Source organism: Pseudomonas sp. R4-34-07, from assembly GCF_003852375.1.
Lineage (GTDB): Bacteria > Pseudomonadota > Gammaproteobacteria > Pseudomonadales > Pseudomonadaceae > Aquipseudomonas.
The window spans coordinates 3,661,388-3,718,624 of record NZ_CP027760.1 but is presented as its reverse complement, the minus strand read 5'-3'; the positions used below and the strand labels follow the sequence as shown (position 1 = coordinate 3,718,624).

The 57,237-nt window shown below is 61.5% G+C and carries 48 protein-coding genes and 4 tRNA genes (2 of these 52 only partly in view); 24 read left to right on the top strand and 28 right to left on the bottom strand.

The window, feature by feature from the left end; all coding sequences use genetic code 11:
* Nucleotides 1–788, top strand: partial view of a Zn-dependent hydrolase gene (locus tag C4J85_RS17090; protein ID WP_124410290.1) — the 3' portion only. 496 nt of this gene lie to the left of the window's left edge; the window shows 788 of its 1,284 coding nt (coding positions 497–1,284); the start codon falls outside the window, past its left edge; it ends in the stop codon at nt 786–788.
* A gap of 141 nt (nt 789–929) precedes the next feature.
* On the opposite strand, the gene C4J85_RS17080 is transcribed toward C4J85_RS17090, so the two are convergent.
* The 4 genes from C4J85_RS17080 to C4J85_RS17065 all read right to left on the bottom strand — a co-directional run bounded on the left by C4J85_RS17080 (nt 930) and on the right by C4J85_RS17065 (nt 7,393).
* Nucleotides 930–1,388 carry a transposase gene (locus C4J85_RS17080; RefSeq protein ID WP_124410288.1) on the bottom strand — a complete coding sequence of 153 codons (459 nt, stop codon included), beginning with the start codon at nt 1,386–1,388 and terminating at the stop codon, nt 930–932.
* A 222-nt stretch (nt 1,389–1,610) separates the two neighbouring features.
* Nucleotides 1,611–3,029, bottom strand: a complete 1,419-nt coding sequence (locus tag C4J85_RS17075) for an efflux transporter outer membrane subunit (RefSeq protein ID WP_124410287.1) — start codon at nt 3,027–3,029, stop codon at nt 1,611–1,613.
* Nucleotides 3,013–4,182 carry an efflux RND transporter periplasmic adaptor subunit gene (locus tag C4J85_RS17070; protein WP_124410286.1) on the bottom strand — a complete coding sequence of 390 codons (1,170 nt, stop codon included), beginning with the start codon at nt 4,180–4,182 and terminating at the stop codon, nt 3,013–3,015. The genes C4J85_RS17075 and C4J85_RS17070 overlap by 17 nt, the downstream gene beginning before the upstream one ends.
* Nucleotides 4,172–7,393: an efflux RND transporter permease subunit gene (locus tag C4J85_RS17065; protein WP_124410285.1), complete on the bottom strand. Its 3,222-nt coding sequence runs from the start codon at nt 7,391–7,393 to the stop codon at nt 4,172–4,174. Before C4J85_RS17065 ends, C4J85_RS17070 begins: the two co-directional genes overlap by 11 nt.
* 205 nt (nt 7,394–7,598) lie before the next feature.
* Here C4J85_RS17065 and C4J85_RS17060 point away from each other — a divergent pair, with 205 nt between their 5' ends.
* Nucleotides 7,599–8,009: a hypothetical protein gene (locus C4J85_RS17060; RefSeq protein ID WP_124410284.1), complete on the top strand. Its 411-nt coding sequence runs from the start codon at nt 7,599–7,601 to the stop codon at nt 8,007–8,009.
* Here the strand turns inward: C4J85_RS17060 and C4J85_RS27530 are convergent.
* The gene (locus C4J85_RS27530; protein ID WP_164484550.1) at nt 8,006–8,167 is read right to left on the bottom strand and encodes a hypothetical protein; all 162 of its coding nucleotides are present in this window, start codon (nt 8,165–8,167) and stop codon (nt 8,006–8,008) included. The genes C4J85_RS17060 and C4J85_RS27530 overlap by 4 nt on opposite strands.
* Nucleotides 8,168–8,380: 213 nt before the next feature.
* On the opposite strand from C4J85_RS27530, the gene C4J85_RS17055 reads away from it, so the two are divergent.
* Nucleotides 8,381–9,043 (top strand): peptidase C39 family protein, encoded by a 663-nt coding sequence (locus C4J85_RS17055; protein ID WP_124367504.1) that lies wholly within the window; start codon nt 8,381–8,383, stop codon nt 9,041–9,043.
* Between the two features lie 126 nt (nt 9,044–9,169).
* Here the strand turns inward: C4J85_RS17055 and pbpG are convergent, their stop codons facing one another.
* The gene (gene pbpG, locus C4J85_RS17050; RefSeq protein ID WP_124367503.1) at nt 9,170–10,093 is read right to left on the bottom strand and encodes a D-alanyl-D-alanine endopeptidase; all 924 of its coding nucleotides are present in this window, start codon (nt 10,091–10,093) and stop codon (nt 9,170–9,172) included.
* 205 nt (nt 10,094–10,298) lie between these two features.
* Complete coding sequence (gene folD / locus C4J85_RS17045; protein WP_124371143.1) at nt 10,299–11,153, bottom strand: bifunctional methylenetetrahydrofolate dehydrogenase/methenyltetrahydrofolate cyclohydrolase FolD; 855 nt, start codon at nt 11,151–11,153, stop codon at nt 10,299–10,301.
* Nucleotides 11,154–11,427: 274 nt separating this feature from the next.
* Between folD and C4J85_RS17040 the strand changes: the two genes are divergently transcribed.
* The 10 genes from C4J85_RS17040 to C4J85_RS16995 all read left to right on the top strand — a co-directional run bounded on the left by C4J85_RS17040 (nt 11,428) and on the right by C4J85_RS16995 (nt 20,854).
* Nucleotides 11,428–11,504 (top strand) — tRNA-Arg (locus C4J85_RS17040).
* A gap of 32 nt (nt 11,505–11,536) precedes the next feature.
* Nucleotides 11,537–11,612 (top strand) — tRNA-His (locus tag C4J85_RS17035).
* Between the two features lie 55 nt (nt 11,613–11,667).
* A tRNA-Leu gene (locus C4J85_RS17030) sits at nt 11,668–11,752 on the top strand.
* A 77-nt stretch (nt 11,753–11,829) separates the two neighbouring features.
* Nucleotides 11,830–11,905: transfer RNA gene (locus C4J85_RS17025), tRNA-His, on the top strand.
* Between the two features lie 400 nt (nt 11,906–12,305).
* Nucleotides 12,306–13,616: a trigger factor gene (gene tig, locus C4J85_RS17020; RefSeq protein ID WP_124363387.1), complete on the top strand. Its 1,311-nt coding sequence runs from the start codon at nt 12,306–12,308 to the stop codon at nt 13,614–13,616.
* Nucleotides 13,617–13,707: 91 nt separating this feature from the next.
* A complete protein-coding gene (clpP, locus tag C4J85_RS17015) occupies nt 13,708–14,343 on the top strand; it encodes an ATP-dependent Clp endopeptidase proteolytic subunit ClpP (protein WP_003174822.1) in 636 nt (211 codons plus the stop codon).
* A gap of 112 nt (nt 14,344–14,455) precedes the next feature.
* Complete coding sequence (gene clpX / locus C4J85_RS17010) at nt 14,456–15,739, top strand: ATP-dependent Clp protease ATP-binding subunit ClpX (RefSeq protein WP_010209414.1); 1,284 nt, start codon at nt 14,456–14,458, stop codon at nt 15,737–15,739.
* A 190-nt stretch (nt 15,740–15,929) separates the two neighbouring features.
* On the top strand, nt 15,930–18,326 hold the full coding sequence (lon, locus tag C4J85_RS17005) for an endopeptidase La (RefSeq protein WP_124367501.1): 2,397 nt from the start codon (nt 15,930–15,932) through the stop codon (nt 18,324–18,326).
* 149 nt (nt 18,327–18,475) lie between these two features.
* On the top strand, nt 18,476–18,748 hold the full coding sequence (locus tag C4J85_RS17000; protein WP_003174819.1) for an HU family DNA-binding protein: 273 nt from the start codon (nt 18,476–18,478) through the stop codon (nt 18,746–18,748).
* Between the two features lie 231 nt (nt 18,749–18,979).
* Entirely contained in the window at nt 18,980–20,854 is a 1,875-nt protein-coding gene (locus C4J85_RS16995; protein WP_124410283.1) for a SurA N-terminal domain-containing protein, read from the top strand.
* Between the two features lie 82 nt (nt 20,855–20,936).
* On the opposite strand, the gene nhaA is transcribed toward C4J85_RS16995, so the two are convergent.
* Nucleotides 20,937–22,280 carry a Na+/H+ antiporter NhaA gene (nhaA, locus tag C4J85_RS16990; RefSeq protein WP_124410282.1) on the bottom strand — a complete coding sequence of 448 codons (1,344 nt, stop codon included), beginning with the start codon at nt 22,278–22,280 and terminating at the stop codon, nt 20,937–20,939.
* Between the two features lie 233 nt (nt 22,281–22,513).
* On the opposite strand from nhaA, the gene C4J85_RS16985 reads away from it, so the two are divergent.
* Nucleotides 22,514–23,338 carry a DUF2242 domain-containing protein gene (locus C4J85_RS16985; RefSeq protein ID WP_124363379.1) on the top strand — a complete coding sequence of 275 codons (825 nt, stop codon included), beginning with the start codon at nt 22,514–22,516 and terminating at the stop codon, nt 23,336–23,338.
* Between the two features lies 1 nt (nt 23,339).
* Here C4J85_RS16985 and aceE read toward each other — a convergent pair whose 3' ends face one another.
* The gene (gene aceE / locus C4J85_RS16980) at nt 23,340–26,000 is read right to left on the bottom strand and encodes a pyruvate dehydrogenase (acetyl-transferring), homodimeric type (protein ID WP_124410281.1); all 2,661 of its coding nucleotides are present in this window, start codon (nt 25,998–26,000) and stop codon (nt 23,340–23,342) included.
* Nucleotides 26,001–26,145: 145 nt separating this feature from the next.
* Here aceE and C4J85_RS16975 point away from each other — a divergent pair, with 145 nt between their 5' ends.
* Nucleotides 26,146–26,616, top strand: a complete 471-nt coding sequence (locus tag C4J85_RS16975; RefSeq protein WP_124404605.1) for a MarR family winged helix-turn-helix transcriptional regulator — start codon at nt 26,146–26,148, stop codon at nt 26,614–26,616.
* A gap of 29 nt (nt 26,617–26,645) precedes the next feature.
* Here the strand turns inward: C4J85_RS16975 and C4J85_RS16970 are convergent, their stop codons facing one another.
* From C4J85_RS16970 to C4J85_RS16960, 3 genes are all read right to left on the bottom strand, one after another.
* A complete protein-coding gene (locus C4J85_RS16970) occupies nt 26,646–27,653 on the bottom strand; it encodes a pyruvate dehydrogenase (protein ID WP_124410280.1) in 1,008 nt (335 codons plus the stop codon).
* Between the two features lie 332 nt (nt 27,654–27,985).
* Nucleotides 27,986–29,020: an AraC family transcriptional regulator gene (locus C4J85_RS16965; protein ID WP_124410279.1), complete on the bottom strand. Its 1,035-nt coding sequence runs from the start codon at nt 29,018–29,020 to the stop codon at nt 27,986–27,988.
* 4 nt (nt 29,021–29,024) lie between these two features.
* Complete coding sequence (locus C4J85_RS16960; RefSeq protein ID WP_124410278.1) at nt 29,025–30,155, bottom strand: carbon-nitrogen hydrolase family protein; 1,131 nt, start codon at nt 30,153–30,155, stop codon at nt 29,025–29,027.
* Nucleotides 30,156–30,366: 211 nt separating this feature from the next.
* Here C4J85_RS16960 and C4J85_RS16955 point away from each other — a divergent pair, with 211 nt between their 5' ends.
* Nucleotides 30,367–32,406 carry an NADPH-dependent 2,4-dienoyl-CoA reductase gene (locus tag C4J85_RS16955; protein WP_124410277.1) on the top strand — a complete coding sequence of 680 codons (2,040 nt, stop codon included), beginning with the start codon at nt 30,367–30,369 and terminating at the stop codon, nt 32,404–32,406.
* Nucleotides 32,407–32,474: 68 nt separating this feature from the next.
* The gene (locus C4J85_RS16950; protein WP_124410276.1) at nt 32,475–33,365 is read left to right on the top strand and encodes a 1-aminocyclopropane-1-carboxylate deaminase/D-cysteine desulfhydrase; all 891 of its coding nucleotides are present in this window, start codon (nt 32,475–32,477) and stop codon (nt 33,363–33,365) included.
* 1 nt (nt 33,366) lies between these two features.
* Here the strand turns inward: C4J85_RS16950 and C4J85_RS16945 are convergent, their stop codons facing one another.
* From C4J85_RS16945 to C4J85_RS16935, 3 genes are all read right to left on the bottom strand, one after another.
* Nucleotides 33,367–33,921 carry a cytochrome b gene (locus tag C4J85_RS16945; RefSeq protein ID WP_124371133.1) on the bottom strand — a complete coding sequence of 185 codons (555 nt, stop codon included), beginning with the start codon at nt 33,919–33,921 and terminating at the stop codon, nt 33,367–33,369.
* 111 nt (nt 33,922–34,032) lie between these two features.
* Nucleotides 34,033–34,860, bottom strand: a complete 828-nt coding sequence (gene phnX, locus C4J85_RS16940) for a phosphonoacetaldehyde hydrolase (RefSeq protein ID WP_124410275.1) — start codon at nt 34,858–34,860, stop codon at nt 34,033–34,035.
* Nucleotides 34,861–34,888: 28 nt separating this feature from the next.
* Nucleotides 34,889–35,998: a 2-aminoethylphosphonate--pyruvate transaminase gene (locus tag C4J85_RS16935; RefSeq protein ID WP_124410274.1), complete on the bottom strand. Its 1,110-nt coding sequence runs from the start codon at nt 35,996–35,998 to the stop codon at nt 34,889–34,891.
* A 111-nt stretch (nt 35,999–36,109) separates the two neighbouring features.
* Between C4J85_RS16935 and C4J85_RS16930 the strand changes: the two genes are divergently transcribed.
* Both C4J85_RS16930 and C4J85_RS16925 read left to right on the top strand, forming a co-directional pair.
* On the top strand, nt 36,110–36,967 hold the full coding sequence (locus tag C4J85_RS16930) for a LysR substrate-binding domain-containing protein (RefSeq protein WP_124410273.1): 858 nt from the start codon (nt 36,110–36,112) through the stop codon (nt 36,965–36,967).
* A 99-nt stretch (nt 36,968–37,066) separates the two neighbouring features.
* Complete coding sequence (locus tag C4J85_RS16925) at nt 37,067–37,774, top strand: YebC/PmpR family DNA-binding transcriptional regulator (protein WP_124367488.1); 708 nt, start codon at nt 37,067–37,069, stop codon at nt 37,772–37,774.
* A 122-nt stretch (nt 37,775–37,896) separates the two neighbouring features.
* Here the strand turns inward: C4J85_RS16925 and C4J85_RS16920 are convergent, their stop codons facing one another.
* The 4 genes from C4J85_RS16920 to C4J85_RS16905 form a co-directional block, all read right to left on the bottom strand.
* Nucleotides 37,897–39,198: a protein kinase gene (locus tag C4J85_RS16920; protein ID WP_124411203.1), complete on the bottom strand. Its 1,302-nt coding sequence runs from the start codon at nt 39,196–39,198 to the stop codon at nt 37,897–37,899.
* A 40-nt stretch (nt 39,199–39,238) separates the two neighbouring features.
* A complete protein-coding gene (gene zapE, locus C4J85_RS16915; RefSeq protein ID WP_124410272.1) occupies nt 39,239–40,333 on the bottom strand; it encodes a cell division protein ZapE in 1,095 nt (364 codons plus the stop codon).
* 98 nt (nt 40,334–40,431) lie between these two features.
* A complete protein-coding gene (locus C4J85_RS16910; RefSeq protein ID WP_124410271.1) occupies nt 40,432–41,169 on the bottom strand; it encodes an anti-sigma factor in 738 nt (245 codons plus the stop codon).
* A complete protein-coding gene (locus C4J85_RS16905) occupies nt 41,166–41,672 on the bottom strand; it encodes an RNA polymerase sigma factor (protein ID WP_124410270.1) in 507 nt (168 codons plus the stop codon). The genes C4J85_RS16910 and C4J85_RS16905 overlap by 4 nt, the downstream gene beginning before the upstream one ends.
* A 168-nt stretch (nt 41,673–41,840) precedes the next feature.
* Between C4J85_RS16905 and C4J85_RS16900 the strand changes: the two genes are divergently transcribed.
* Nucleotides 41,841–42,923: a catalase family peroxidase gene (locus C4J85_RS16900; RefSeq protein ID WP_124410269.1), complete on the top strand. Its 1,083-nt coding sequence runs from the start codon at nt 41,841–41,843 to the stop codon at nt 42,921–42,923.
* The gene (locus tag C4J85_RS16895; protein WP_124404592.1) at nt 42,920–43,459 is read left to right on the top strand and encodes a cytochrome b; all 540 of its coding nucleotides are present in this window, start codon (nt 42,920–42,922) and stop codon (nt 43,457–43,459) included. The genes C4J85_RS16900 and C4J85_RS16895 overlap by 4 nt, the downstream gene beginning before the upstream one ends.
* A gap of 7 nt (nt 43,460–43,466) precedes the next feature.
* On the opposite strand, the gene C4J85_RS16890 is transcribed toward C4J85_RS16895, so the two are convergent.
* Nucleotides 43,467–44,618: a M14-type cytosolic carboxypeptidase gene (locus C4J85_RS16890; RefSeq protein WP_124410268.1), complete on the bottom strand. Its 1,152-nt coding sequence runs from the start codon at nt 44,616–44,618 to the stop codon at nt 43,467–43,469.
* Between the two features lie 464 nt (nt 44,619–45,082).
* A complete protein-coding gene (locus tag C4J85_RS16885; protein WP_124363358.1) occupies nt 45,083–45,433 on the bottom strand; it encodes a DUF6124 family protein in 351 nt (116 codons plus the stop codon).
* 129 nt (nt 45,434–45,562) lie between these two features.
* On the opposite strand from C4J85_RS16885, the gene C4J85_RS16880 reads away from it, so the two are divergent.
* Nucleotides 45,563–46,198, top strand: a complete 636-nt coding sequence (locus C4J85_RS16880; RefSeq protein WP_124368983.1) for a LexA family transcriptional regulator — start codon at nt 45,563–45,565, stop codon at nt 46,196–46,198.
* Here the strand turns inward: C4J85_RS16880 and C4J85_RS16875 are convergent.
* The 4 genes from C4J85_RS16875 to C4J85_RS16860 form a co-directional block, all read right to left on the bottom strand.
* The gene (locus C4J85_RS16875) at nt 46,195–48,120 is read right to left on the bottom strand and encodes an acetyl/propionyl/methylcrotonyl-CoA carboxylase subunit alpha (protein WP_124410267.1); all 1,926 of its coding nucleotides are present in this window, start codon (nt 48,118–48,120) and stop codon (nt 46,195–46,197) included. The genes C4J85_RS16880 and C4J85_RS16875 overlap by 4 nt on opposite strands.
* Complete coding sequence (locus C4J85_RS16870; protein ID WP_124371123.1) at nt 48,117–48,923, bottom strand: gamma-carboxygeranoyl-CoA hydratase; 807 nt, start codon at nt 48,921–48,923, stop codon at nt 48,117–48,119. Before C4J85_RS16870 ends, C4J85_RS16875 begins: the two co-directional genes overlap by 4 nt.
* A gap of 133 nt (nt 48,924–49,056) precedes the next feature.
* Nucleotides 49,057–50,664, bottom strand: coding sequence for a carboxyl transferase domain-containing protein (locus tag C4J85_RS16865; RefSeq protein WP_124410266.1), 1,608 nt, complete (start codon nt 50,662–50,664; stop codon nt 49,057–49,059).
* 11 nt (nt 50,665–50,675) lie between these two features.
* Nucleotides 50,676–51,839 (bottom strand): isovaleryl-CoA dehydrogenase, encoded by a 1,164-nt coding sequence (locus C4J85_RS16860; RefSeq protein WP_124410265.1) that lies wholly within the window; start codon nt 51,837–51,839, stop codon nt 50,676–50,678.
* Between the two features lie 150 nt (nt 51,840–51,989).
* Here C4J85_RS16860 and C4J85_RS16855 point away from each other — a divergent pair, with 150 nt between their 5' ends.
* Nucleotides 51,990–53,627, top strand: a complete 1,638-nt coding sequence (locus C4J85_RS16855) for an AMP-binding protein (RefSeq protein ID WP_124410264.1) — start codon at nt 51,990–51,992, stop codon at nt 53,625–53,627.
* 675 nt (nt 53,628–54,302) lie between these two features.
* Here C4J85_RS16855 and C4J85_RS16850 read toward each other — a convergent pair.
* The 3 genes from C4J85_RS16850 to C4J85_RS16840 form a co-directional block, all read right to left on the bottom strand.
* A complete protein-coding gene (locus tag C4J85_RS16850; protein ID WP_124363352.1) occupies nt 54,303–55,202 on the bottom strand; it encodes a hydroxymethylglutaryl-CoA lyase in 900 nt (299 codons plus the stop codon).
* 16 nt (nt 55,203–55,218) lie between these two features.
* Complete coding sequence (locus tag C4J85_RS16845) at nt 55,219–55,611, bottom strand: MerR family DNA-binding transcriptional regulator (RefSeq protein WP_124363351.1); 393 nt, start codon at nt 55,609–55,611, stop codon at nt 55,219–55,221.
* Nucleotides 55,612–55,725: 114 nt separating this feature from the next.
* Nucleotides 55,726–56,661: a LysR family transcriptional regulator gene (locus C4J85_RS16840; protein ID WP_124410263.1), complete on the bottom strand. Its 936-nt coding sequence runs from the start codon at nt 56,659–56,661 to the stop codon at nt 55,726–55,728.
* Between the two features lie 151 nt (nt 56,662–56,812).
* Between C4J85_RS16840 and C4J85_RS16835 the strand changes: the two genes are divergently transcribed.
* Nucleotides 56,813–57,237, top strand: partial view of an acyl-CoA dehydrogenase gene (locus C4J85_RS16835; RefSeq protein ID WP_124363349.1) — the 5' portion only. 805 nt of this gene lie beyond the right edge of the window; only the first 425 of its 1,230 coding nucleotides appear in the window; its start codon is at nt 56,813–56,815; its stop codon lies off the right edge, out of view.

Below are 57,237 nucleotides of genomic sequence, written 5' to 3'. Positions count from 1 at the left end.
ATGCAGACGGCGTCAGCGTGGGCGATGCGTTGAATGCGATCGGCTATGCGGGTACGCGGCCGGTAAGCGGGCACAAGGTTGGGGCGTACTTCGAAGCGCATATCGAACAGGGGCCGATCCTGGAGGATGAGAAAAAGACCATCGGCGTGGTGCTCGGCGCACTCGGGCAGAAATGGTTCGACCTGAAACTGCGCGGCGTCGAAGCACACGCGGGGCCTACGCCGATGCACTTGCGCAAGGACGCTTTGGTCGGCGCGGCAGCGGTGGTGGCTGCGGTGAATGCGGCGGCGCTGGGGCATCAGCCGCACGCCTGTGGGACCGTGGGTTGCCTGCAGGCGTATCCCGGTTCGCGCAATGTCATTCCCGGTGAAGTGCGCATGACCCTGGATTTTCGTCACTTGGAGCCGGCGCGGCTGGATTCGATGATTGCCCAGGTGCGCACGGTGATTGATGAGACCTGCGCCAAACATGGGTTGAGTTTCGAGTTGGAACCCACCGCCGACTTCCCGCCGCTGTACTTCGACAAAGGCTGCGTAGACGCCGTGCGCGATGCGGCGAATGGCCTGGGCTTGTCGAACATGGACATCGTCAGCGGGGCCGGGCACGACGCGATTTTCCTCGCCGAACTGGGACCGGCGGGAATGATCTTCGTGCCGTGTGAGGGTGGCATCAGCCATAACGAAATCGAGAACGCCGCGCCGGATGATCTGGCAGCGGGGTGTGCGGTGCTGTTGCGCGCCATGCTGGCCGCTTCGGCGGCCATTGCCAGTGGCACGCTTGCGGCCTGAAATGCGGAAAAAAAATGTGGGAGGGGGCTTGCTCCCGATGGCGGTGGGTCAGTGAATAAGTTTGGTGACTGATACACCGCCATCGGGAGCAAGCCCCCTCCCACATTTGACCTGTGTTGTTTCTGAAAATGTTGCCAGGCGTCAGACCCAGATGGCATCCCACAATGGGTAGTCGCCAATTCGCTCGACCAATCCGGCTCGCAATGGGTTGGCCACTACATAACGGGCTATTTTTACAAGGTCATCTTCTTTGCGAAGTGCCCGGTCGTGGAAGCTTTCCTGCCAGAGCCGGCCTTTGCGGCCAGTCGCGCCGTTGACGGTTCGTGTACTTTTGGATTTCACCTGGCACATCAGGTTTGCCAGCGAGCCTTTTTTCAACTCGATAATCCAGTGGAAATGGTCGGGCATGATCACCCATGCCAGGGAGTTCGCCAGCCCTTGGTATTGGGCTAGCCGAAACTGCCAGACGACCAGACGCCCGAGATGAAAATCGCTGAATAGGCGAATACGTTCATGGGTATTGGTGGTGATCAAGTAGATGCGGTTCGGTTCGCTGAACCGGCCGATGCGCAGGCGATGTGAAGCGGGTAGATCAGGCATTCCTTGGCCTCTCTGCTAAGTGGATGCTGAGAGGCTAGAAGGGGTGGGGTGAAGGTGTCGTGCAGGCTTTTGGCAGGATGTGTCTGGAAGGGCGCTATCGGGAGCAAGCCCCCTCCCACATGGGCCCGGCAGTGTTCATACATTGTGTGTCTGGCACAAAACCAATGTGGGAGGGGGCTTGCTCCCGATGAGGCCGGAACTAACGCCGCCGAACGTGCAGCCTCAGCCGCCCGATTCCCAGCCACCCCCCAGCGCCGTCACCAACCCCACACTCGCCTGCAACTGCCGCGTCTGCACCGCCTGCAACGTCCGCTGCGCCTGCAACGCCGCCGTTTGCGCGGTGACCACATCCAGATAACTCACGGCTCCGGCCTGATAGCTGTTCATTGCCAATACTTGCGTGTGCTGCGCCGCATCCGCCGCCGCTTGTTCATCCTGCGCCTCCTGCTGCAAATCCCGCAGTTGCGCCAGGTTATCTTCGACCTCGCGCACGGCCTTCAGCACCTGGCTGCGGTACTGCGCCGACGCTTCTTCAAACTCGGCCTTGGCCTGGCGTTCGTTGGCACTCAAGCGCCCGCCATCAAAAATCGGCAGGTTCATCAACGGCCCCAGCGCCCAATACCGATTACCCGCCGCAAGCAGGTTGCCCACGCCCTGGGTCTGGCCGCCGATCAACCCGGTCAGGCTGAAGTCCGGATACCAGGCCGCCTTGGCCACGCCGATGTTGGCATTGGCCGCAAACACGCGCCGTTCGGCCGCCGCGATATCCGGGCGACGTTGCAGCAGATGGCTCGGCAGCTGTGAGGGAATGCCGGGCAAGGCAATCAACTGCGGGCTGGGCGGCAGGGAGAAATCGCTGGCCGCCACGCCGACCAGTTCACCGATGGCATGCTCGGTCAGGTTGCGCTGCCCGCGCACGTCATCCAGCTGCGCCTTGGCTTCTGCCAACTGACTCTGCGCACGGGTCAGGTCCAGTTCCGACGCAATCTGGCCCTCATAACGGCTGCGGGTGAGTTGCAGCGCCTGGCTGAAATCCTCCAGCGAGTGGGCGAGAATCCGGCTCTGCGCATCCAGCCCGTTGAGCTGCACATACAGCGTCGCCAACTGGCGTTGCAGGCTTAACCGCGCTGCCGCCAAGTCATCGCCGGACGCTTGGGCCTGGGCGTCGCCGGCCGCGACCTGGTTGCGGATTTTGCCCCACAGGTCCAGGTCGTAACTCAACGAAAACCCGGCGGTGTCGCTGTTGTACACCGACGGCTGCGTACTACCGCGCAACGGTCTGGAGTCCGATTGCCGCTGGCGCAACGGCTGCGCGCTGGCGCTGATCTGTGGGAACAGCCCGGCATGCAATTGACTGGCATACGCCTGGGAGGCATCAAAATGCGCCAGCGCCGCGGCCAGGTCCGGGTTGGCCTTGAGCAGTTGCTGTTGCAGCCCATCGAGCGTTGGGTCGTTGTACAGTTTCCACCACTGAGGCATCAATTGATCGGACGGCTGCGCGCTGTGCCACGGGCCCTCGCTGGTGTGTTCGCGATAACTCGCTGGCAGGTCAACCGACGGCACCTGGTAGCTGGGCGCCAGGGAGCAGCCTTGCAACGCCAGCAACAGGCAGGCCGCAAAAGGTTTAAGCCTTGGGCGCATGGGCACCCCCTGTGGCGTCGGCCAGTTGTACCGGGTCGCCTTCGCGCAGGGCGTCGGGCGGGTTGTCGATGATGCGGTCGGCGGGTTTCAGGCCCTGGTCGATCACCAGGCGTTCGCCCAGGTCCAGGCCGATATGAATGTCTTGCAGGTGCACATGGTTGTGCCGGTCCAGCACCGCGACCTGGGTGCCCTGGGCACGGAAGATCAAGGCACTGGCCGGGATGCTCACGCCGTGGGTGTCCGCCGGAATCGGCAGGGTGGCTTCGGCGTAATCGCCGGGCAACAGCTCACCGTTCGGGTTGTCGGCGACGAACTGCGCGAGCAGGGTGCCGGAACGCCGGTCGATGGCGGTGGAGTCGCCGATCAGGTGCGCCTTGAAGTGTTCGCCCGGATGTTCGGGCACGCTCAGCTCGGCTTCCAGGCCGGGGCGGATCACCGCCGCGTAGTTCTGTGGCACCGGCACGTACAGGCGCAGTTGGTGGGTGTCGGCGATGCTGAACAGTTCCGGATCGCTGTCGGTGTCGGCCTTGATCAACTGGCCGATATCGGTGTTGCGCGCGGTGATGGTGCCGGCGAACGGCGCACGGATCGTCTTGTAGCTTTCCAGCGCGCACAACCGCGCATAGTCGGCGGCGGCAGCCTGGGCATTGGCTTTGGCGGCGGCGGCGTTCGAGGTTTTTTCATCGGCTTCCTGGCGCGATACCGAATGACTGGCCAACAGGTTTTGCCAGCGCGTTGCGGTGGTGGCGGCAAGGCGCGCATTCGCCTGCTCCTGAACCAGGTGGGCGTGGGTTTGCGCCAGTTGCTGGTCCAGGTCCGGGCTGTCGATTTGTGCGAGGACCTGCCCGGCCTTGACCTGGCTGCCGATGTCGACCTTCCAGTCTTTCAGGTAGCCGCTGACCCGCGCATGAATCGGCGCTTTGCTCCAGGCCTCCAGGTGCGCGGGTAAGCGCAGGGTATCGCCCGCGGCATTCTGTTTGGGCTGGAACACCAGCACCTGGGGAATGGCCGCGGTTTCCGTCCAGGCGCTGACCGACTGTTCATGCAGCGCACGCGCGTGCAAGCCGTTGGCGACCAGCAGGGCGGCCAGGGTCAGGCCGCCGACACCCAGGAGCATCAGACGCTTGCGCGAGGGTTTGTGATCAGACGACATGGGGCATTTCTCCAGCAGTTGCGCGGGTAGGGTGACGGCCGTGGACCAGGCTGAAAACCACGGGAACAAACAACAAGGTGGCGATGGTGGCGAAGATCAAGCCGCCGATCACCGCGCGGCCCAACGGCGCGTTCTGCTCCTCGGAGAGCGCCAGGGGCAGCATGCCGATGATCATCGCCAGGGCGGTCATGCACACCGGGCGAAAGCGCGTGTAACCGGCTTCCATGGCGGCTTTCAAGGCATCGCCGTGTTCGGCCAGGCGTTCGCGGCAGAAGCTCACCACCAGGATCGAGTTGGCGGTGGCCACGCCCATGCACAGGATCGCGCCGGTGAGGGCCGGCACCGATAACGAGGTGCCGCTGAGAAACAGCATCCACACGATCCCCGCCAGTGCGGCGGGCAACGCGGTGATGATCACGAAGGGGTCGGCCCAGGACTGGAAATTGACCACGATCAGCAGGTAGATCAGCACCACCGCGCCGAGCAGGCCGAAGCTCAACCCGCTGAACGCCTCATGCAGCGCATCGATCTGCCCGTGCAGGCTGATCGTCGCGCCTTTGGGGCGCATGGACGCGGTGTCATCCAGCACTTTTTGCACATCACGGGCGACGCCGCCGAGGTCGCGGCCTTGCACGTTGGCATACAGGTCCAGGGTGGGCTCGATGTTGTAGTGCGTGACCACCGCCGGGCTTTGTACCCGCGAGATACTCGCCACGCCGCCGAGGATTTGTGACTGGCCGTCGGCACCGGTCACCGGCAGCGCCTCCAGCGAAGGCAGGCTGTCGAGGCGGTATTGCGGCGTTGCGGCCACGATCGAGTAGGACACGCCATTGGCCGGGTTCAGCCAGAACGTCGGCGCCACCTGGGAACTGCCGGCGAGGGAGGCGACCATGCTGTTGGTCACGTCTTTCTCGGTGATGCCCAGGCCATTGGCTCGCAGGCGGTCCACATTCACCTGCAGCGACGGATAACCGGTGGATTGCTGGATACGCAGGTCGGCGATGCCGGGCACGTGTTGCAGGCGCCGTTCGAGCTCCATGGCATAGGCGCGGTTTTCGGCATCGCTGCGCCCGGAAATTTTGACGTCCAGCGGTGCCGGCGCGCCGAAGTTGAGGATCTGGCTGCTGATGTCCGCCGGCAGGAACGCAAAATGGCTGCCGGGGAAGCTTTGCGGCAGGGCTTCACGCAGTCTTTTGACGTAGTCGGCGGTGGGTGCGTGGTCCTTTTTCAGGGTGACCTGAATATCGCCGTCCTGCGGGCCGATGGTGCCGCTGCTGCTGTAGGCCATGTCGATGCCGCTGAGGGGGATGCCGATGTTGTCGACGATGGTGTCCAGCTCTTGGGGCGGGATCACTTCGCGAATCCGCGCTTCGATGCGGTCGAACGCAGCGGCGCTTTCCTCGATGCGCGTACCCAGCGGCAGGCGCACATGCAGTGCCAGCGCACCGGCATCGGTCGCCGGGAAAAAATCCTGGCCCAGGCTCGGCAATAACACGAACGAGGCCAGCACGCAGGCGAGAAAACCGACGATAAAGCGTTTGCGCGCGCCCACCGCGAGCAGCAGCAGGCCGTGGTAAGTGTCGCGGATGTTCGAGAAATGCCGCTCGAATCCCTGCTGGAAATTCAGCACCGCTTGCAGCAGTCGATTGCGCGGTTTCTTGTGCTGATCACCTTCATGGTGATTGATGAATTCATCTTCCGGATGATGCCCTGCACCTTGCTCCCGCGTGTGCGGCTTGAGCAGGTACATCGCCAGTGTCGGCACCAGGGTGCGCGAGAGAATGAATGAACTGGCCATGGCAAAGATCACCGCCAGCGCCATCGGCCGGAACAGATACCCGGCGATGCCTTGCAGCAAGAACATCGGCACGAACACGATGCAGATGCACAGCAGCGAGACGAACGCCGGACCGACGATTTGTGCGGCGCCGTCGAGGATCGCCGTCTTCACCGCCTTGCCTTGTTCCAGGTGCCAGTTGATGTTTTCGATGGTCACCGTGGCGTCGTCCACCAGAATGCCCACCGCCAGGGCCAGGCCGCCCAGGGTCATCACATTCAGGGTTTGCCCGCTGACCGCCAACAGCGCGATGGCCGACAGCACCGCCAGGGGAATCGACGCGGCGATGATCAGCGTCGAGCGCCAGCTGCCGAGAAACAGCAGGATCATCGCACTGGTCAGCAGGGCGGCGATGATGCCTTCCTGGGCCACGCTGCCCACCGACTGCTTGACGAACACCGACGCATCGCCCAGCAGTGAGGTTTTCAGCGACGGCGGCAGGGTTTCGTTGATGCGCGGCAGCATCTGGCGGATGCCGTCGATGATCGACAGGGTGGAAATACTGCCGTTCTTCAACGCCGGCATCAGCACGGCGCGATGGCCGTCGACGCGCACGATATTGGTCTGCGGTGGCGAGCCATCCCGCACGTGAGCGACCTGGCCGATGGTGATGATTGCGCCGTCGACATTCTTGATCGGCAAGTCATTGAGCTCATCGATGGCCTTGGGGCTGTTGTTCAGCAAAATCGTGTATTCGTTGCGGCCGAGCTTGGCGGTGCCCACCGGGATGATCTGGTTCTGCAGCGCCAGGGCATTGCCGACGTCCTGGGCCGACAGGCCTTTGGCGGCCAGGGCCTGGGGGTCGAGGTCGAGGGTGATCTGGCGTTGCTTGCCGCCCATCGGCGTGGGCATCGCCAGGCCGGGCAGGGCGCTCAGCGGCAGGCGGATATTGTTCTGCACCAGGTCGCGGATTCTGGCTTCCGACAGGCTCGGGCTGGAGAACGCCATTTGCAGGATCGGTACGGTGGAGGCGCTGTAGTTGAGGATCAGCGGCGGCGTAATGCCCGGTGGCATCTGCTTGAGCACGGTCTGTGACACCGCCGTGACCTGGGCGTTGGCGGTGCGGATATCCACGCCGGGTTGGAAGAAAATTTTGACGATGCCCATGCCGGGCAGGGATTGGGACTCGATATGTTCGATGTCGTTGACGGTGGTGCTCAGGGAGCGTTCGTAGGTGTAGATCACCCGCCCGGCCATGGCGTCCGGCGACAGGCCGTTGTACTGCCAGACCACGGCAACCACCGGGATGCCGATATCGGGGAACACATCCGTGGGCGTACGCAGGGCCGCCATCGGCCCGATGATGCAGATGAAAATGGCCAACACGATGAAGGTGTACGGCTTGTGCAGTGCGGTCTTTACCAGCCCGAGCATGCGTGGATCTCCGAAAGAGCAGGATTGCAAACCCCGGCAGTCTTGCCCGACCCACCTAACACGCACCTTTCAGCCAGGTGAAGGAAGATTTAGGTAACGGCTGAAGATCCTTTCATGTGTATTCATTTGTTCTACAAACAGCAGCTCTTCAAGCTTGTCAGCCATCGGATACGCCTTTTTTACTGATGTGCTTTGGAGCCCTGCCATGTCACCGAAAACCCTGTTGTTGATTCCCGCCCTGGCTGCCGCCTTGGTGTTGTCCGCGTGTGCCGGCCCGATACCCCAGGCCGACCCGAGCCAAGCCTGGATCGGCTTGAAAGAAGAAGCACCGAATGACCTGTTGGCCGAGCGCGTCGACGGTCAGCGCGTGGATGACGGGCGCTACTTTGAAGTGAGCCCCGGGGACCATCGCCTGGACGTGACGCTGTTTGAAGAAGAGCCCGGTGACGACAACCAGCAGGACTGCCAGGGCCGGGTCGAGTACAGGCATTTCAAGGCGGGTGAGCATTACACCCTGGAAGAGTCGAGCCTCGGGACCACCGTGCGCGCAGCGCTCAAGGATGGACACGGCAAGGAGGTTGCCGCCACGCAAGACTTCACGTGCATGCCCGGCTAAGCGTGATGCGCCGTCGCCTTGCGCGGCTTGGCGGGCGCAGTGGGTTTGACGTGGGGGTGATGATGGCGGCGGGTCACGCGCATGACCCCCCACAACATGGCGGCGGCCACCGCCAGCCAACCGCAGATCAGCATGAAAATCGTCGTTGCAAGGCTCATTCAGGCCTCCCTTCGCCCCATCCGGGGTTTATACACAGTCTTCCCAATGGACAGTCTAGCTACCCGGGGGTTGCCTGCTATTGACCAATGGTCGTGTCTGTCCAACTCGTTTGCTCTATCGCGGGCATTTTACCGACACTGGAGGCTATACCCCTGCCCAAGAGCGTCCTATGATCGGGGCCCTCACCGGCAGTTGATCAAGAGAGTTAAAAATTGCGCTTACGGTCGAACCTTAAAGCATCCATCCTGCTGGCCTGCGCCCTGGGGCTGACGGCCTGTTCCAGCCATCCTTCGAAACTCCCCGGCCTGCCGGAGCGGGTTGAACTCAACGGCGTACCGACCTTTCGCAGCGAGGCTTATCAGAGCGGTCCTACGGCTTTGGCCAGCATGCTGTCGCAACAAGGCATTGTCATGACACCGGGGTTGCTGGATAAGCCGCTGCACTTGCCAGGCGCCGAAGCGGACCTTGAGCGCAACATGCAGAAGCTGGCGCGCGAGTACGGGCTGATGGTGTATCCACTGGAAGCCAGGCTGACCGCCGTGCTGGCGCAAGTGGCGGCGGGCTACCCGGTGATGGCGCGGATCAACTCAAGCTTCTGGTCCGACCCGCGCTATGTCGTGGTGGTGGGATTCAACCAGCAGAAGAGCACGGTGCTGTTGCGTTCCGGCAGGGAGCGGCGATTGATGATGGGCTTCAGCGACTTTGAGTCGGCGTGGAAGAGCGCAGGGAATTGGGCGATTCTTACCCAGCGTCCGAGCCAGTTGCCGGCGAATGTGGACGCGCAGCGTTGGCGCGAGGCGGCGAATGCGACCGCTCAGGCGGGGCAAGAGCAGTCGGCGGCCCAAGCACTCAAGGTGCTGGCGGAACACAGATAGAAATGTGGGAGGGGCGGTGCGACGATTCGACTTGCCCCCGATAGCGGTGGATCAGTCACTGACTACTGTGAATGACACACTGCTATCGGGAGCAATCCCCCTCCCACATGGGTTCTGCGGTGTTCTTTAACGGCGGACTTCTGTCACACCCGCACGGTTCTTCAGGTTCTTGTCAGCCTTGTAGCGCAACGCCACATCCGGCACCGCGCCGCCCTTGCCGGTTTCGACCCAGCTGCGAATACGACTGGCATCGGCGAAGTGGGTGAATTTGCCGAAAGCATCCAGGATCACCAGCGACACCGGGCGGTTACCCATGCTGGTCACCAGCACCAGGCAATGCCCGGCCTGGTTGGTAAAACCGGTCTTGGTCAGCTTGATATCCCAGTTGGCCCGGTTGATCAGGTGGTCGGTGTTGGAGAAACCCAGGGTGTAGTTGGGCTTGCGGAACGCCACGGTTTTTTCCTTGGTGGTACTCAGCTGGCTCAACATCGGAAACTTGCGTGCATAGGCCAGCAGCTTGCTCAGGTCGCGCGCGGTCGACACGTTATGGATCGACAGGCCCGTAGGTTCCACGTAATGGGTGCTAGTCATGCCCAGCGCCTTGGCCTTGGCGTTCATCGCGGCAATGAAAGCCGCGTAACCGCCCGGGTAATGGTGGGCCAGGCTCGCGGCGGCGCGGTTTTCCGAGGACATCAGCGCGATCAGCAGCATTTCCTTGCGCGGCATTTGGCTACCGATCTTCACCCGGGAGAACACGCCCTTCATCTCTGGTGTGTCGGTGATGTTGATGTCGATGTATTCATCCATGTCCTGCTTGGCTTCCAGCACGATCAGGCCGGTCATCAGCTTGCTGACGGAAGCGATGGGGACCACCACATCGGGGTTACTGGAATAGATGACCTTGTTGGTCTGTAGATCCACAAGCATGGCGCTGCCGGAGGCGATTTGCAGTTTGGAGGCGTCACGCGGGGCCAAGGTGGTTTCGGCGGCGTTTGCGAAGGTGCCTGTCAATGCAAAAAGTAGGCTGACAATGGAAAGACGAATTTTCACGCGGATGAACTCGCTAAAAGTAAGAAGTACCGTCTGGGAACGGGTTTGATGACAAATGGCGTTACATTTTAGGAGTATGGATCAGAAACTGTCGAATGTTCTTCCAGATCCGGACGAAAGTACTTAAAAACTATGAATAAACAGTTTTTTTTCGGGCAATAAAAAGCCCCGCGATAAGGCAGGGCTTTTTCAGTACGCCTGGTTATCAGCTGTGCAGGGTTTCTGCTGCATACAGCGTATTTTCCAGCAGGCACGCTCGGGTCATCGGGCCCACACCGCCTGGAACCGGGGTAATCCAGCCGGCGCGGGGCAGGGCGGTCTCGTAAACTACGTCGCCCACCAGCTTGCCGTCATCCTGGCGGTTGATGCCAACGTCGATGACGATCGCGCCTTCCTTGATCCACTCACCCTTGACCAGGCCCGGCTTGCCTGCGGCGACCACCACCAGATCAGCGCGGCCCACATGGCCGGCGAGATCCTTGGTGAAGCGGTGGGTAACGGTCACGGTGCAGCCGGCCAGCAATAATTCCATCGCCATCGGGCGGCCGACGATATTCGAGGCGCCAACCACAACCGCGTCGAGGCCATACAGATCAACCCCGGTGCTTTCCAGCAGGGTCATGATGCCTTTGGGCGTGCAGGGGCGCAGCAGCGGGATGCGCTGGGCCAGGCGGCCGACGTTATAAGGGTGGAAGCCATCGACGTCTTTGTCCGGGCGGATGCGTTCCAGCAGTTTGGAGGCATCCAGATGCTCGGGCAGCGGCAGCTGGAGCAGGATGCCGTCCATGTTCGGGTCATCGTTGAGGCTGTCAATCAGGTCGGTCAGGGCCTGTTGAGTGGTCTCCGAAGGCAAGTCATAGGCTTTGGAAATAAAGCCGACCTCTTCACAGTCTTTACGCTTGTGCGAGACATAAACCTGAGAGGCAGGATCGCTGCCGACCAGGATCACCGCGAGGCCAGGCGTGCGCAGGCCTTGCTGGCGACGCTCGGTGACGCGTTTGGCGATCTGCTGGCGCAGGCTGGCGGCGATTGATTTGCCGTCGATAAGTTGTGCAGTCATTACGCGTGATTAACCATCGAGAGGGGGAAGAAAAGTGCGCGCATTCTCGCACGCCAGGGCGCGAGGGCAAAGGCGCTTGGTCTGCAAATTGCCCTAACCCCTTAAATAAAATCAGTTTTTTTCAAAAAAGATTTGACGGGTTTCGGGACCCTCTATACTATTCGTCGCACTTGTCGGGCACAGCCTAGCACTGGTTAGAAGGTCGAGCAGAATTGTTGTGCTGCAAGGCTGGAAACACTTAGTTTGTAATCCTCCAAGAGTACAGATTAATCAGGCGCCCGTAGCTCAGCTGGATAGAGCATCCGCCTTCTAAGCGGATGGTCGCAGGTTCGAGTCCTGCCGGGTGCGCCATTAGGCAGCTTTGGCACAAGTAGCGTTAGATGGTGGGCGTAGCTCAGTTGGTAGAGCACGGGATTGTGACTCCCGTTGTCGAGGGTTCGATCCCCTTCGTCCACCCCATATTTGAAAGGCGCCAGATTAATCGTCTGGCGCCTTTGCTTTAAGAGCTTCAAGCGCGGATGTGGTGGAATTGGTAGACACACTGGATTTAGGTTCCAGCGCCGCGAGGCGTAAGAGTTCGAGTCTCTTCATCCGCACCAAATAAAACGTTGCTCGGCCGTCAGGCAGGGCAGGGTTCGACAAAGAAGTGGTTTGGTTTCTTTGTTAACGCAATATGGTGGGCGTAGCTCAGTTGGTAGAGCACGGGATTGTGACTCCCGTTGTCGAGGGTTCGATCCCCTTCGTCCACCCCATATTCGAAAGGCGCCAGATTTAACAGTCTGGCGCCTTTTTTGGTTTTGGCGGTTTGATTATCTCGGCGGTCGCAGGTACTGGGCCGCATCGGCAGCGCGTTTCGTCGTATTTGTGTGTCTCGATGATGCCGCGTTGCCTGTCCGCTCCGTTCGCGGGGCGGGCCGTCAGGGAGATGAATGGCGGCTTCTTCTATATATAGAGGGGCGGCGCAGAGCCCTGGCGCAATTGGCTGTATTTGTCACCGGGGCGAGGTACTTCAGTGCCTTCGTACCGATAAATTGCCGGCGGTTTCCGGGTGTATTTTCAGTAGGGTGACTTCTTGAGTTTGACCCACTAGAATGCATGCCCTTGATTGGGGTCGGAAATGGCCGGCTAATGTCTGTGCAACGAGGAATATCCATGCAAGTTTCTGTTGAAAATACTACTGCTCTCGAGCGCCGCCTGAGCATCACCGTGCCGGCAGAGCGTATCGAGACTGCGGTCAACAAGCGTCTGCAGCAGACTGCCCAAAAGGCCAAGATCGCTGGTTTCCGTCCAGGCAAAGTGCCAATGAGCGAAATCAAGCGTCGTTTTGGTGCCGATGCGCGCCAGGAAGCTGTAGGTGACGTGATCCAGGCTTCCTTCTACGAAGCCGTTGTCGAGCAAAAGCTGAACCCGGCTGGCTCGCCTTCGATCGAGCCCAAGTCCCTGGAAGCCGGCAAGGACCTGGAATACGTAGCCGTATTCGAAGTGTTCCCGGAATTCGAAGTAGCGGGCTTCGACGGTATCGCTATCGAGCGCCTGAGCGCCGAAGTGGCTGATTCGGACCTGGACAACATGCTCGAAATCCTGCGCAAGCAGAACACCCGTTTCGAAGTGGTCGAGCGTGCCGCCCAGAACGAAGACCAGTTGAACATCGATTTCGTTGGCAAGGTTGACGGCGAAGTATTCGCTGGTGGCTCCGCCAAGGGTACTCAGCTGGTGCTGGGTTCCAACCGCATGATCCCTGGCTTCGAAGACGGCCTGGTTGGCGCCAAAGCCGGCGAAGAACGCGTTCTGAACCTGGAATTCCCTGCTGACTACCAGAACCTGGACCTGGCCGGCAAAGCCGCCGAGTTCACCGTGACCGTCAACAGCGTTTCCGAGCCTAAGCTGCCAGAGCTGAATGAAGAGTTCTTCGCGCAATTCGGCATCAAGGAAACCGGTATCGAAGGCTTCCGCACCGAAGTTCGCAAGAACATGGAGCGTGAGCTGCGTCAAGCGATCAAGTCCAAGGTCAAGAACCAGGTCATGGACGGTCTGCTGGCCGCCAACCCGATCGAAGTGCCTAAGGCCCTGCTGTCCAACGAAGTGGATCGCCTGCGCGTACAAGCGGTTCAGCAGTTTGGTGGCAACATCAAGCCTGACCAACTGCCGGCCGAGCTGTTCGAAGAGCAAGCCAAGCGCCGCGTCGTGCTGGGCCTGATCGTGGCTGAAGTGGTCAAGCAGTTCGACCTCAAGCCAGACGAAGACCGTGTTCGCGAAATGATCCAGGAAATGGCGTCGGCCTACCAGGAACCTGAGCAGGTCGTGTCCTGGTACTACAAGAACGACCAGCAGCTGAACGAAGTACGTTCGGTTGTGCTGGAAGAACAAGTTGTGGATACTGTTCTGCAGAAGGCTAAGGTGACCGATAAAGCGGTCTCTTACGAAGAAGCAGTCAAACCGGCGGAAGCAGCACAAGCCGACTGATTGTCCAACTCGTTGGAAATTCAACCATAAGCCAGCCTCGCGCTGGCTTATGCGTTTTCAAGACATGACTATTTGGGAGTAACTGCAGAGCATGTTCCGTAATTCCTATATTCAGCAGAACTCTGATATCCAGGCCGCTGGCGGCCTGGTCCCGATGGTTGTCGAGCAGTCCGCTCGTGGTGAACGCGCCTACGACATCTACTCGCGCCTGCTCAAGGAGCGAGTGATCTTTCTGGTTGGCCCGGTAGAGGACTACATGGCCAACCTGATCTGTGCGCAACTGCTGTTCCTTGAAGCGGAAAACCCGGACAAGGACATCCATCTCTACATCAACTCGCCAGGAGGTTCGGTGACTGCGGGCATGTCGATCTACGACACCATGCAGTTCATCAAGCCGAACGTGTCGACTACCTGCATTGGCCAGGCCTGCAGCATGGGTGCGTTCCTGCTGACCGCCGGCGCCGAGGGCAAGCGTTACTGCCTGCCGAACTCACGCGTGATGATTCACCAGCCACTGGGTGGTTTCCAGGGCCAGGCATCGGACATCGAAATCCATGCCAAGGAAATCCTCTTCATTCGTGAGCGCCTCAACACGCTGATGGCCAAGCACAGCGGGCACACACTTGAAGAAATCGAGCGTGATACCAACCGTGACAACTTCATGAGTGCTGAAGCCGCCCGTGAGTACGGGTTGATCGACGCAGTGATCGAAAAGCGCCCCGCTTAATATAAGCCGCTCAAAATAGGGCTGGTCGGCATGTCCGACCACTGGCGGGCTTGAAAAAGCCCGCATAAGCCTTCATCTTGTGTTGCAAGCCTATCGGATTTGGATCGAACGAATGACTGACACCCGCAACGGCGAGGACAACGGCAAGCTGCTCTATTGCTCCTTCTGTGGCAAAAGCCAGCATGAAGTACGCAAATTGATTGCCGGCCCCTCGGTGTTTATCTGCGACGAATGCGTCGACCTGTGCAATGACATCATCCGCGAGGAGGTGCAGGAAGCCCAGGCCGAGAGCAGTGCGCACAAACTCCCATCGCCTAAAGAAATCAGCGGCATCCTTGACCAGTACGTGATTGGTCAGGAGCGTGCGAAGAAGGTTCTGGCCGTAGCGGTGTACAACCACTACAAGCGCTTGAACCAGCGTGACAAGAAAGGCGACGAAGTCGAACTCGGCAAGAGTAACATCCTGCTGATCGGCCCTACAGGCTCGGGTAAAACCCTGCTTGCGGAAACCCTCGCTCGCCTGCTGAACGTTCCGTTCACCATCGCCGACGCCACCACCCTCACCGAGGCTGGCTACGTGGGTGAAGATGTCGAGAACATCATTCAGAAACTGCTGCAGAAGTGCGACTACGACGTAGAGAAGGCCCAGATGGGTATTGTCTACATCGACGAAATCGACAAGATCTCGCGCAAGTCGGACAACCCGTCCATCACTCGGGATGTTTCCGGTGAAGGCGTGCAGCAAGCACTGTTGAAGCTGATCGAAGGCACGGTCGCTTCGGTACCGCCCCAGGGCGGCCGCAAGCACCCGCAGCAGGAATTCCTACAGGTCGATACGCGTAACATCCTGTTTATTTGTGGCGGTGCGTTCTCCGGGCTGGAAAAGGTTATTCAGCAGCGTTCCACCCGTGGCGGCATCGGTTTCAGCGCGGAAGTGCGTAGCAAGGAAGAAGGCAAGAAGGTAGGCGAGTCCCTGCGTGAAGTCGAACCTGACGATCTGGTCAAGTTCGGCCTGATCCCGGAATTCGTCGGTCGTCTGCCGGTCCTGGCCACGTTGGACGAGCTGGATGAGGCGGCTTTGATTCAGATCCTCACCGAGCCGAAAAACGCCCTGACCAAGCAATACGCCAAGCTGTTCGAGATGGAAGGTGTGGACCTCGAGTTCCGTACCGACGCGCTCAAATCAGTGGCCAAGCGGGCATTGGAGCGCAAGACCGGTGCACGTGGTCTGCGTTCGATCCTCGAAGGCGTGTTGCTCGACACCATGTACGAAATCCCCTCGCAGTCCGAGGTGAGCAAGGTGGTGATCGACGAAAGCGTTATCGAAGGCAAGTCCAAGCCACTGTATATCTACGAAAACAGTGAGCCGGCTGCCAAGGCTGCACCTGACGCGTAAGCGTCTTTACAGTGGCGGTACAAGCAAGGGGCCTTTCGGGGCCCCTTGTTTTTTTCGGGTGTTTTTGCGGGGTGGTAGATTAAATCGCGTTTATTCATGCGTTTAAGTGCTGGCATTGCGCTTGTTTTTTTTGCATGCAACCCCCATCTTGGTTTCAAGCTTATTTTTCAACTGTCATAGAGGCGAAATCATGAAGACAACCATCGAATTGCCTCTCCTGCCGTTGCGTGATGTCGTCGTCTATCCGCACATGGTTATCCCGCTGTTCGTGGGGCGCGAGAAGTCTATCGAAGCCCTCGAGGCCGCGATGACGGGCGACAAGCAGATCCTGCTGTTGGCCCAGAAGAATCCTGCTGATGATGATCCAGGCGAAGACGCCCTGTATCGGGTCGGCACCGTTGCGACTGTCCTGCAATTGCTCAAGCTGCCTGACGGTACCGTCAAGGTACTCGTGGAAGGCGAGCAGCGCGGCGCAGTAGAGCGTTTCATGGAGGTGGATGGCCACCTGCGCGCCGAAGTGGCGCTGATCGACGAAGTCGAAGCCCCTGAGCGTGAATCCGAAGTGTTCGTGCGCAGCCTGCTTTCGCAGTTCGAGCAGTATGTGCAACTGGGCAAGAAAGTCCCGGCTGAAGTCCTCTCGTCGCTCAACAGCATCGATGAGCCAAGTCGTCTGGTCGACACCATGGCTGCGCACATGGCGCTGAAGATCGAGCAGAAGCAGGACATCCTCGAAATCATCGATCTGTCGGCCCGTGTCGAGCATGTGCTGGCGCTGCTGGATGGCGAAATCGACCTGCTGCAGGTCGAGAAGCGCATCCGCGGCCGCGTGAAGAAACAAATGGAGCGCAGCCAGCGCGAGTACTACCTGAATGAGCAGATGAAGGCCATTCAGAAAGAACTCGGCGACGGTGAGGAAGGCCACAACGAAATCGAAGAGCTGAAAAAGCGTATCGATGCCGCTGGCCTGCCGAAAGACGCGCTGACCAAGGCCACGGCCGAGCTGAACAAGCTCAAGCAAATGTCGCCGATGTCGGCCGAAGCCACTGTGGTTCGTTCCTACATCGATTGGCTGGTGCAGGTGCCGTGGAAGGCTCAGACCAAGGTACGCCTGGACCTGACCCGCGCCGAAGAAATCCTCGATGCCGACCACTACGGCCTTGAAGAGGTCAAGGAGCGTATCCTTGAATACCTCGCGGTACAAAAGCGCGTGAAGAAAATTCGCGGCCCGGTGTTGTGCCTGGTCGGTCCGCCTGGGGTGGGTAAAACTTCGCTGGCCGAGTCGATTGCCAGTGCGACCAACCGCAAGTTCGTGCGCATGGCCCTCGGCGGCGTGCGTGACGAAGCGGAAATCCGTGGCCATCGCCGGACTTACATCGGTTCGATGCCAGGAAGATTGATTCAAAAGATGACAAAAGTGGGCGTGCGCAACCCGCTGTTCCTGCTCGATGAAATCGACAAGATGGGCAGCGACATGCGTGGCGATCCGGCGTCGGCGTTGCTTGAGGTACTCGATCCCGAGCAGAACCACAACTTCAACGACCATTACCTGGAAGTCGACTACGACCTGTCTGACGTCATGTTCCTGTGCACCTCCAACTCCATGAACATTCCGCCAGCCTTGCTGGATCGGATGGAGGTGATTCGTCTGCCGGGTTACACCGAAGACGAGAAGATCAACATCGCCGTCAAATACCTCGCGCCCAAGCAGACTGCGGCCAACGGCCTGAAGAAAGGCGAGATCGAATTTGACGTCGAAGCGATCCGTGACATCGTGCGCTATTACACCCGCGAGGCCGGTGTACGGGGCCTTGAGCGTCAGATCGCGAAAATCTGCCGCAAGGCGGTCAAGGAACATTCCTTGGAGAAACGCTTCTCTGTGAAGGTGACGGCCGACGCGCTGGAGCATTTCCTGGGTGTGCGTAAATTCCGCTACGGCCTGGCCGAGCAGCAGGACCAGGTAGGGCAGGTGACTGGCCTGGCATGGACCCAGGTGGGCGGCGAGTTGCTGACCATCGAAGCTGCCGTGATCCCGGGCAAGGGCCAGTTGATCAAGACCGGCTCTCTCGGCGATGTGATGGTCGAATCGATCACCGCCGCGCAGACCGTGGTGCGCAGTCGCGCCAGGAGCCTGGGTATTCCCCTGGACTTCCACGAGAAGCACGACACCCATATCCACATGCCGGAAGGCGCGACGCCGAAGGACGGCCCGAGCGCCGGCGTAGGCATGTGCACGGCGCTGGTGTCGGCATTGACCGGTATTCCGGTGCGCGCCGATGTGGCGATGACCGGGGAAATTACCCTGCGCGGCCAGGTATTGGCCATCGGTGGGCTGAAAGAGAAATTACTCGCTGCACACCGGGGTGGAATCAAGACCGTGATCATTCCTGAAGAGAATGTTCGCGACTTGAAGGAAATTCCTGACAATATCAAGCAGGATCTTCAGATTAAACCGGTTAAATGGATTGACGAAGTCCTGCAAATTGCGCTGCAATACGCGCCGGAGCCCTTGCCGGATGTGGCTCCGGAGATTGTCGCGAAGGACGAAAAGCGCGAGTCGGATTCCAAGGAAAGAATTAGCACGCATTAAGGTGTTGAAGCCTGGGGGGCTTCCTTGACAGCTTTTTAGAGCCCTTGTTATAAAGCGGCTCTTAAGTGTCTGTAGGCCATTCAGCACTGGTTTTTGCTTTTTACCAAAAAACTTAGAATCATACTCATAGATATATAAGGGGACTTAGAGTGAACAAGTCGGAACTGATTGATGCTATCGCTGCATCCGCTGATATCCCGAAAGCTGCTGCCGGCCGTGCGCTGGACGCAGTAATCGAATCCGTCACTGGCGCTCTGAAGGCCGGCGACTCCGTGGTACTGGTAGGCTTCGGTACTTTCTCTGTGACTGACCGCCCAGCTCGCACTGGCCGTAACCCACAGACCGGCAAAGCACTGCAAATCGCTGCTGCCAAGAAACCAGGTTTCAAAGCCGGTAAAGCCCTGAAAGAAGCCGTTAACTAAGCTTCGATCAAGCCTTTGCTTACCCGGGTCGGACGCAGGTCTGGCCTGGCAGCGGAGCGGTAGCTGACCCACGTATCCATTGGGTCGCCACGCCGGGGGTCAGAGTTAAAACCCCCGTCCGCTCCGCCAGTTACGAGAAGGCGCATCCTCGGATGCGCCTTTCTTCTATCCGGATTCTACCCACGCTCCACGGTTGCCTATTTTTGATGTTCAACCGTTTCTGGGGGACGCATGCTGCAAAATATCAGGGACAATTCACAAGGCTGGATTGCCAAGACCATTATCGGGATCATCGTCGCATTGATGGCGTTCACCGGTATCGAGGCTATTTTCCAGGCTTCGGGTAATAACAAGCAGGACGTGGCCAAGGTCAACGGTGAGGAAATCACCCAGACCGAATTGAGCCAGGCCGTCGATATGCAAAGGCGCCAGCTGATGCAACAACTGGGCAAGGATTTCGATGCTTCCCTGTTGGACGAAAAACTGCTGCGCGACGCGGCCCTCAAGGGCCTGATCGATCGCAAGCTGCTGCTGCAAGGCGCTGCTGATGCCAAGTTCGGTTTCTCGGAAGCGGCCTTGGACCAGGTAATCCTGCAGACGCCGGAGTTCCAGGTGGACGGCAAGTTCAGCGCCGAACGCTTTGACCAGGTGGTTCGCCAACTGGGCTATACCCGCCTGCAATTCCGTCAGATGCTGACCCAGGAAATGCTGATCGGCCAGGTTCGCGCAGGTATTGCTGGCAGTGGTTTCGTGACCGATGCCGAGGTGCTGGCATTTGCCCGTCTGGAAAAACAGACCCGCGATTTCGCCACCGTCAACGTTAAAGCTGACCCGGCAGCGGTGAAACTCACCGATGACGAAGTCAAGGCGTACTACGACCAGCACGCCAAGGAGTTCATGACCCCGGACCAGGTGGTCATCGACTACCTGGAGCTGAAGAAGTCGTCGTTCTTCGACCAGGTTACCGTCAAGGACGATGAACTTCAGGCTGCCTACGAGAAAGAAACCGCCAACCTCGCTGAACAGCGTCGTGCTGCGCACATTCTGATCGAGGTCAACGACAAGGTCACCGAGGCGCAAGCCAAGGCCAAGATCGAAGACATCCAGGCGCGCCTGGCCAAGGGCGAGCAGTTTGAAGTCCTGGCCAAGGAGTTTTCCCAGGATCCGGGTTCGGCCAGCAATGGCGGCGATCTCGGGTTTGCCGGTCCTGGCGTCTACGATCCAGACTTCGAGACGGCGCTGTACGGCCTCAAGCAGGACCAGGTGTCGGTGCCGGTGCGCACGTCCTTCGGTTGGCACCTGATCAAGCTGCTGGGCGTTGAAGCACCCGAGGTGCCATCGTTCGCCAGCCTGAAAGACAAGCTGACCCGCGAACTCAAGACCCAGCAGGTTGAACAGCGGTTTGTCGAAGCGACCAAGCAATTGGAAGATGCGGCGTTCGAAGCGTCCGACCTGGCCCAGCCGGCGTCCGATCTGAAGCTGACGGTACACACTTCCGCGCCGTTCGGCCGTGAAGGTGGCGAAGGCGTCGCGGCCAACCGTGCCGTGGTCACCGCAGCGTTCAGCCCGGAAGTGCTGGATGAGGGTGCCAACAGCAGCGCCATTGAGCTCGACCCGGAAACCATCATCGTGCTGCGCGCCAAAGAGCACCTCAAGCCTGCCCAGCTGCCGCTGGAAAAGGTTGCCACGGCGATTCGCGCACAGATGACCAAGGAGCGTGCGAGCGCTGCCGCCAAAGCCCATGCCGACGAACTGATCGCCGGCCTGCGTGATGGCAAGATCGCCCTGAGCCAGCCGATTGACGGCCAGGCCTGGAAGGTGACTGAAGCCGCTACCCGTGGCCAGGAAGCTGTCGACCCTGCCGTGCTGCAAGCGCTGTTCCGCATGCCCAAGCCTGCGGGCAAGGACAAGCCGAGCTTCACCACCGTCAGCCTGCGCGATGGCAGCCAAGTGATCGTGCGCTTGAATGGTGTCAACGAAGCTGCTGCGCCTACGGACGAAGAAAAGGCGCAATACCGCCGCGCCCTCGCTTCGCGTATTGGCCAGCAGGATTTTGCGGCCTACCGCAAGCAGCTGGAAACCCAGGCAGACATCAAGAAGTTCTGATGCCGGCTTGAATGAAAAGACCCCGTCCTGAAGAGGCCGGGGTCTTTTTTTTGCGTGCGTTAAAGCCCGCGACGCTTCTTTCTCAAGCCCGTTTGCCCGAGAACTTGAGCTTGCCCCAGCTCAGGCCGACGACTGCCGCCAGGGTTGAAGCCGTCAATACGCTCAGCTTGGCCGCCGCCAGCAAAGCCGGGTCGGAGAACGCCAGGGAGGAGATGAAGATCGACATCGTGAAACCAATCCCCGCCAGCAGACCCACCAGGCCCACACCCGTCCAGGTAACGCCGTCCGGCAGCTTGCAGAGGTTGAGCTTGACCAGCGTGAAGCTGGCCAGCATCACACCAATGGGTTTGCCCAGCACCAGGGCGAAGATGACGCCCATGAACACACCCTGGGGCAGGGGATCGTCCAGGTTGAAGCCGCTCAGGCTGACACCCGCGTTGGCCAGGGCGAACAACGGCATCACGCCGAACGCCACCCACGGGTGCAGCGCCGATTGGACCCGCTGCACTGGCGGTAATATTTCCCGCTGTGCTTCGCGCAATTGCTTCAACGGCTGGGTAACGTGCCCTGGGCCTTCAGGCGACTGGGAAAAGCGCTCCATCAATTCGTTGAACGTGCGGCCTATGGTGTCCAGTGGCCGCTCGGTGGTGGGCTTGGAGTTAACCGGGGTCATCAGCCCAAGGATCACGCCGGCGAGCGTCGGGTGAACGCCGGTCTTGAGCAGGCCGAACCACACAATCGCCCCAGGCAACAGGTAGATCGCGGCCTTGCCGATGCCCATGCGCTGGAAAACCAGCACCAGCGCCAGCCCGACGACGGCAATCACCAGCCCCATGTAATCGAGGCTGGCGGTGAAGAAAACGGCAATGATCAGGATCGCCACGATGTCATCGATAATCGCCAGGGCCAGCAGCAAAATACGCACGCCACCGGGAATCGACTTGCCCAACAGTGCCAGCACGCCGACGGCAAACGCGATGTCCGTCGCGGTGGGCACGGCCCAGCCACTGGCGGCGGCAGTGCCGTGGTTGAGCAGGGTGTAAATGAGCGCCGGCATCAGTACGCCGCCCAGTGCAGCGCCTAATGGCAGGGTGGCCAGCTTGAGGTTGGCGAGTGCGCCGTCCTTGATTTCCTGACGGATCTCGGCGCCCACCACCAGAAAGAAGATAGTCATCAGGCCGTCGTTGACCAGAAAATGCAGGGAGCGCGACACGCTGTATTCGCCCAACCCAAGGGTGATCGGCGTGTTCCAGAAGTGCTCATAGGTGTCGGCCGCCGGGCTGTTGGCCCAGATCAACGCGACGATGGCAGCCAGCAGCAGGACGATGCCGCTGACGGCTTCAATCCGTGAAAAGCGCTCGAGGGCCGACAGTGCGCCCTCGGTCAAACGCTGAGGGCGAGGGATGGCGGGGTGTTTATCAGGCACGACAGATCTCCATTGGCGGCCCGACCAACGCTTATCCTTTAACCTGCGCTGTACCGTATGCAGCAGCGCACCCAGGGCGATAATAGGAAGTTGGGGAATAAGTTGTAAACAAACTTGTCATAGTCAGCGGCGCCGGTCTCAAAAGCCTGTGACGTTTTACCGACAGGAATGCGCGCGCCAACGCCTCGTTCTGTTGCACAATACCGCCCGGACTGTTTTTCTCAGGATTTTCGATGTCGACATCATTTCACTTGCGAAACCTAGGGTTGGCGCTGGTGCTGGCGGGCGCGGCGGGTTGCTCGTCGCCCAAGACCGCTATTTACGAACATGAGAATTTCGACGATTCCGGTACGTTTTCCCGCGATTACCCGGTGAGCGATGTGGCGGCCTGTGAAGCCGCGCGCCGTGCCCTGCTGAGCCAGGGCTATATCATCACCAGCAGCGACCCGAAGCTGGTGGCCGGTAACAAGAGTTTCCAGCAGACCGGTGAAAGCCACCTGCAGATCAGCTTCAACGTGGTGTGTGCCGCGGATGGCAAAGGCAGCAATCATTCGACAATGTTTGCCAACGCCTTGCAGGATCGCTATGCGCTGAAGAAGGTCAACAACTCTGCGAGTCTCGGGGTAGGGGTACTGGGTTCGGTGTCGATGCCGATCGGCTCCACCGATGACTCGATGGTCAAGGTGGCGAGCGAGACCGTTTCGGCGCCCAAGTTCTATGAGCGTTACTTTGCGTTGGTGGATGTGTTCCTGCCCCAGGAAGTGAAGCAGGCTGCGCACATCCCCGAAAAGCCCAAGGATGAGCTTGGCATGCCTGAACCCAAGGCCGCACCGGCCGCCGAGAAGGTCGAGGCGCCCCAGGAGACACCGGCAACGCCTGCCGCTGCGCAACCGCTCGCACCGCCAGCCGAAGCCGCACCGATCGCGCCAAGCGTAGCGCCGGAGCCCGTACCGGACACCGCACCGGCCCCGGCAGCAGAACCCGCGCCAGCGCCGACCAACCCGAACCTGCCAGCGCCGACGGAGGCGATTCCACCCCTGCCAACGCCTGCGCAGTGACTCACACCGCTACGGGGTCTGCCTTGTCGGCATTGATCCCGTAGCGGTTGATGGCCTCCACGACTTTGTCACGGCCTATTACGCCGTCATCTGCCAGTGCCTTCAGGGACGCCAGCACGATGAAGTGTCGATCCACTTCAAAAAACTCGCGCAGCGCTTCCCGCGTATCCGACTGCCCGAAACCATCGGTTCCCAACGCCACGAAGCGGCGGTCGTGTACGAAAGGGCGGATCTGGTCTGCGAATAATTTCATGTAGTCCGTTGCCACCACCACCGGCCCGGTTTGACCGACGAGGCACTGTTCCATGTAGCTCAGGCGTGGCTCGCCCTCCGGATGCAGCAGGTTCCAGCGCTCCGTTGCGTGCCCGTCACGGCGCAGCTCAGTCAGGCTGGTGGCGCTCCATACGTCACTGTGCACGGCAAAATCCTGTTCAAGCAGGGCCGCTGCGGCGATCACTTCGCGCAAAATCGAACCGCTGCCCATCAATTGCACCTGTGCGTCGGGGTGTGTGCTCAACGGGTACATACCTTTGAGAATGCCATCCTCCACGCCTTCGGGGATCGCCGGGTGAGGGTAGTTTTCATTGAGCAGGGTGATGTAGTAGTAGATGTCCTCCTGCTCGACATACATACGGCGCATGCCCTCGCGAATGATCACCGCCAGCTCGTAGGCAAAGGTCGGATCATAGGCCACGCAGCACGGAATCACTGACGCCAGGATATGGCTATGCCCGTCGTCATGTTGCAAACCTTCGCCCATCAGGGTGGTGCGACCGGCCGTGGCCCCCAGCAGAAAACCACGGGCCCGCGCATCCCCGGCCGCCCAGGCCAGGTCGCCGACGCGCTGGAAGCCGAACATCGAATAGAAGATATAGAAAGGCACGGTCATCAGGCCGTGGTTGCTGTAGGACGTACTCGCCGCGATCCACGAGGAAATGGCACCCGATTCATTCAGGCCTTCCTGCATGATCTGTCCGTCCTTGCTCTCTTTGTAGTAGCTCAGTTGCCCAGCGTCCTGCGGGGTGTACAGCTGGCCGACGGCGGAGTGGATGCCGATCTGCCGGAACAGGCTTTCCATGCCGAAGGTGCGCGACTCATCCGGCACGATGGGGACGATCAGCTTGCTCAGATGTGGGTCCTTGAGCAGCGTGCCGAGGATGCGCACGAACGCCATGGTGGTGGAAATCGCACGCTCGCCGGTGTCCTTGAGCTGGGTAGCGAAGGCGGACAGCGGCGGGATCGTCAACGGCGCGACGCTGCTGTGCCGAGCGGGCACATAGCCGCCCAGGGCCTGGCGTCGGGCGGCAAAGTAGCGGGCTTCGGCACTGTCGGCGGCGGGTTTGAGGTAGGGGATTTCGTCAAGTTGGTCATCGGCCACTTCCAGCCCGAAGCGGTCGCGGAAGGCTTTCACCGCGTCGACCCCCATCTTTTTCAATTGATGGTTGATGTTCTGGCCTTCGCCAGCTTCGCCCATGCCAAAGCCTTTTACGGTCTTGGCCAGGATCACCGTAGGCTGGCCCTTGTGCCGCACGGCGGCGGCGTAGGCGTTGTAGACCTTGTCCGGGTCATGCCCGCCCCGTGAGAGTTTCCAGATATCGTCGTCGGACATATCTGCAACCAGCGCCAGCAACTCCGGGTATTTGCCGAAGAAATGTTCACGTACGTAGGCGCCATTCTGGGATTTGTAATTCTGGTAGTCGCCGTCCACGCATTCCATCATGCGTTGGCGCAGCAGGCCGCTGTGGTCCTTTTCCAGCAGCGCATCCCAGCCACCGCCCCAGATTACCTTGATCACATTCCAGCCGGCTGCGCGGTACAGGCTCTCGAACTCCTGGATCACCTTGGCATTACCGCGCACCGGGCCGTCCAGGCGCTGCAGGTTGCAGTTGACCACAAAGATCAGGTTGTCGAGTTTTTCACGGCCCGCGACGGAGATGGCGGCCAGGGATTCCGGCTGGTCCATTTCGCCATCGCCCAGGAACGCCCATACCTTGCGCCCCTGATGTGGCTTGAGGTCGCGAAACTCCAGGTAACGCATAAAGCGCGCCTGGTACGCGGCAGTGATCGGCCCGAGCCCCATGGACACCGTAGGGAATTGCCAGAAGTCCGGCATCAGCCGTGGGTGAGGGTATGACGACAGGCCTTCGCCGCCAGCCTCGCGGCGAAAGTTATCCAGTTGGGCTTCGTTGATACGGCCTTCCAGATACGCGCGGCCATAGATGCCAGGGGAGGAATGGCCCTGGATGTACACCAGGTCGCCGTCGAACGTGTCAGTTCGGCCTCGGAAGAAATGGTCGAAGCCTACGTCGTACAGCACTGCGGCTGACGCATAGGTCGCGATATGCCCACCCACCCCGGAGTGTTTGCCTGCACGCAATACCATCGCCATGGCATTCCAGCGGATAAATGCGTTGGTCCGGCGTTCGATGTCCAGATTGCCGGGGTAGGGCACCTGGCGATCGACGGCAATGGTATTCACGTAAGGGGTAGTCACCCGTCCGTAAAAGTCACCGTGGCGCGCGACGTCGAAATCCAGCAACTGATCGATCAGGTAGTGGGCGCGGGGGCGGCCTTCGGCCGACAACACCGATTCGATGGAGTCCAGCCACTCGCGGGTTTCCTGCGGATCGTTGTCCAGGGACGCGGCGTTATTCGGATTCATATAAGGCTCCAGGGTAAGCGGATTCCAGGCGGCGAACGCCTTGTGGGCGTGGCGCAGTTATAGTTGCAATTGCAACGACATGGCGGAATTTAGCCAGGGATGAGCTACTATTGCAACCTTCTTGAAACTCCCCGGATGGTGTTGCATGTCGTCGAAAGAGCCTGATGTATGGTTCCGTTTTGTCAGGGCCCACAGGACGGTCATCCGTGAAATCGAGCGCCGGTTGGCCGAGGCGCAACTGCCGCCGTATGCCTGGTACGACGCGTTGTGGGGACTGGAGAGCGGTCCCGAGGGCACCCGCCGTATGCATGAACTGGCCGATGTACTGGCCATCGAGCGTTACAACCTCACGCGTCTGGTCGACCGCCTGGAAAAAGACGGCCTGGTGGTGCGCTCGCGTTCCGACGGTGACGGCCGGGCGGCATTTGCCTCGATCACCGAGGCGGGCCGTACCCTGCGCAAAAAAATGTGGAAAATCTACGAAAGCACCGTGGACGAGCTGTTCCTGTCGCAGATCGAGCCCGAGCATCGCCAGGCCTTTGCCGATGCGCTGGAGCGTACGGCGGGATTGGCGATGGGAGCCGCTGTGCAAACCCGTGGCCGGCGCAAAACCTGATGAAGTGAAGGGAACGGATGTATTCCTGGTCATTTCAGGTGATAGCGCTGCAGGGCGTTTTCCACCCTTTGTGTGTCCAGATGCCCCTCATCGGCCAACGCTTTGAGCGCCAACACCGCAATCCAATACCGGTTCGGTGCGGCTGCCTGCACCGAGCCTGCGCCCAGCGCCACGAAGCGCGTATCCACATGCGCCGCCAACTGATCGACAACCGCCTGCGGGTAGCCGGTGACGGCAACCACCGGGGCGCGGCTCCCCGCCAGGCAGTCGCGCAGATGGCAGCTGCGCCTGGGCGCGCGCGGATGCAGGCGGTTCCAGCGCTCAGCGGCCGCCGCCTCGCGGGCCAACCGGGTGTAACTGGGGCAACTCCAGACGTGCGCCGCGATGCCCCATTCATCTTCCAGCAACTGCGCCGCGTGTATCACCTCCTCCAGTGCCCGGCCGGCACCGAGCAGGCGCACTGCCGCCCCTGCGCCCGGTCGCCGCACGGAGTACATGCCCTTGACCATGCCTTCACGGTCCAGCGCCTGCGGTGCGATGGCGCTTTCTTGGTCATGCAACGCCAGGTAATAAAACCCCGGCGAGCCATCGACGTATAACGTGCGCAACCCCGCCAGCACGATCGCCTGTGCTTCTTCGCCTGAGGCGGGGTCGTAGGGCGTGCAGCGTGGATTGGCCGACAGCCACAATGGCAACGACGGCTGCGCGCCCTTCGGCCAAGGCGATGGCTGGGTTTCGCTGTCGTTGCACAAGATGCCGCGCTGGGCGGTCTGGTCTGACAATGCGCACAGCTGCGCGGACGACGTCACGCTGTGCAGGTAGAGCAGCGGTTTTTCGCCGGTGTTGCGCGCAAACCAGGTGGGCCAATTGCCCACACGCCGACTGCGTGACTGGCCGCGAATCACCCAGGCTTGCCGGCTCGATTCCAAGGTGTTGGCCATGGTCATGATGGTGTACAGCGGCGAGTTGCGCGCGTGCGCGCAGGGGGTGAGTGCGTCGATGCACAATTGCGCTGCATTCGCGGTCGAGGCGGGCATGGGCGTGGCTCCTGGCAACAGAGGGCCTACCCTAATGGAATTCGACTTGTAATTGCAATTGCAATGATTGCAATTGCACGTCAGCGCTGACCTGCTAAATCTGTCCGCCGCCGACACGTTTAATTTTTGAGTGCAGGAACGTCATGGCACAGACATTTTTTCGTCATGACGGCACTTTAGGCTGATCGTGCAGGTCATTAACCGTGCGGCCGCTTTTAACTCAACAAGGAGTCCCCCATGGACGATTACCAGGAAGAACTATTGGAGTACCAGGCATTCGAATTCGACCCGCTGGACCCGGTCGACGATGCCACCGAGCTGTAAGCCCGACTTCAGGCGGAATGCCGCTGACTGCGGCGAAATTCCCCTGGGGTCTGGTTGTTCCAGCGCCTGAAGGCGCGTTGGAAGGCTTGGGCTGAGGCGAAACCGAGCAAGTAGGCGATCTCGCCGAAAGCCAGTTCCGTATCGCGAATGTAGGTCATGGCCAGGTCGCGGCGGGTGTCGTTGAGAATCGCGCGGAACTGGGTGCCCTCGTCGGCCAGTTTGCGGCGCAGTGTCCAAGTGGGCAGCTTCAAACGTGCCGCCACTTCTTCCAAGTCGGGTTCCCGGCCGCCATTGAGCATCGGCCCGAGCAACCGGGTAATGCGCTCGCGCAGGCTGCGGGTGCGCGTCAGCTGCTCCAGTTCCCGTTCACACAGTTGCAGCAACAGCTGCCAGGTACTCGGGCAGTGGTGCGGGTTGCGCAGGGCGAGGGTAGGTTGGCTGAGGCGCAGTTGATTGTTCTCGGCACCGAACTGCAGCGGTGCGGCCCCCAGCACGTCATACCGCTCACTGTACTCGGGAGCTTCGAACTCGATTTCGATGCGCTGGGCCTGCACCCTTTGTTGCGCCAGGCTCGACAGTTGATGCAGCCAGCCGGCGATGATCGAGTCCACCACAAAGCGGTTGTAGGCGTTGTAGGGGCTGATCGAATAGAACCGCAGCCAGGCGCCTTCGGCGTCCTCATGAAAACTCGATTGCCCACGGTAGTTGGAACCATACAAGGGTTCGAAACGCGTCAGCGTGCGCGCGGCTTCGCGCACAGTCGGTGCCTGGGCGGCGGTGACACCGGCGAGTCCGGCCTGGCTCAGGCGGCTGAGCTGGCCCATGCGCAGGCCCAGGCCTGGGTCGCCGGTCAGCTGAATGGCCGCATGGCCCAGGCGCATATAGCGCGGTATCGACAAACGCGCGCCCGCTTCGGCCAGGCGGGCGGGATCCAGGCCGTATTGCAGCAGCAGCGGTTGCGGGTCCAAGCCGTGGCTGTGCACGGCATCGGCCAGGGTGTGCACGAAGCCCACCGACAAATCCCCCAGGCGCACCGGCTTCACGCGCTTACAGCCAGATATTCAGCAGGCGCGCGCCACGGGCATCGCCGTCGGCGAACAGTTGCCCGTTGCGGCTGAGGAAGCTTTGCCCGGCGCTGCCCAGGTCCCAGAACTGCCCACGCAAAAACACGCTCATGCCCGCCGTGGCTTGGCTGATCGGTGGCTGGCTGATCAGAGTCAGGCGGCGCCAGGCTTCGCCCTCGCTGGTTTCTTCGGGCTTGAGGCTGACTTCCGACGGCGTCGACACGCTCTTGAAGCCGCGCCACGGGCGGTCCCAGGTGTCGCGCCCGGTCACGTAGGCCGGCACCGCAACCAATTGGGCGCCTTGATCGTTGAGCTTGCGGTAGTTATCCGGGTACCAGCTGTCGCTGCCGATCAGGATGCCCAGGCGCCCGGCCGGGGTGTCGACCACGCTGACGATGTTTTCATCGCCCGGCTCGATAAAGCCGCGTTCGTCGTAAATCGGATACAGCTGACGTTGCGGCTGGCCCAGGGGCAAACCATCGGCGGCAAACACCAGGCTGACGTTGTACAGCGCGCCGTGCCCGACCTGCAGTTGCCCCAGGCTCACACTCGGGTTGGGCAGGGCGATGGAGCCGGCCACCAGGGTCACGCCGAACTCCTTGGCCAGGCCGCCAAACAGCACTTGGTAATCGCGCGCCATGCCCGGCGCTTTCATGCGCAAATACGCATCGTCCATGCGGTTCTCGCCGGTGGCGCTGATCCAGGCGCGCATGAACTGCACCGGGTTGCTGATCGACAACCAGTTCATCGCGTCCCTGAGATGAGGCGCCTGGTACAGCTCGTTTTTCTCGCCGCCCAGCATCAGCCAGGTGCCGATGTGCTCGGGCAGCACCACGATGGTCTTGTCGTTGATCAAGCCCAGCTCACGGGCCTTTTGCAGATAGGCCGAGAGCTTCAAGTGCAGGCGTTCCAGGCTCTGGTAGTCGGCAGGGAACAGCTCCGGCTGGATGCCCAGCAGGTTGCCACGCTCGGCCGGCTGGCCTTCGTTGACGGCGAGGGTGATGCGCAGGTCTGACAGGTAATGCCCCACGGGGCGCTCCTGGGTCCAGACCAGATACGCGGCAAGGGCGGCAACCAGGGCCATGGAGACGGTGAACACGAGTAATTTACGCATGGGGCAACAGACAACACACCGGGGGCAGGGTTCGCGACTAGGGTAGGGCCCATGGCCTGGCTTGCCAAGGGGTGCTGTGCATTTGGATCAATAACTTGTCAGTTTCAGTCATTGAGCGGTAGGTGATCGCCTCTTAGTCTGTGGGACATAAACCGATGGGGTGCCATTCGAGCTCTCCACGTCCCGTGATGATCCGTTGTGGAGCTGTACCATGACCGCTGCTGCCTACCCGCATTTGCTGGCCCCGTTGGACCTGGGTTTTACCACCCTGCGCAACCGCACCCTGATGGGCTCCATGCACACTGGCCTGGAAGAAAAGCCCGGCGGTTTCGAGCGCATGGCGGCTTACTTCGCCGAGCGCGCCCGTGGCGGCGTCGGCCTGATGGTGACTGGCGGCATCGGCCCGAACGATGAAGGCGGCGTGTATGCCGGTGCGGCCAAGCTGACCACCGACGAAGAAGCGCAAAAACACAAGATCGTCACCCAGGCCGTGCACGACGCCGGTGGCAAGATCTGCATGCAGATTTTGCACGCCGGGCGTTATGCCTACAGCCCCAAGCAAGTGGCGCCGAGCGCGATCCAGGCGCCGATCAACCCGTTCAAGCCCAAGGAGCTGGACGAGGAGGGCATCGAGAAGCAGATCCAGGATTTCGTCACCTGCTCGCTGCTGGCCCAGGTCGCCGAGTACGACGGCGTGGAAATCATGGGTTCCGAAGGCTACTTCATTAACCAGTTCCTCGCCGCCCACACCAACCACCGCACCGACCGTTGGGGCGGCAGCTTTGAAAACCGCATGCGCCTGGCCGTGGAAATCGTGCGCCGGGTGCGTGAAGCGGTAGGCCCGAATTTCATCATTATCTTCCGCCTGTCGATGCTCGACCTGGTCGAGGGCGGCAGCGTCTGGGACGAAGTCGTGCAGCTGGCCAAGGCCATCGAGCAGGCCGGCGCGACCCTGATCAACACCGGCATCGGCTGGCATGAAGCGCGCATTCCGACCATCGCCACCAAGGTGCCGCGCGGGGCGTTCAGCAAGGTCACCGCCAAATTGCGCGGGTCGGTACAGATCCCGTTGATCACCACCAACCGCATCAACACCCCCGAAGTCGCCGAGCAGATCCTCGCCGAAGGCGATGCCGACATGGTCTCCATGGCGCGGCCGTTCCTCGCCGACCCGGAGTTCGTCAACAAGGCCGCGGCCGGGCGTGCCGACGAGATCAACACCTGCATCGGCTGCAACCAGGCGTGCCTGGACCACACCTTCGGCGGCAAGCTGACCACTTGCCTGGTCAACCCACGGGCGTGCTATGAAACCGAGCTTAATTACCTGCCGGTCAAGCAGATCAAGAAAATCGCGGTAGTCGGCGCCGGCCCCGCAGGCCTGGCGGCGGCAACGGTGGCCGCCGAGCGCGGCCACCAGGTGACGCTGTTCGATTCCGCCAGCGAAATCGGCGGCCAGTTCAACATCGCCAAGCGTGTGCCAGGCAAGGAAGAGTTCTTTGAAACCCTGCGTTACTTCAAGCGCAAATTGCAGACCACCCATGTCGAGCTGTGCCTCGACACCCGTGTCGACGTGGCGCAACTGGTGGCGCGCGGTTATGACGAGGTGATCCTGGCCACCGGTATCGCGCCGCGTACCCCGGCGATCCCCGGTGTGGAGCACGCCAAGGTGCTGAGTTACCTGGATGTGATCCTCGAGCGCAAGCCGGTGGGCAAGCGTGTGGCGGTGATCGGCGCTGGCGGCATCGGGTTCGACGTGTCGGAATTCCTGGTGCATCAGGGCGTGTCTACCAGCCTGGACCGTGAAGCGTTCTGGAAGGAGTGGGGCATCGACACCCTGCTTGAGGCCCGTGGCGGCGTGGCCGGGATCAAGCCCGAGCGGCATGCACCGGCGCGTGAGGTATTCCTGCTGCAACGCAAGGCGTCCAAGGTCGGCGACGGCCTGGGCAAGACCACCGGCTGGATCCACCGCACCGGCTTGAAAAACAAACAGGTGCAGATGCTCAACAGCGTCGAATACCTGAAGATCGATGATGAAGGCCTGCACATCCGCATCGGCGCCGAGGGCGAGCCCCAGGTGCTGGCGGTGGACAACATCGTCATCTGCGCCGGCCAGGACCCGCTGCGCGAACTGCACGACGGCCTGGTCGCCGCCGGGCAGCGCGTGCACCTGATTGGCGGTGCCGATGTGGCGGCCGAACTGGACGCCAAGCGCGCCATCAACCAGGGCTCGCGTCTCGCCGCCGAGCTTTGAAGCACAGGAGCGGTGAAGAACAGGAGCGGTGATAGACTGCCGCTCTTTTTTCAGACAGATGCGCGCTCATGGGTCCTTTCGACTGGCTCCCCCATGCTCCTCTTGAACCGGTGCAACTGGACTGGCTGCAAGGCGTCGAGTTGGCCGTATTGCGCCTGGACCGCATCGACCCGCTGATCAGCGGCAACAAGTGGTTCAAGCTCAGCGGCCACCTGGCCCAGGCGCAACAGGCTGGCGCCCGCGGCATCATCAGCCTCGGTGGGGCGTACTCCAACCATCTGCATGCACTGGCGGCGGCGGGCAAGCGCTTTGGCTTCGCCACTGTCGGCCTGCTGCGCGGCCATCCCCAAGACACCCCCACCGTGCTCGACCTGAAAGCCTTCGGCATGCGCCTGCATTGGCTGGGCTATGGCGGTTATCGCGAGCGGCATGCGCCGGGGTTCTGGTTGCCTTGGCATGAGCAGTACCCGCATTTGTATCCGGTGCCCGAAGGCGGTGGTGGATTGACCGGGGCGTTGGGTTGCGCGGTATTGCTCCAACAGGCGCGGGCGCAATTGGCGAACCTGGGCTGGGCCGACTACGACGCCTGGTGGCTGGCGGCTGGCACCGGAACCACCCTGGCCGGCCTGGCGCTGGCCGAGGCCGGCGCGCATGCGGTGTACGGGGCGATGGCGGTGCCTGATGATCACGGCGTGGCGCAGAACGTCAATGCCATCGTACAGAACGGCTACCACTTGCTTGACGCCAGCCGTGGCAGCTTTGCCAGCGTCGACCCGCTATTGCTCGACTTCATCGACAGCACGGAACAGGCCTGTGGCATGCCCCTGGAGCCGCTCTACACCGGCAAGGCGCTGCTGGCGTTGAAGCAGCAGATCGAGGCCGGACGTTTCGCCGCCGGCACTCGGCTGATCTTCCTCCACACCGGCGGCTTGCAAGGCCGCCGAGGGTTCAACGCCTAGCTCAGCGAACGCTCCGGCCCGGCATCATGCGCAGTGCCGTGTTATCGCGCAGCACATAATGATGAAAGATCCCCGCCAATGCATGCAGCCCGATCAGCCAATACCCCGCCTTGCCGAACCACACATGCCAGCCTTCGATCTGCTTGGCCAATGCCTTGTTCTCGCCAATCAGCGGCGGCAATTCCATCCCATAGAACATCACCGAATGCCCTTCGGCACTGACGATCAGCCAACCGGCAATCGGCATGCCGATCATCAGGGCGTACAGCGCAGCGTGCATCAGGGTTGCCAGCAGGCTCTGCCATTGCGGCGGCTGCGGCAGTATTTTCGGTGCAACGCCCAGGCTGCGCGCAAACAGGCGCAACCACACCAGCACAAACACGCTGAGACCAAGCATGAAGTGCATTTCGACAATCAGCGTGCGTGCGCCGCTGCCTTTGGGGAATTGCCCGCGCAGTTCAATGCAGGCGTAAACCACCGCCAGCAACACCACCATCAACCAGTGCAACGCAATCGACATGGTGCTGTAGCGTGTATCGGAATTTTTCCACGGCATTACTGGGTTCCTCACTTGTCAGGGCATGCCTCCGTTCTTTGACGGAGTAGGGTAACTGTATGCCTGTTTCAAGCGCTTCGCCCGTTGCGAATGCGGTTGCCTTGACCTCTGTCAGTCGCTTTGCGGCATTTCCCCACGCGCCAGGCGCGCGTTGATATCGGCGATCACCTGCGGCAGCTCGATAATGGTGTCCACCTGGTAGTGCGGGCGTGAGCCTTCGAACAGCGCTTCGATTCGCTGGCGCTCGCTGGCCAGTGTGGCGCTGTCCAACCCACGAAATTGCTCGTAGGTCAGGCCCAGGGCGTTGCCGGAGCAGGTCAGCGCCACGGTCCACATGCCTGCGCGGCGGCCTTCCAGTATGCCCGGCACGGTGTCGTCAACCTTCACGCACGCCGCCACATCGTCAATACCCAGCGCGATCACATTGGCCAGGGCCTGGGCCGGCCACGGGCGGCCGTTGGGGACTTCGTCGGTGGCCACCACGTGGTCGGCGACATAACCGTTGCTGGCGGCCAGGGCGACCACTTTGTCCATCACTTGCCTGGGGTAGCCGGAGCAGGATCCTATCTTGATACCTTGTGCGCGCAACCCGGCGAGGGTATCGAGGGCGCCGGGGATCAGCGCCGAGTGTTCGGCGATTTTCTCGATCTGCAACGGCATGAAACGCTGGTAGATCGCCGTTACGTCGTCGTCGGTGGGCGTGCGACCGAACGCCTGGCGGTAGCGCTCGGCAACCTGCGGCTGGTCGCACAGCGTGCGGATGTGGTCCCACTTGCCCATGCCCATCGGGCCACGGGCTTCTTCGATGGAAACCTGTACGCCGAACTCGGCGAAGGCCTCGACGAAAATCTGCGTGGGCGCAAACGAGCCGAAGTCGACCACGGTGCCGGCCCAGTCGAGGATGACGGCCTGGAGGGTGGTGGGGTTTTGATAGTTCATGGTGCAGATCCTGTCGGTAAAGGGGAAATCAGATGTCCAGCACGTCCATGTCTTGCAACACTTGGGCAATGGCGTTGACGGCGGCCTGCATGCCTGCGGCATCGACCTGGCCGATGCAGCCCACGCGGAAGGTCTCGACCTGGGTCAATTTGCCCGGATACAGGAGGAAACCCTTGGCCTTGACCCGTTCGTAGAACTCCCTGAACTGGTAGCGCGGGTCCTTCGGTGCGTGGAAGGTGACGATGATCGGTGCCTGGATCGCCGCTGGCAGGAAGTTGCGCAGGTGCAGTTCGGCCATGCCGTCCAGCAGTGTCTGGCAGTTAGTGGCGTAGCGTTGGTAGCGGGCGCTCAGGCCGCCTTCTTCGTGGTATTGCAGCAGCGCTTCGTGCAGGGCCGCGACCACGTGGGTGGGCGGAGTGAAGCGCCACTGGCCGGTTTGGGCCATGTAGTGATGCTGGTCGAACAGGTCCATCGCCAGGGAGTGACAGTTGCCTCGGCTGGCGGCCAGCGCGGTTTTTTCGACGAAGACAAACCCCATGCCCGGCACGCCTTCCAGGCATTTGCCGGAGGCAGCGATCAGCGCGTCGAACGGCACTTCGCGGGCGTCGATCGGCAATGCCCCGAAGGAGCTCATGGCGTCGATGATCAGGCGCTTGCCGTGGCGTTTGACCACCTCGGCGATCTGCGCCAGCGGGTTGAGGATGCCGGTGCCGGTTTCGCAGTGGATCAGCGCGACATGGGTGATGGCGGCGTCGGCGTGCAGCAGGCGGTCCACATCGGCGGCGGCGGTGGGTGCGTCCTCCAGGGTTTCAAAGGTGCTGAATGCACGGCCAAGCACGTCGCAGATTTTCGCCAGGCGCTTGCCGTAGGCGCCGTTGATCAATACGAGCACCTTGCCGTTGCGCGGCACCAGGGTGCCGATGGCGGCTTCGACGGCGAAGGTGCCGCTGCCTTGCAACGGCACGCAATGATGACGCTCGGCACCCTGGATGATCGCCAGCAATTGCTCGCACACGCTGGCGGTGAGTTGGTTGAAACGCTCATCCCATGAACCCCAGTCCACCATCATCGCCTGACGGGTGCGGTTTGACGTGGTCAGGGGGCCGGGGGTCAGCAGGATTGGCGTGGCGGTGCGCATCTTGGCTCCTCGTAAAACAACGGGTCGACTCTACGGCGCCTAAATTGCAGTTTGGCTTGTCATCAATCAAATTGTTTGTTGTTATGCTAGCTATCAGTGAGGCCGATAGCCATGAACCTGTTTCAACTGCGCGCATTCGATGCCGTAGCCCGCGAGGGCAGTTTTACCCGGGCGGCAGCTCGGCTGTTTATCAGCCAGCCGGCGGTGACCGGGCATATCAAAGCCTTGGAAGAGCACTACCAGATTCCCTTGCTGCGCCGCACCGCGCGGCGAGTGGAGTTGACCGAAGAGGGCGCGCGCCTGGCGGCGATCACCCGCGCGATCTTCGGTCTGGTCGACGAGGCGCAGGCCATGCTTGAAGCCAATCGCCAATTACTCACCGGGCGCCTGGAAGTGGCGGCGGACGGCCCGCACCTGGTGATGCCGATGATCGCCCGCTTGCGGGCCTGCTATCCGGGAATCACGGTGAATCTGCGCCTGGGCAATGCCCAGGAAACCCTCGCGGCATTGTTGTCGGAGCATGCTGACGTGGCGGTGCTGACCGAAGTGGAACCGCGCAATGGCCTGCACCTGCAACCCTTGGGCGAGTCGCGTATCTGCGCGCTGGTGCCGGCCGCGCATCCCTGGACGGCGCAGCCCGAGGGCATTGAACTGGCGCAGTTGAACGAGGTGATCATGGTGCTGCGCGAGCCCAGCTCCATCACCCGGCGTACGTTTGATGACGCGTGTCTGGCCGCCCAGGTGCGGCCCAGGGTGCTGCTGGAACTGGACAGCCGGGAAGCGGTGACCGAGGCGGTTGCCGCCGAGTTGGGCGTGGGGGTGGTGTCGTCGATAGAGGTCAGCCAGGACCCGCGCGTACACGCCGTGCCGATCCTCGGCGATGGCCTGCTGAACCGGCACAGTCTCGGCTGCCTGGAGCGGCGCCGGCCGCTGCGTTTGATCCAGGCGTTTTTCGAGTTGGCGCCTTGAGGGTTTTTTGGTGGAACGATGCGTGGCTGCGCTATAAACTCTGCCCCCAAAGCGCCGGCCAGTAGACGTTTCGGCGCCATGGATAGTAGAGAGTGAGTCATGGGCGCACAGTGGAAAGTCAAACATAAAGAAGCGGCAGCCAATGCCAAGGGCAAGATTTTCGGCAAGCTGGTGAAAGAAATCACCATCGCCGCCCGCAACGGTGCGGACACCTCGACCAACGCCCACTTGCGGTTGGTGGTGGAGCAGGCCAAGAAGGCCTCAATGCCCAAGGAAACCCTGGACCGCGCAATCAAGAAGGGCGCCGGTCTGCTCGGTGAAACCGTGCAGTACCACCGCGTGACCTACGAAGGTTTCGCCCCGCACCAGGTGCCGTTGATCGTCGAGTGCGTCACCGACAACATCAACCGCACCGTGGCGGAAATCCGCGTGGCGTTCCGCAAGGGGCAACTGGGCGCTTCCGGCTCGGTGGCCTGGGACTTCAACCACGTCGGCCTGATCGAAGCCTCGCCGGACACCCCGGACGCTGATCCGGAAATGGCCGCCATCGAAGCCGGCGCCCAGGATTTCGAAGACGGCGAAGAAGCTGGCACCAGCCTGTTCATCACCGAAACCACCGACCTGGATGCGGTGCAGAAAGCCTTGCCGGAGCAGGGTTTCACCGTGCTGTCGGCCAAGTTGGGCTACATCTCGAAGAACCCGGTGACCGGCTTGAGCGAGGAGCAGATGGCGGAAGTCGAAGCCTTCCTGGAAGGCTTGGACAACCACGATGACGTGCAGGATATGTTCGTCGGCCTGGCGGGTTAAAACGCGGTAAAAAATGTGGGAGGGGGCTTGCTCCCGATCGCGGTGTATCAGCCACACTATCTGTGTCTGACCCACTGCTATCGGGGGCAAGTCGAATCGTCGCACCGCCCCTCCCACATTGGTTAGTGGTGTTGGAAAGATTGCAGTACGGCTTCGATATCTTCGAAGCTCGGGCGCGCCAGCACATCGGGCTGGCAGCAGCGTGTTTGCAGCTGTTCCAGTTCGGCAGCGATCTTCGTATCAACCCGCTCCAGCAACTCCCCCAACAACACCCCAAAAGCGCGTACTTCAATGCGCTGCAACGCCCTGGTTTCCAGGGTGTCCGTCGTGGCATGAAACGACGCCGCGCCGAAATCCCCCAATAAACACTCGCCCGCGCTGTTCCACAAAATATTGTGGCCGTACAGGTCGCCATGGGTAATGCCGTGCCGGTGCAGGTGCGCCGCCACCGAGGCGATGCCGCGGGCCATGCGCAACGCCACGTCGAGGCTCAGGCGCAGGCTCGGTTCGTAGATATCCCGGGTGCAGGACGCCAGGCTCGGCAACGCCGCGAGGTTGCGATAGCTCGGATCGATCAGGTCCATCACCAGCGCGGCCTGATCGGCGGGGTGGCCGACGATGCGCCCCTGCACCCTGATCAGGTTGGGGTGCAGCCCGGCGGCGATGCACGCTTGCATTTCGTGCAGCGGCGAGCCGTCGCTGGTGATCGTGCCTTTATACAGTTTGACCGCGACGGGTAACGCGCGGGGCTTCCACAAGGCCTTGCGAATAATCCCCGAGGCGCCTTCGCCGAGTACGTCACCCAGTTCCAGTTCGTCCCAGGGAATATCCGCTGTCTCGTCGTCACCGGCCACGTCCACGGCCATTTCCACCGGGTTGCCGGCATAGGCCAGCCACGTCAGGCTGGGCAGCGTCAGCAGCCAGTGCGGCAGGTGCGTCAGGCGGTTCGACGCGATGCGGATCAGCTCGAGGTTTTCGCATTGGGCCAGGCTGGGCGGCAAGTGCGTCAGTTGGTTGCCGGCCAGCATCAGCTTTTGCAGCAGCGGGCGCTGGCCGAGTTCGTCGGGCAGTTGGCTGATGCAGTTGTCGGTGAGGATCAGCCAGCGCAACTGCGGCGGCAGGGCGGCGGCGGGCACGTGGCGGATCTGGTTGGCCTTGAAGCCGATCATGCTCAGCGCGGCGCACTGGCCCAGGCATGCCGGCAGTTCGGTGAAAGCGTTATCCGAGCAGAACAGCACGCGCAGGTGTTTGAGGCGGTGCAGGTCGTCGGGCAGGCTGCTCAAGGCGTTGCCCGTGAGGTTGAGGATTTCCAGCGAGTCGGCCAGTTCGAAGATTTCCCGGGGAAATTCGGTCAGCCCGCAGGCCAGGTCCAGGCGTGTCGCACCGGCCAATTGGCCGGCCTTGAGTTGGGCGAGGGTATTGATCAACGGCGCGGTCACTCGGCAAGGGGGCGTGAAAAGGCGCTCATGATACCGGGTCGGGCGCCGGTTGCACGCTGCTCACGTGCAATTGCCCCAGGCGGCTGGCGGTACGGGCAAGGTCGATGGCCTCGCCACTCAAGGCGTGCTCCAGGGGTTGTTCACCGATCAGGATCAGCTGTTTGTCGCGGTCGTAGAGCACGTCAATCAGGTTGATGAAGCGTTGCTGCACGGCAATCGGGCAGTCGGCGAGGTGGGGCAGGCCGTCGATGACCCAGTGGTCGTAGTCCTGGCACAGCAGCAGATAATCCATCACGGCGGTGAGCTGTTCGCACAGGTCGTTGAAGGTGAAGGCGATGCTGCGTGCTTCACAGCGACGGCACAGCAATTGCCGGTTGCCGACGGCCAAGGGCAGCGCCGGGCTATCGGCGGCGGGCAGGCCAAGCGCCGCACGTTGTGCCACGCTGCCGGGCCAGACGTACTGGCCAGTGCTGAAGCGCTGCTCGGCATGCGCTTGGGGCAGGCGGCGAAAATCCTCGGGAGCGCTGACTTCCAGCACGTCCATGCGCGCAGCGATCAGATCGATCACCGGCTTGAAGCGCTGGTGGTACAGCGGATTGGGCAGCAGGCCCTCGGGCGCATAGTTGGAGGTCACCAGTACCAGCACACCGCGCCGGAACAAGGCCTGGAACAAGCGGCTGATAAGCATGGCATCGCCGATATCGTGCACATGGAACTCGTCGAAACACAGCACGCGGCAGCCCGCCAGCAGTTCGTCGAGGGTGACGGCCAGCGCGTCGTTCTGCTCGCGGTGCCGGAACATGCCCCGGTGCAGTTCGGCAAAAAAGTCGTGGAAGTGCACGCGCTGCTTGTTGGTGATCGGCAGCGCCTGGAAAAAACCGTCGAGCAGCCAGCTTTTGCCGCGCCCCACCGGGCCGTGCAGGTACAGGCTGCGCGTGGGTCGGCCATCGAGCAGGTGCTGGGTCTCGCGGGCCATGGCCGCAATTGCCTGCACCTGGCCGGCACTGAGGGTGTAGCCCTGTTGCCGGGCCTTGTTGTGGAAAAACGCCGGAACAGGCGAGGCGTGCGAAACGCGAAGGGTGTTGCCCAGCAGGCGGCGGATCAGGGAAAGCACGGCCAATACAGCTCACTCGTTATTGCGTTGGTCGCTTACTTTAGGGCGCCTGATGCGATTTGACCAATAGAGAAGGCGGTGCATAGCTGGCCGGACGTGGGCGTCTAGAACTTGATTTGCGGCGGGGCGGCCTGATCCACCGGGCTGACCATCGCATAGTTGTACCCGCCGCCCGACCAGTAGTCGGCCTGCAAACCGTCGGCGCTGCGACTGCCACGGGGCAGGAAGCCGTTGTTCGGGCCTGGCGGACGAATGTAGAAGCTGATGCGCCGTCCTTGCGCGTCTTCGTACAGCACCATGGCCGCTGCGCCTTGGTCGGTGGTGAGCAGGCGCCCGCTGACCGGGGTGAACCCCGCCTGGCTCAAGTCGGGCAAGCGATGGGCCTGGTTGAAATAGCGGTCGAGCCAGGCTTGCATCGTGGTGCGGTCCTGGGCGTTGTAGTCGGCAGGCATGATGCCGTCCTGGGCAAACAAGCGATACGCCTGCATGGCATCGGCCATCGGCAGCAGCGCTGGCTGGGCGGCGTCGCGGGCGTGCCAGCCGCCGATCCCGCCGAGGCTGACGGCAATCAGCAGCAGCGCGGCCGTGGCGAGGTGGCGGCGGGACTGGCGCTTGATGCGCTGGCGAATCAGCGCCGGGTCCAGTGCCGGGTTACCCGGCTGTTGCAGGGCACCGCTTAAAGAGGCGCGCAATAATTGCGCATCCTGTTGCCAGGCATGCACTTGGGCAGCCACGTCGGGGTGGCTCGCCAGCCAGGTTTCAAGTGCCCGGCGATCACTGTCGAGCAATTGGTGATCGACGTAGGCGTGTAAGTCGCGTTCGCTGGGGGGCAGGCTGATCATTTGAGTATCCGCAGGGAAGGGCTGGCAATTTCGCCATCGCTGAGTTGACGCAGGGCCTGGCGGGCGCGGGACAGGCGCGACATCACCGTACCGATGGGCACGTCGAGTATTTCGGCGACTTCCTTGTAGCTCAAGCCTTCGACCGACACCCACAGCAGCAGGGCGCGTTGCTCGGTAGTGAGCTGGTCGAAGGCTTGCAGGGTGAATTGGGCCATCACTGTGCGCTCCACCGAGGGCTGCGCATCGTCGCGGCCGGTGAAGAATTCGAGCATGCGTGCGTAGCGTCGGCTGCGCCGGTGAGCATCGAGGAACTGCCGGTAGAGGATCGAAAACAGCCACGCACGCAGGTCGCCTTCGATGCGTTTGTCGGCCCACGCGATGATCGCCCGTTCCAGGGTGGCCTGCACCAGGTCGTCGGCGTTGCTGGCGTTACGGGTCAGGGACACGGCAAAGCGCCGCAGCCTGGGGATGAGTTCACGTAACTGTTCGTCGAGTTCATGCATGGAGGGCTGGCTGGTCGCTACGCTGGGACTAGGGAGACGTCCGGCGCTCAAGGTTATTCCATCGGTTGAAAAATAAACGCGGCCAGGGAATAGAGTGTGTCGGCGTGCGTCTTTAGTGTTCCGACCTTATGTTTTACCCCCTAAGGCCTCTGGCCCTGGAGTTCTTTCATGGTAGATCACTCTTCACCGCCTCGTCCTGCGTTGAGCACTGCGAGCCTGATCGCGCGGCTCGCGGGTATTGGCGCTGTGGTTGCCGTTGTTGCCGGGGCATTTGCCTACGTCAACGGCGCCCTCGACCCACAACGCCTGCGGCCAAAAACCTTGGTCAATGCCCTGGAAACCAATAACGGTGTGCACCCGGGGTTTCGGCGTAACCATGCCAAGGGCGTGTGCGTGGCCGGGTACTTCCAGAGCAGTCCCGAGGTGCGCGCCTACTCCAGCGCCCAGCTGTTCAACGAGGCGAAAACCCCGGTGATCGGGCGGTTTGCCTTGCCCAGCGGCAACCCTTATGCACCGGACAGTAGCGTGCCGATCCGCAGTTTTGCCGTGCAATTCAGCCAGGCCAACGGCCAGCAGTGGCGCACCGGGATGAACAGCATGCCGGTGTTCCCGGTGGGCACGCCCGAGGCGTTCTACCAATTGCTCAAGGCCGGCGCGCCGGACCCCGCCACCGGCAAGCCGAACCCTTCGAGCATGCCGGCGTTTTTTGCCGCACACCCGGAGACCGCAGCGTTCCTGGCGTGGGTTAAAACCGCCAAGCCATCGGCTAGTTACGCGACCGAAACCTACAACGGCATCAACGCGTTTTACCTGGTGAGCGCCGACGGTAAGCGCCAGGCCGTGCGCTGGGCCGTGGTGCCGCAGAGCCGCGACGCCGCCGGAGATACTGCGCCCGAGGGCGGCGACTTCCTGGAAAAAGACCTGGTGCAGCGCCTGGCTGCCGGGCCGCTAGAGTGGCAACTGAACATGATGCTGGCCAACCCCGGCGACCCGCTGGATGACGCCAGCAAGACCTGGACCGGTGAACACAAAGTGCTCAATGCCGGCACTCTGGTGTTGCAGAGCAGCCAGCCACAAGCCGACGGCGATTGCCGCGATATCAACTTCGACCCGCTGATTCTGCCCAGCGGTATCGAGGCCTCCAATGACCCGCTGCTGGCTGCACGTTCAGCCGCCTATGCCAGTTCCTACCTGCGGCGTGCCGGTGAAGTCGGCCCGTTGCACAGTGCCTCCCAGGAGTCGAAGCCATGAATGTTCAACCAAGGTTTTTCGCCCCGTTGGCGCGTTTGCTGCACTGGCTGATGGCGCTGATGATCATCGCCATGCTGTTTATTGGCGCGGGGCTGGCGGCGTCGGTTTCCGAGCGCCACGAGTGGTTGATTCACCTGCACAAGCCGCTGGGGATCGCCATTCTGGCGCTGGTCATCGTGCGGCTGGTGGTGCGTTTTTCAACGCGCCAACCGCCGCTGCCGGCGGACTTGCCGCTGTGGCAAGTGTTGGCGGCCAAGGCTTCTCACGTGGTTTTGTACGGGTTGATGCTGGTGTTGCCGTTGCTGGGCTGGGCAATGATTTCGGCCGCCGGCGACCCGGTGATGCTCAGCAGTGCCGTGCAACTGCCGGCACTGGTCTCGGCGAATGCGCCGTTGTTTGCGCTATTGCGCAAGGCCCACGGTTATCTCGCCTACCTGTTGTTCCTGACGGTGCTGGTGCATCTGGCGGCCGCGCTGTTTCACGGGTTGATCCGCCGTGACGGCGTGCTGCAAAGCATGACCGGCACCAAACACTGACCGAGCGTTAACGCACGTGGCCGATGATATCGGCCACGCTGCTCAACACATCCTTGCCCAGCTGCTTGGAGCGATCGCCGGACCAACCGGTTTTCGGGTTGGGTGCGTCGTCATTGTCCTTGAAGGGCATCTCCAGGGTCAGTGACAGGCAGTCGTATTTCTCACCCACCGCATTGCAGGCCAGGGTCATATTGGCTTCGCCGGGTAGGTCGCGGGTGTAGCCGTGGGTGGTCTGAAAGTCACGGGTCAGGTGGCTCAGGTGGCTGCGGAAACGGTTTTCCAAGGCTTCGATACGCGGGCTGTAGCCGGGATTGCCTTCGCAGCCGGCGGTGAAGACGTAGGGGATTTCTTCGTCGCCATGGATATCGAGGAACAGGTCGACGCCATGCTTTTCCATCTGCTGTTGCACGAACAGCACTTCCGGGCTGAGTGCCTGGCTGGCGCTCTGCCAGGCGCGGTTGAGGTCCTGGCCCATGGCGTTGGTACGCAGGTGACCATGGAACGCGCCATCGGGATTCATGTTCGGCACCAGGTACAGGTCGGCCACCGCCAGCAGCTTTTTCAGCTCGGCGTCACCGTCCTGTTGCAGGCGTTCGATGACGCCTTCCATGAACCATTCGGCCATGTGTTCGCCGGGATGTTGCTGGGCGATGATCCAGACCTTGCGGCGACCTTCGCCGCCTTTGCCACGGCGCAGCAGTTGGATATCGCGCCCCTCGACACTCTTGCCGGTGGCCAATAGCTTGACGCCAGCGTACTTCAGGGCCTGCTCGATCAACCAGTCGTGGCGTTCGCGGCTATAAGGTTCGAAGTAGGCGAACCACGCGTGTTTTTCCCGGGTCTGGAGGCTGATATGCAGGATTTCGCCGTCAAAGCGCGACGGCACGCGGAACCAATTGACATGGTCATAGGACGCTACGGCGTTATAGCCGCTCCAGGCATGCTTGTAAGACGAGCGGCCCGCGTTGCTCAGGCGAAACGTGTGGGTGTGGCCCACGTGCATGCCTTCGGCCTTGAAGTGGAACCACTGGTAGTGCTGGCTACGAGTGTCGGGCTTGATGGCCAGCAATAGCTGGTAGGCATCGCTGGCATCCAGGACCTGGATATTGCCGCTGTCGAAAGCAGTGCTGATCTTGATGGAGGTCAAGGCCACGGTCATAGTCTGGTTGCCTGAATATGAGGATGTGGCGGCTATCTTACACAGGCGGTAGGCACATTCTGGAAGCAAAATTGTTGCACGGGGGAGGGGGCGTCATCCGTGACGCTGCGGCAGCTTAGGGTTTGTGAGATTGATTCTCAAGCGCTAAATCGCAAAGATCCGGGCTAGAGCGGTGCTGTGCCTTTCTATTCGCAATGGGCTTTTGCTACCATGCGCGCCATCACGCACCACACAGTCTTCATTAGCCTGAAGCCACGCCAGGAAAAACTGGCAAAAAAAAGACCCGGCCAAAGAGCCGGGTCAAAAACCGTGATTAGCCTGATGAGGAGATATTCCAAGAGTCCGACCTAAGGTCTCTTGGTCTATCGACTGATCTCGCGATCAGCTAGGTCCAATAATAATCATTATCATTTGCAAGTCAAATGTTTTTATCCGCTCGATAGAAATTTTTTCGTGCACGTCCTTTAAATGTTCGCCTGCGCCTCAGTCGCTCGCAACGACCGCTCCACCATCGCTTTCGCCATATCGATCAAGTAAACCACCGAAAACGCCAGGTCGCGATGATTGCCTTGATGGCTGCTCGCCGATTCGTAGGCCGTTGCCGCAGCACTGCGCAGCAGGTCAGAGGCATGCACCAGCGCTTCTTCCTGGCTGATGCCTGGCTTGATGGTGAAAAAGGCCTCGTCCACGTCTCGCGCAGACATATCTTCTTTCAAGTAATAGTCCAGCGCGCGCTGGGCGGCGCCGCTGCAGCGCATGTCATGCAGGTCAGTGTGTTCGGGTGTTTCAGGCAGATGATACGGGCTCGTCGTCATAAGAGGCGGTACTCCGGGTGGGTGTCGAAAACCTTATGTCGATGATAGTACGTATCGTATTTATGTCGTTTTATGGATTACTACAAACTGTTTATTGCCCTGGAAAATACGCAACGTATTGTCAGCGCCATGGATAACTGGATAGCGTTGGTGCGAGCCAACATGAAAGACCGCAAGGTCACGCAGGATGAACTGGCGGAGCGCCTGGGCATGTCCCAGGGCGGCGTGGGCCACTGGCTCAACAAGCGCCGCGTGCCGAGCCTGGCGGACATGAACCGGGTACTGGCGGAACTGGGGCTGGGCTATCTGGAGGTCGCGCTGGAGATTCGCGAGAGGGCGGACACCAAGGCGGCACTGGAGCATCACCACAACCCTTACTTTCGCTACCCGGTCAGCGATTGGAACGGCGTGTGCGAGCTGCGCGAAGAACGCGCCAGCTATGGGCCGGCACGTTTCGAATTGACGGATTACCATGCCCACGGCGACGCCTTCTGGCTGCCGGTGGTCGGCGACGCCATGACCGCGCCCAGTGGCCTGAGCATCAGCGCAGGCATGCTGATCCTGGTCGACCCGGCCATCGAGGCCGAGCCCGGTAAATTGGTGGTTGCGCAATGGCTCGACAACCCTCAGGCGACTTTTCGCCAGTTGCAGGCAGACAGCGGCCAGCTTTACCTGGCGCCGCTCAATCCCACCTATCCCAAGCTGCTGTTCACCGACGAGTGCCGCATCCTTGGCGTCGTCGTACAAGCCACGGCGAAGTTCTAGTCCGCCGTTTCCAGCTCCACCAGCGCACTGCCTTCGGCGACCATCTCGCCCTCCTGGCAAAACAGCGCCTTGATCACACCCGCCTCAGGTGCGCGGATGCTGTGTTCCATCTTCATTGCTTCCAGTACCACCAGTTGCGCGCCGGCTTCGACGCGTTGACCGACATCTACCAGCACGCGCACGATGCTGCCGTTCATGGGCGCGGTGAGGCCGCCTTGAGGGGAGTGGCTGGCCTCGGCCGCCGCAATCGGGTCGAACAGGCTGACCGCCTGCATCTCGCCGTCCCAGCGCAGATACACCGTGCCTTCATCGCGCACGGCCAGGTGGGAGCGGCGCACGCCCTGGTGTTCGATCACCAGTTGCTCGCCGGTGAACTGCGACGATTGCCCGGCCAGTGTGACCAAGCGATCCTGCCCGTTACAGCTCAAATGCAGTGAGACCTGCGCCGGCAGCCCCGCACGAAAGCCCCGGGTGTCTGCCCACGGCCCGTCACCGGCCGGCAGGCTCTGCATAAAGGCCGATCCCGCTGCCTGCCAGAACTCATCGTCCAGCGTGCCGGCCGCCGGCAGCAGCTCTTGCTGATAGCGCGGAATGAATCCGGTATCCAGCTCAGCCGCGGCAAAGGCCGGGTGACCAATGATGCGCCGCAGAAATCCCAAGTTGGTCTTGAGCCCGCCCACCGCACATTCGTCGAGCATGCTCAGCAAGCGCAGCCGCGCCTGCTCACGGTCCTCGCCCCAGGCAATCAACTTGCCGAGCATCGGGTCGTAGAAGGGCGAAACGCTGTCGCCTTGCTCGACGCCGCTGTCCACGCGCCGACCCGGACCGGGGTTGGGCTCGCGGTACACCGCCAATCGTCCGGTTGCGGGCAGGAAGTCATTGGCCGGGTCTTCGGCATACAGCCGCACCTCGATCGCATGCCCCATCAGCGGCACCTGCGCTTGAGTGATCGGCAGCACCTCGCCCTGGGCCACGCGAATCTGCCAGGCCACCAGGTCCAGGCCAGTAATCGCCTCGGTGACCGGGTGCTCCACTTGCAGGCGCGTGTTCATCTCCATGAAGAAAAACTCGCCGCGCGCATCCAGCAGAAACTCCACCGTCCCCGCGCCCACATAGCCGATCGCCTGCGCCGCGCGGACCGCCGCTTCGCCCATGGCCTTGCGTTGTTCACTGCCGAGCCCCGGCGCGGGGGCTTCTTCCACGACTTTTTGATGGCGTCGCTGGATCGAACAATCGCGCTCATTGAGGTACAGGCAGTTGCCGTGTTGATCGGCAAACACCTGGATTTCCACATGGCGCGGTTGCAGCAGGTATTTCTCGACCAGCATCTGCCCGTTGCCGAATGACGACAGGGCCTCGCGCTGGGCCGAGGCCAGGGCTTGCGCCAACTGGCTGACATCCTCGACCACCTTCATTCCTTTGCCGCCACCGCCGGCCGTGGCCTTGAGCAGCACGGGGTAACCGATGCGCGCACAGGCCTCGCGGAAGGTTTCCAGGTCCTGGGCCTCGCCGTGATAGCCCGGCACCAGCGGCACGCCAGCGGTTTCCATCAGCGCCTTGGCCGCCGACTTGCTGCCCATGGCGTCGATCGCCGAGGCGGGCGGGCCGAGGAAGATCAAGCCCGCTGCCTCGATGGCCCGGGCGAACCCGGCGTTTTCCGAGAGGAAGCCGTAGCCCGGATGAATCGCCTGGGCGCCGCTGGCGTGGGCGGCGGCGATCAGTTTGTCGATCTGCAGGTAACTGTCAGTGGCCTTGCTGCCGCCCAGGTCGACGCGAATATCCGCTTCGCGGCTGTGCCGGGCGTCGCGGTCGATTGCGCTGTGCACGGCCACGGTGGTCAGCCCCATCGCCTTGGCGGTGCGCATGACCCGGCAAGCGATTTCGCCCCGGTTGGCCACCAGCACGGTGGTGAGTGTGCTCATGGGCGCGGCTCCCTGGATTGCCAGCTTGGCGTGCGTTTTTGCAGAAAGGCGCGCAAGCCTTCCTGGCCCTCGACACTTACCCGGATACGCGCAATGGCGTTTTCACAGTAGCGGCGCAGCGCCGGGGTGAGGGCGCCGTTGCCCACCTCACGCAACAGGTCTTTGCTGGCGCGCATCGCCGCCGGGCTGTTTTGCAGCAGGTTGGCGACCCACTCATCCACCCGCTGGTCCAACGTGTCGGCCGGGTAGCTTTCCGCCAACAGGCCGATGTCGCGCGCGCGCTGGCCGCCAAACCGCTCGGCCGTCAAGGCATAGCGGCGGGCCGCACGTTCACCGATGGCCTGCACCACGAACGGGCTGATCACCGCCGGTGCCAGGCCGATACGCACTTCCGACAGACAGAACTGCGCGTCATCGGCGCCAATTGCCATGTCGCAGCAACTGATCAAGCCCAGCGCGCCGCCGTAGGCCGCGCCTTGCACCACCGCCAGCGTAGGGATTTTCAGCTTGGCCAGGTTGTACATCAGCTCGGCCAGCTCACGGGCGTCGTCCAGGTTGGTGTGGTAATCCAGCTCGGCCGACTGCTGCATCCAGGCCAGGTCGGCGCCGGCGCTGAAGTGTTTGCCGCGCCCGCGCAGGACCAGAAAGCGCAGGGCCGGGTCGGCCTGGACCTGGTCGAGGGCGATGATCAGTTCGCGGATCATCTGGGCATTGAACGCGTTGTTCTTGGCTTCACGACTGAGCCACAGCGTGGCAAAGCCACGGCTGTCGGTGATCAGTTCGAGAGTGTTGAAATCGCTCATGCAAGAAGCTCCATGAAAATGAGAGGCCTCCTGTAGGAGCGAGCTTGCTCGCGAAGGTCGTCAACGATAACGCGGGTATCCAGGATGCACGCGTTGACTGGACGTTTTTCGCGAGCGAGCTCGCTCCTACAGGTTACATGCGGAACACGCCGAAGCGGCTCGGCTCGATAGGGGCATTCAGCGCGGCGGACAGCGCCAGGGCCAGCACATCGCGGGTCTGCAGCGGATCGATGACGCCGTCATCCCACAAGCGTGCGCTGGAATAATAGGGGTGGCCCTGAGTTTCATACTGGTCGAGGATCGGCTGCTTGATCGCCGCTTCATCGCTGGCACTGAATGCCAAGCCTGCGCGCTCTGCCTGCTCGCGCTTGACCTGCACCAGCACGCCCGCCGCCTGTTCGGCGCCCATCACGCCGATGCGTGCGTTGGGCCACATCCACAGGAAACGCGGGTCATAGGCGCGACCGCACATGCCGTAGTTACCGGCGCCGAAACTGCCGCCAATGATCACCGTGAACTTCGGCACCTTGGCACAGGCCACCGCCGTGACCAACTTGGCGCCATGCTTGGCGATACCGCCGGCTTCGTACTTCTGGCCGACCATGAAGCCGGTGATGTTCTGCAGGAACAGCAGTGGAATCCCGCGCTGGCAGGCCAGCTCGATAAAGTGCGCGCCTTTCTGCGCGGCTTCGGCGAACAGGATCCCGTTGTTTGCCAGGATCGCCACCGGATAGCCGTGCAGGTGCGCAAAGCCACAGACCAGGGTGGCGCCGAACAGCGCCTTGAACTCATCGAACACCGAACCGTCCACCAGCCGGGCGATCACTTCGCGCACGTCGAACGGCTGCTTGGCATCGGCCGGGATCACGCCGTAAAGCTCTTCGCTGTTGTACAGCGGCGCCACTGGCGGACGTTGGCGCAACTCACCCAGCTTGCGCCAATTGAGGTTGGCCACGCTGCGACGGGCCAGGGCCAGGGCGTGTTCATCGTTGTCGGCATAGTGGTCGGCCACGCCGGAAATCCTGCAGTGCACATCGGCACCGCCGAGGTCTTCGGCGCTGACCACTTCGCCGGTAGCGGCCTTCACCAGCGGCGGGCCGGCGAGGAAGATAGTCGCTTGCTGGCGCACCATGATCGCTTCGTCGGCCATGGCCGGCACATAGGCACCACCGGCCGTGCACGAGCCCATCACCACGGCAATCTGCGGGATGCCCTGGGCGCTCATATTGGCCTGGTTGAAGAAGATCCGCCCGAAGTGCTCGCGGTCCGGGAACACTTCGTCCTGGCGCGGCAGGTTGGCTCCGCCGGAGTCCACCAGGTAAATGCACGGCAGGCGGTTCTGCTCGGCGATGGTCTGGGCGCGCAAGTGCTTTTTGACGGTCAGCGGGTAATAGGAGCCGCCTTTGACGGTGGCATCATTGGCGACGATCATGCATTCGACGCCTTCCACGCGGCCGATGCCGGCAATCACACCGGCGGCCGGCACGTCTTCGCCATACACCTGATGGGCGGCCAACTGGCTCAGTTCGAGGAACGGCGAGCCCGGGTCGAGCAAGCGATCGATGCGCTCGCGCGGCAGCAGCTTGCCGCGTGAGGTGTGGCGTTCCTGGGCCTTGGCGCCGCCGCCTTGTTGGACCTGGGCGAGCAGGTTATGGAGCGCGTCGACCTGTTGGCGCATCGCCGCGCTGTTGGCGATAAATTCCGCCGAGCGTGGGTTGAGCTGGGTGTGCAGGGTGGCCATGGGCGTGTTCCTCAGCGGGTTTCGTTGAACAGTTCGCGACCGATCAACATCCGTCGAATTTCACTGGTGCCGGCGCCGATTTCGTACAGCTTGGCGTCCCGCAGCAGGCGCCCGGCGGGGAATTCATTGATGTAGCCGTTGCCGCCCAGGATCTGGATCGCATCGAGGGCCATTTGCGTGGCGCGCTCGGCGCTATAGAGGATCACCCCGGCCGCATCCTTGCGCGTGGTTTCACCGCGCTCGCAGGCCTGGGCCACCGCGTAGAGGTAGGCGCGGCTGGCGTTGAGCTGGGTGTACATATCGGCGACCTTGCCCTGGATCAGCTGGAATTCGCCAATGCTCTGGCCGAACTGCTTGCGGTCGTGGATGTAGGGCACGATCAGGTCCATGCAGGCCTGCATGATGCCGGTGGGGCCGCCGGAGAGCACCACGCGCTCGTAATCGAGGCCGCTCATCAGCACTTTCACGCCGCCGTCGAGCACGCCGAGGATGTTTTCCTCGGGCACTTCCACGTCATCGAAAAACAGCTCGCAGGTGTTGGAGCCTCGCATGCCCAGCTTGTCGAACTTGCTGCTGCGGCTGAAGCCTTTCCAGTCACGCTCGACGATGAACGCGGTGATGCCGTGGGCACCCTTTTCCAGGTCGGTCTTGGCGTAGATCACGTAGGTGTGGGCATCTGGCCCGTTGGTGATCCAGGTCTTGCTGCCGTTGAGCACGTAAGCGTCACCCTGCTTGTCGGCGCGCAGTTTCATCGAGACCACGTCGGAGCCGGCATTCGGCTCGCTCATGGCCAGCGCACCGATGTGCTCGCCGCTGATCAGCTTGGGCAGGTACCTGAGTTTTTGTTCGTGGCTGCCGTTGCGGTTGATCTGGTTGACGCACAGGTTGGAGTGAGCGCCGTAGGACAACGCCACTGAGGCCGAGCCACGGCTGATTTCTTCCATGCTTACCACGTGCGCCAGATAACCCAGGCCGGCACCGCCGTACTCTTCCGGCACGGTGATGCCCAGCAGGCCCATATCGCCGAACTTGCGCCACAGGTCGGCGGGGAACAGGTTGTCGATGTCGATCTGGGCGGCGCGGGGTGCAATTTCCTTGGCCACGAAGGCCTGCACCTGGTCGCGCAGCATGTCGATGGTCTCACCGAGGGCGAAGTTCAGGGACGGGTAACTCATGGACAGGCACCTTAATGTGAGCTTTTGTTGTTGTGTCGGCGAGCCGCGGAGGAGGGCGCTCACCTTTACGTTAACGTAAGCTTGCGTTGAGGCGCTGTCAATCGTAGTTTACGTTTACGTCAACCTACAAAAAAGACAACAGGGGCCGTTATGGATCAACCGAACCTGAGCTACAGCCGTGGCTCCCAGGACAAGACCTTGCTGGCCGAGACCATTGGCCAGGCCTTTGATCGGACTGTCGTACGCTATCCCGAGGGTGAAGCGCTGGTGGTGCGTCATCAGCACTGCCGCTACACCTGGCGGCAACTGGCCGAGACCGTGGACGTGCATGCCCGTGCGTTCATGGCCCTGGGGATGCAGGTCGGCGACCGCCTGGGCATCTGGGCGCCCAACTGCGCGCAGTGGTGCATCAGCCAGATCGCCAGCGCCAAGCTCGGGGTGATCCTGGTCAATATCAACCCGGCGTACCGCAGCAGTGAATTGGAATATGTGCTCAAGCAATCCGGCTGCGCGTGGCTGGTGTGCGCCGGTTCGTTCAAGACCTCCGATTACCACGCCATGCTGCAGGCGCTCAAGCCTGACCTGCGCGCCATCGTCAGTCTCGACCCCGACCCGCCCGCAGGATTCCTGCCTTGGTCACACCTGCCGGCGTTGGCGGCGCAGGTTGCGCCTGAACAACTGCACGCTCGCCAAGCCGGCCTGCACGCCGACCAACCGGTCAATATCCAGTACACCTCCGGCACCACCGGTTTCCCCAAGGGCGCCACCCTCAGTCACCTCAACATTCTCAATAACGGCTACATGGTCGGCCAAAGCCTTGGCCTTACGGCGCACGACCGCCTGGTGATCCCGGTGCCGCTTTACCATTGCTTCGGCATGGTGATGGGTAACCTCGGTTGCATCACCCACGGCACCACCATGATCTACCCCAATGACGGCTTCGACCCACTGCTCACGCTTACCGCCGTCGCCGAAGAACGCGCCACGGGTTTGTACGGCGTGCCGACCATGTTCATTGCGCTGCTCGATCACCCGCGCCTTGGCGAATTCGACTTATCCAGCCTGCGTACCGGGATCATGGCCGGGTCGATCTGCCCGATCGAGGTGATGCGCCGCGTCATTGGTCAGTTGCACATGAGTGAAGTGCAGATTGCCTATGGCATGACCGAAACCAGCCCGGTGTCGTTGCAGACCGGCGCGGATGACGACCTGGAACGCCGCGTGACCACCGTGGGCCGCACCCAGCCGCAGCTGGAAAACAAGATCATCGACGCTGACGGCAACACGGTGCCACGCGGTGAGACAGGCGAACTGTGCACGCGCGGCTATAGCGTGATGCTCGGCTACTGGAACAACCCCGAGGGCACCCGCGATGCTGTCGACACGGAGGGCTGGATGCACACCGGTGACCTGGCGACCATGGACGAGCATGGCTATGTGTGCATCGCCGGGCGCAACAAGGACATGATCATCCGCGGTGGCGAGAACGTGTATCCACGCGAGCTTGAGGAGTTTTTCTTCACCCATCCGGCAGTGGCCGATGTGCAGGTCATCGGCATCCCCGATGAGCGCTATGGTGAGGAAATTGTCGCCTGGATCAAACTCCACCCAGGCCATGTGGCGAGCGAACTGGAACTGCAAACCTGGTGCAAGGGCCGCATCGCGCACTTCAAGATGCCCAGGCACTTCAAGTTCGTAGACGCGTTCTCCATGACGGTGACGGGCAAGATCCAGAAATTCCGCATGCGCGAAATCTCGATTGAAGAGCTGCAAACACGCCCTCAATAGATCGTTCCCACGCTCTGCGTGGGAATGCAGCCCCTGACGCTCTGCGTCACCTTAGCGCAGTAGCCGAAACGTGCAGCGGCTGGCGCGACGCGGAGCGTCACAGGAGACATTCCCACGCAGAGCGTGGGAATGATCAGCCAGAAAGCACAAAGGGGACCCGAAGGTCCCCTTTAATTTGTCGTTGCGTGCTCTTTTTTTATTATTGAGGGGCGGTCTATTGTTGTTTTTGGTAACCGTTACCCTTTACCGCTGTTTTGGCGACCCCCATCCGGGGTCAAGAGCAAACGTATTTTTTTGAACGCTGATCCGCTTCTTCGTAAACGATCCAACCAGTGGGTAGCTACCTGAGGTAGTTTTATTTTTCTCTGACCGGTTGCGGGTTTCGGCATGCCGTACCCTGCGAAGCACATCTTCTCCAAAAAAATCTGTTAGCTGCGTCTCTGCCGTGTTGTTTTTGTTATGTCAGAGTCGTTTCGTCTTATTTTTATTAGGTTTGGCGCTTTTTATTTTTGTTATGCAGTAGAGATAGCAGAAGCCGTGCCAACTTTTTAAATTACTTTAAAATCAAGCAGTTGATTTTTTAGCACGTCATATCTTTCAAAAAACGCGACGGATTCTGTTCCCTCGTTACCCGCTGTGTCGGCGTGCGGTAACACATTGTCACATCCGTGCTACTCAACCGGCGTTACGCGCCTTCGCCACCCGTGAGCCGCTCGCCCGTCCCAGCACCTGGCTGATGTGCTGGCCCGCGTCAATCAAGCGCTCCAGGTCGATACCCGTGTCGATCCCCAGCCCATTGAGCAGGTACACCACATCCTCGGTGGCGACGTTACCGCTCGCGCCCTTGGCATAAGGGCAGCCGCCGAGGCCCGCGATAGAGCTGTCGAATACCTGGATACCTTCCAGCAGGCTGGCGTAGATATTGGCGATCGCCTGGCCGTAGGTGTCATGGAAATGCCCTGCGAGCTTGTCGCGCGGCACCTGTGCACCGACCACCTCGAACAGCCGCCGGGTCGCGCCGGCCGTGCCGGTGCCGATGGTGTCGCCCAGGGACACTTCATAGCAGCCCATGGCATACAGTTCGCGGGCGACCGCCGCGACCTGCTGCGCGGCGATTTCGCCTTCATAGGGGCAACCCAACACACACGACACATACCCGCGCACGCTGACCCCATGCTGCCGGGCCGCCGCCATGATCGGTGCAAACCGCTCCAGGCTCTCGCTGATGGAGCAGTTGATATTGCGTTGGGAAAACGCTTCGGACGCCGCCGCAAATACCGCGACTTCCTTGACCCCAGCCGCCAGCGCATCTTCAAAGCCGCGCAGGTTCGGCGCCAGCGCACCGTAGGTCACGCCAGGCTTGCGCTGGATCTGCGCGAACACCTCGGCGGAGCCGGCCATCTGCGGCACCCATTTGGGCGACACGAAACTGCCGACCTCGATATAGCTCAAGCCAGCGCCGCTCAAGGCGTCCACCAACCGTACCTTGTCGGCCACGCTGATCGGCTGGGCTTCGTTCTGCAAACCGTCGCGCGGGCCGACTTCCACCAGGCGTACGTGTGAGGGGAGGGACATGACGGTTACCTTCTGATCAATGGCCGGCCTGGCTCATGGTAGTTGCCAGGGCCTGGGTGCAGCGCTCTTCGGCGGTGTCCAGTTCCAGCTTCATCTGTTCGATATCCAGCAACTGTTGCTCGAGCTGCTCGCGGCGTTCAGCGATTTTTGCGAGCATGCTGTTGAGTTGGATGTGGTTGCCGCTGGTGGGGTCATAGAGTTCGATCAGCTCGCGGCATTCAGCCAGGGAGAAGCCGATGCGCTTGCCGCGCAGAATCAGCTTGAGGCTGACCTTGTCCCGCGCCGAGTAGATACGTTCCTGGCCCCGACGTTCCGGGGCCAGCAGGCCTTGTTCCTCATAGAAGCGAATGGCGCGGGTGGTGATATCGAGCTCGCGGGCAAGGTCGGAGATGCTGTAGGTGGTGCTCATGGCGGTGCTCAGGAAGGTCTTGGCGCTAAGCTAATGTCAGGTTGACGTAAACGTCAAGGACTGCTGCGCAGCCCATCGGGGGCAAGCCCCCTCCCACAGGGGAACTCCTCCACCTCAGGCTTGTTGTTTATCCAGCTTTTTTTCGTGGGCGGTTACCTGCTGGCACAACTCGATCATCTGCTCACGCATCCAGCGGTTGGCCGGGTCCTGGTCGGTGCTTTCGTGCCAGTACAGGTGGGTTTCCACCGCTGGCACGTCATTGACCGGCAGGTTGAACCAGTGCAGTTCATGGCGGCGGGCGAAGCGTTCGGGCACGGTCATGACCATGTCGGTCTGCTGCAATACCTGCGACGCCATCAGGTAGTGCTGGGAGCGCAGGGCGATCTTGCGCTGGATGCCCATCTTGCCCAGGGCCAGGTCGACATGGCCCAGGCCGTTGCGGCGGCTGGAAATATGGATATGGGTCAGGGACAGGTAGTCATCCAGGGTGAATTTGTCCTTGCCTGCCATCGGATGGCCCTTGCGCATGGCGCACACGTAGCGGTCTTCCATCAGCTTGACGTGACGCACCTGCGGGTCGGTGTTGAGCGGCGCATCCACGGCAAAGTCCAGGCGCCCGGCGGCCAGCTCCTTGGTGGTTTCGCGGCGTTTGGACAAAAAACTCTCGATGACCACCGTCGGCGCCAGGCGACGCAGGCGCTGGAACAGCGCTGGCAGAATGACCGCTTCGGTCAGGTCGGTCATGCTGATGCGGTAGGTCTTGGCCGCCTGTTGCGGATTGAAAATCCGGCTTTCCTGCACTGAAACCCGCAGCAACGACAACGCATTACGCACCGGGCCGATGATGTTCTGTGCCATCGGCGTGGGCACCATGCCCTGGGCGGTGCGCACGAACAGCGGGTCGTTGAAGGTCTCGCGCAGGCGTGCCAGCGCATTGGACACCGCCGGCTGGGTGATGCCGACAATCTGCCCGGCGCGGGTCAGGTTGGCTTCGGTATAGATCGCGTCGAAGACGATAAAGAGGTTGAGGTCGACCTTGCTCAGATTCATGTCGTTGCACTCTTATTGTTAGGTATTCATACGCCGATCATATATCGGTGATGAATGTTAATACACGCCGAGAATAGGCTAGGTAAATTATCAGCGCTGTTCTAGCATCGATTGCATGACTTAAACAACCTCTCAGAGAAGGGAGCTGCTCATGGATTTCGCCTATTCGCCCAAGGTTCAGGAACTGCGTGAACGCGTCAGCGCATTCATGGACGCTTACGTCTACCCGGCCGAGCCGGTGTTCGAACGCCAGGTCAGCGAAGGTGACCGCTGGCAGCCCACCGCGATCATGGAAGAACTCAAAGCCCGGGCCAAAGCCGAAGGGTTGTGGAACCTGTTCCTGCCGGAATCCGAGCTGGGCGCCGGCCTGAGCAACCTCGAATACGCACCGCTGGCCGAAATCATGGGCCGCTCGCTGTTGGGCCCGGAACCGTTCAATTGCTCCGCCCCCGACACCGGCAACATGGAAGTGCTGGTGCGCTACGCCAATGAAGAGCAGAAACAACGCTGGCTTGAACCGCTGCTGCGCGGTGAGATTCGTTCCGCCTTCGCCATGACCGAGCCGGACGTGGCCTC

Excerpts from the sequence above, each read along its gene's own strand:
- C4J85_RS17080 (WP_124410288.1), bottom strand. The coding sequence starts at position 1,388 with ATGCCTGATCTACCCGCTTCACATCGCCTGCGCATCGGCCGGTTCAGC.
- C4J85_RS17075 (WP_124410287.1), bottom strand. The coding sequence starts at position 3,029 with ATGCGCCCAAGGCTTAAACCTTTTGCGGCCTGCCTGTTGCTGGCGTTG.
- C4J85_RS17070 (WP_124410286.1), bottom strand. The coding sequence starts at position 4,182 with ATGTCGTCTGATCACAAACCCTCGCGCAAGCGTCTGATGCTCCTGGGT.
- C4J85_RS17065 (WP_124410285.1), bottom strand. The coding sequence starts at position 7,393 with ATGCTCGGGCTGGTAAAGACCGCACTGCACAAGCCGTACACCTTCATC.
- C4J85_RS17060 (WP_124410284.1), top strand. The coding sequence starts at position 7,599 with ATGTCACCGAAAACCCTGTTGTTGATTCCCGCCCTGGCTGCCGCCTTG.
- C4J85_RS27530 (WP_164484550.1), bottom strand. The coding sequence starts at position 8,167 with ATGAGCCTTGCAACGACGATTTTCATGCTGATCTGCGGTTGGCTGGCG.
- folD (WP_124371143.1), bottom strand. The coding sequence starts at position 11,153 with ATGACTGCACAACTTATCGACGGCAAATCAATCGCCGCCAGCCTGCGC.
- tig (WP_124363387.1), top strand. The coding sequence starts at position 12,306 with ATGCAAGTTTCTGTTGAAAATACTACTGCTCTCGAGCGCCGCCTGAGC.
- clpP (WP_003174822.1), top strand. The coding sequence starts at position 13,708 with ATGTTCCGTAATTCCTATATTCAGCAGAACTCTGATATCCAGGCCGCT.
- clpX (WP_010209414.1), top strand. The coding sequence starts at position 14,456 with ATGACTGACACCCGCAACGGCGAGGACAACGGCAAGCTGCTCTATTGC.
- lon (WP_124367501.1), top strand. The coding sequence starts at position 15,930 with ATGAAGACAACCATCGAATTGCCTCTCCTGCCGTTGCGTGATGTCGTC.
- C4J85_RS16995 (WP_124410283.1), top strand. The coding sequence starts at position 18,980 with ATGCTGCAAAATATCAGGGACAATTCACAAGGCTGGATTGCCAAGACC.
- C4J85_RS16985 (WP_124363379.1), top strand. The coding sequence starts at position 22,514 with ATGTCGACATCATTTCACTTGCGAAACCTAGGGTTGGCGCTGGTGCTG.
- aceE (WP_124410281.1), bottom strand. The coding sequence starts at position 26,000 with ATGAATCCGAATAACGCCGCGTCCCTGGACAACGATCCGCAGGAAACC.
- C4J85_RS16975 (WP_124404605.1), top strand. The coding sequence starts at position 26,146 with ATGTCGTCGAAAGAGCCTGATGTATGGTTCCGTTTTGTCAGGGCCCAC.
- C4J85_RS16970 (WP_124410280.1), bottom strand. The coding sequence starts at position 27,653 with ATGCCCGCCTCGACCGCGAATGCAGCGCAATTGTGCATCGACGCACTC.
- C4J85_RS16960 (WP_124410278.1), bottom strand. The coding sequence starts at position 30,155 with ATGCGTAAATTACTCGTGTTCACCGTCTCCATGGCCCTGGTTGCCGCC.
- C4J85_RS16955 (WP_124410277.1), top strand. The coding sequence starts at position 30,367 with ATGACCGCTGCTGCCTACCCGCATTTGCTGGCCCCGTTGGACCTGGGT.
- C4J85_RS16950 (WP_124410276.1), top strand. The coding sequence starts at position 32,475 with ATGGGTCCTTTCGACTGGCTCCCCCATGCTCCTCTTGAACCGGTGCAA.
- C4J85_RS16945 (WP_124371133.1), bottom strand. The coding sequence starts at position 33,921 with ATGCCGTGGAAAAATTCCGATACACGCTACAGCACCATGTCGATTGCG.
- phnX (WP_124410275.1), bottom strand. The coding sequence starts at position 34,860 with ATGAACTATCAAAACCCCACCACCCTCCAGGCCGTCATCCTCGACTGG.
- C4J85_RS16935 (WP_124410274.1), bottom strand. The coding sequence starts at position 35,998 with ATGCGCACCGCCACGCCAATCCTGCTGACCCCCGGCCCCCTGACCACG.
- C4J85_RS16930 (WP_124410273.1), top strand. The coding sequence starts at position 36,110 with ATGAACCTGTTTCAACTGCGCGCATTCGATGCCGTAGCCCGCGAGGGC.
- C4J85_RS16925 (WP_124367488.1), top strand. The coding sequence starts at position 37,067 with ATGGGCGCACAGTGGAAAGTCAAACATAAAGAAGCGGCAGCCAATGCC.
- C4J85_RS16910 (WP_124410271.1), bottom strand. The coding sequence starts at position 41,169 with ATGATCAGCCTGCCCCCCAGCGAACGCGACTTACACGCCTACGTCGAT.
- C4J85_RS16905 (WP_124410270.1), bottom strand. The coding sequence starts at position 41,672 with ATGCATGAACTCGACGAACAGTTACGTGAACTCATCCCCAGGCTGCGG.
- C4J85_RS16900 (WP_124410269.1), top strand. The coding sequence starts at position 41,841 with ATGGTAGATCACTCTTCACCGCCTCGTCCTGCGTTGAGCACTGCGAGC.
- C4J85_RS16895 (WP_124404592.1), top strand. The coding sequence starts at position 42,920 with ATGAATGTTCAACCAAGGTTTTTCGCCCCGTTGGCGCGTTTGCTGCAC.
- C4J85_RS16890 (WP_124410268.1), bottom strand. The coding sequence starts at position 44,618 with ATGACCGTGGCCTTGACCTCCATCAAGATCAGCACTGCTTTCGACAGC.
- C4J85_RS16885 (WP_124363358.1), bottom strand. The coding sequence starts at position 45,433 with ATGACGACGAGCCCGTATCATCTGCCTGAAACACCCGAACACACTGAC.
- C4J85_RS16880 (WP_124368983.1), top strand. The coding sequence starts at position 45,563 with ATGGATAACTGGATAGCGTTGGTGCGAGCCAACATGAAAGACCGCAAG.
- C4J85_RS16875 (WP_124410267.1), bottom strand. The coding sequence starts at position 48,120 with ATGAGCACACTCACCACCGTGCTGGTGGCCAACCGGGGCGAAATCGCT.
- C4J85_RS16870 (WP_124371123.1), bottom strand. The coding sequence starts at position 48,923 with ATGAGCGATTTCAACACTCTCGAACTGATCACCGACAGCCGTGGCTTT.
- C4J85_RS16865 (WP_124410266.1), bottom strand. The coding sequence starts at position 50,664 with ATGGCCACCCTGCACACCCAGCTCAACCCACGCTCGGCGGAATTTATC.
- C4J85_RS16860 (WP_124410265.1), bottom strand. The coding sequence starts at position 51,839 with ATGAGTTACCCGTCCCTGAACTTCGCCCTCGGTGAGACCATCGACATG.
- C4J85_RS16855 (WP_124410264.1), top strand. The coding sequence starts at position 51,990 with ATGGATCAACCGAACCTGAGCTACAGCCGTGGCTCCCAGGACAAGACC.
- C4J85_RS16850 (WP_124363352.1), bottom strand. The coding sequence starts at position 55,202 with ATGTCCCTCCCCTCACACGTACGCCTGGTGGAAGTCGGCCCGCGCGAC.
- C4J85_RS16845 (WP_124363351.1), bottom strand. The coding sequence starts at position 55,611 with ATGAGCACCACCTACAGCATCTCCGACCTTGCCCGCGAGCTCGATATC.
- C4J85_RS16840 (WP_124410263.1), bottom strand. The coding sequence starts at position 56,661 with ATGAATCTGAGCAAGGTCGACCTCAACCTCTTTATCGTCTTCGACGCG.